Annotated in this window: 53 protein-coding genes (1 of these 53 cut by a window edge); 29 read left to right on the top strand and 24 right to left on the bottom strand. The window is 74.1% G+C overall.

Annotation, left to right across the window (positions count from 1 at the left end; all coding sequences use genetic code 11):
- On the bottom strand, window positions 1-511 hold the 5' portion of the coding sequence (locus KUM32_RS21065; protein WP_217143475.1) for an NADP-dependent oxidoreductase. The gene continues 440 nt to the left of window position 1, outside the view; the window shows 511 of its 951 coding nt (coding positions 1-511); the start codon lies at window positions 509-511; its stop codon lies beyond the left edge, outside the window.
- A 71-nt stretch (window positions 512-582) separates the two neighbouring features.
- On the opposite strand from KUM32_RS21065, the gene KUM32_RS21060 reads away from it, so the two are divergent.
- Together KUM32_RS21060 and KUM32_RS21055 are read left to right on the top strand one after the other, a co-directional pair.
- Window positions 583-1575, top strand: a complete 993-nt coding sequence (locus KUM32_RS21060; RefSeq protein WP_217143474.1) for a GlxA family transcriptional regulator — start codon at window positions 583-585, stop codon at window positions 1573-1575.
- A 160-nt stretch (window positions 1576-1735) separates the two neighbouring features.
- Complete coding sequence (locus KUM32_RS21055) at window positions 1736-2131, top strand: VOC family protein (RefSeq protein WP_217143473.1); 396 nt, start codon at window positions 1736-1738, stop codon at window positions 2129-2131.
- 161 nt (window positions 2132-2292) lie between these two features.
- On the opposite strand, the gene KUM32_RS21050 is transcribed toward KUM32_RS21055, so the two are convergent.
- Window positions 2293-2592 carry a DUF4235 domain-containing protein gene (locus tag KUM32_RS21050; RefSeq protein WP_217143472.1) on the bottom strand — a complete coding sequence of 100 codons (300 nt, stop codon included), beginning with the start codon at window positions 2590-2592 and terminating at the stop codon, window positions 2293-2295.
- 43 nt (window positions 2593-2635) lie between these two features.
- Window positions 2636-3661: a glutathione S-transferase family protein gene (locus KUM32_RS21045; RefSeq protein WP_217143471.1), complete on the bottom strand. Its 1026-nt coding sequence runs from the start codon at window positions 3659-3661 to the stop codon at window positions 2636-2638.
- A 136-nt stretch (window positions 3662-3797) separates the two neighbouring features.
- Between KUM32_RS21045 and KUM32_RS21040 the strand changes: the two genes are divergently transcribed.
- Window positions 3798-4766: a cation diffusion facilitator family transporter gene (locus KUM32_RS21040; protein ID WP_308408693.1), complete on the top strand. Its 969-nt coding sequence runs from the start codon at window positions 3798-3800 to the stop codon at window positions 4764-4766.
- Window positions 4767-4842: 76 nt separating this feature from the next.
- Here KUM32_RS21040 and KUM32_RS21035 read toward each other — a convergent pair whose 3' ends face one another.
- Entirely contained in the window at window positions 4843-5292 is a 450-nt protein-coding gene (locus KUM32_RS21035; protein ID WP_217143470.1) for a nitroreductase family deazaflavin-dependent oxidoreductase, read from the bottom strand.
- A 627-nt stretch (window positions 5293-5919) separates the two neighbouring features.
- On the opposite strand from KUM32_RS21035, the gene KUM32_RS21030 reads away from it, so the two are divergent.
- A complete protein-coding gene (locus KUM32_RS21030; RefSeq protein WP_217143469.1) occupies window positions 5920-7134 on the top strand; it encodes a cytochrome P450 in 1215 nt (404 codons plus the stop codon).
- Window positions 7135-7146: 12 nt separating this feature from the next.
- Complete coding sequence (locus tag KUM32_RS21025; protein WP_217143468.1) at window positions 7147-7356, top strand: ferredoxin; 210 nt, start codon at window positions 7147-7149, stop codon at window positions 7354-7356.
- On the opposite strand, the gene KUM32_RS21020 is transcribed toward KUM32_RS21025, so the two are convergent.
- The gene (locus KUM32_RS21020; RefSeq protein ID WP_217143467.1) at window positions 7331-7939 is read right to left on the bottom strand and encodes a TetR/AcrR family transcriptional regulator; all 609 of its coding nucleotides are present in this window, start codon (window positions 7937-7939) and stop codon (window positions 7331-7333) included. The two genes, KUM32_RS21025 and KUM32_RS21020, sit on opposite strands and share 26 nt — an antisense overlap.
- A gap of 96 nt (window positions 7940-8035) precedes the next feature.
- Between KUM32_RS21020 and KUM32_RS21015 the strand changes: the two genes are divergently transcribed.
- Window positions 8036-8506, top strand: a complete 471-nt coding sequence (locus KUM32_RS21015; protein ID WP_217143466.1) for a nuclear transport factor 2 family protein — start codon at window positions 8036-8038, stop codon at window positions 8504-8506.
- Between the two features lie 152 nt (window positions 8507-8658).
- Here KUM32_RS21015 and KUM32_RS21010 read toward each other — a convergent pair whose 3' ends face one another.
- Together KUM32_RS21010 and KUM32_RS21005 are read right to left on the bottom strand one after the other, a co-directional pair.
- Window positions 8659-9318 (bottom strand): DUF4232 domain-containing protein, encoded by a 660-nt coding sequence (locus KUM32_RS21010; RefSeq protein ID WP_217143465.1) that lies wholly within the window; start codon window positions 9316-9318, stop codon window positions 8659-8661.
- 108 nt (window positions 9319-9426) lie between these two features.
- The gene (locus KUM32_RS21005; RefSeq protein WP_217143464.1) at window positions 9427-11802 is read right to left on the bottom strand and encodes a SpoIIE family protein phosphatase; all 2376 of its coding nucleotides are present in this window, start codon (window positions 11800-11802) and stop codon (window positions 9427-9429) included.
- Between the two features lie 718 nt (window positions 11803-12520).
- Here KUM32_RS21005 and KUM32_RS21000 point away from each other — a divergent pair.
- The 3 genes from KUM32_RS21000 to KUM32_RS20990 all read left to right on the top strand — a co-directional run bounded on the left by KUM32_RS21000 (window position 12521) and on the right by KUM32_RS20990 (window position 15503).
- Window positions 12521-14764, top strand: coding sequence for a glycoside hydrolase family 9 protein (locus KUM32_RS21000; RefSeq protein ID WP_217143463.1), 2244 nt, complete (start codon window positions 12521-12523; stop codon window positions 14762-14764).
- A gap of 109 nt (window positions 14765-14873) precedes the next feature.
- Window positions 14874-15122, top strand: a complete 249-nt coding sequence (locus KUM32_RS20995) for a hypothetical protein (RefSeq protein WP_030975726.1) — start codon at window positions 14874-14876, stop codon at window positions 15120-15122.
- 3 nt (window positions 15123-15125) lie between these two features.
- Window positions 15126-15503 (top strand): toxin Doc, encoded by a 378-nt coding sequence (locus KUM32_RS20990; protein ID WP_217143462.1) that lies wholly within the window; start codon window positions 15126-15128, stop codon window positions 15501-15503.
- Between the two features lie 277 nt (window positions 15504-15780).
- Here KUM32_RS20990 and KUM32_RS20985 read toward each other — a convergent pair whose 3' ends face one another.
- Window positions 15781-16989 carry a lactate 2-monooxygenase gene (locus tag KUM32_RS20985; protein WP_217143461.1) on the bottom strand — a complete coding sequence of 403 codons (1209 nt, stop codon included), beginning with the start codon at window positions 16987-16989 and terminating at the stop codon, window positions 15781-15783.
- A gap of 359 nt (window positions 16990-17348) precedes the next feature.
- Here KUM32_RS20985 and KUM32_RS20980 point away from each other — a divergent pair, with 359 nt between their 5' ends.
- Window positions 17349-17783 (top strand): protease inhibitor, encoded by a 435-nt coding sequence (locus tag KUM32_RS20980; RefSeq protein ID WP_217143460.1) that lies wholly within the window; start codon window positions 17349-17351, stop codon window positions 17781-17783.
- Between the two features lie 153 nt (window positions 17784-17936).
- Here the strand turns inward: KUM32_RS20980 and KUM32_RS20975 are convergent, their stop codons facing one another.
- The 9 genes from KUM32_RS20975 to KUM32_RS20935 all read right to left on the bottom strand — a co-directional run bounded on the left by KUM32_RS20975 (window position 17937) and on the right by KUM32_RS20935 (window position 27590).
- Entirely contained in the window at window positions 17937-18191 is a 255-nt protein-coding gene (locus tag KUM32_RS20975) for a CDGSH iron-sulfur domain-containing protein (protein WP_217143459.1), read from the bottom strand.
- Complete coding sequence (locus KUM32_RS20970) at window positions 18172-18834, bottom strand: HemK2/MTQ2 family protein methyltransferase (RefSeq protein ID WP_217143458.1); 663 nt, start codon at window positions 18832-18834, stop codon at window positions 18172-18174. Before KUM32_RS20970 ends, KUM32_RS20975 begins: the two co-directional genes overlap by 20 nt.
- A gap of 12 nt (window positions 18835-18846) precedes the next feature.
- Entirely contained in the window at window positions 18847-19896 is a 1050-nt protein-coding gene (locus KUM32_RS20965) for an iron-containing redox enzyme family protein (protein WP_217143457.1), read from the bottom strand.
- Between the two features lie 53 nt (window positions 19897-19949).
- Window positions 19950-20129, bottom strand: a complete 180-nt coding sequence (locus KUM32_RS20960; RefSeq protein WP_217143456.1) for a hypothetical protein — start codon at window positions 20127-20129, stop codon at window positions 19950-19952.
- 90 nt (window positions 20130-20219) lie between these two features.
- Window positions 20220-21233 (bottom strand): Ppx/GppA family phosphatase, encoded by a 1014-nt coding sequence (locus tag KUM32_RS20955; RefSeq protein WP_217143455.1) that lies wholly within the window; start codon window positions 21231-21233, stop codon window positions 20220-20222.
- Window positions 21234-21318: 85 nt separating this feature from the next.
- The gene (locus KUM32_RS20950) at window positions 21319-24177 is read right to left on the bottom strand and encodes an NHLP bacteriocin export ABC transporter permease/ATPase subunit (RefSeq protein ID WP_217143454.1); all 2859 of its coding nucleotides are present in this window, start codon (window positions 24175-24177) and stop codon (window positions 21319-21321) included.
- 1 nt (window position 24178) lies between these two features.
- Complete coding sequence (locus KUM32_RS20945; RefSeq protein WP_217143453.1) at window positions 24179-26401, bottom strand: NHLP family bacteriocin export ABC transporter peptidase/permease/ATPase subunit; 2223 nt, start codon at window positions 26399-26401, stop codon at window positions 24179-24181.
- Window positions 26398-27204, bottom strand: a complete 807-nt coding sequence (locus KUM32_RS20940) for an HlyD family efflux transporter periplasmic adaptor subunit (protein ID WP_217143452.1) — start codon at window positions 27202-27204, stop codon at window positions 26398-26400. The genes KUM32_RS20945 and KUM32_RS20940 overlap by 4 nt, the downstream gene beginning before the upstream one ends.
- Window positions 27205-27374: 170 nt before the next feature.
- Window positions 27375-27590 carry a type A2 lantipeptide gene (locus KUM32_RS20935; RefSeq protein ID WP_217143451.1) on the bottom strand — a complete coding sequence of 72 codons (216 nt, stop codon included), beginning with the start codon at window positions 27588-27590 and terminating at the stop codon, window positions 27375-27377.
- Window positions 27591-28155: 565 nt separating this feature from the next.
- Here KUM32_RS20935 and KUM32_RS20930 point away from each other — a divergent pair.
- From KUM32_RS20930 to KUM32_RS20920, 3 genes are all read left to right on the top strand, one after another.
- Window positions 28156-28347: a hypothetical protein gene (locus KUM32_RS20930; RefSeq protein WP_254405891.1), complete on the top strand. Its 192-nt coding sequence runs from the start codon at window positions 28156-28158 to the stop codon at window positions 28345-28347.
- Between the two features lie 153 nt (window positions 28348-28500).
- Window positions 28501-29478 carry a dTDP-glucose 4,6-dehydratase gene (gene rfbB, locus KUM32_RS20925; protein WP_217143450.1) on the top strand — a complete coding sequence of 326 codons (978 nt, stop codon included), beginning with the start codon at window positions 28501-28503 and terminating at the stop codon, window positions 29476-29478.
- 50 nt (window positions 29479-29528) lie between these two features.
- Window positions 29529-30029, top strand: coding sequence for a metallophosphoesterase (locus KUM32_RS20920; protein ID WP_217143449.1), 501 nt, complete (start codon window positions 29529-29531; stop codon window positions 30027-30029).
- Between the two features lie 388 nt (window positions 30030-30417).
- Here the strand turns inward: KUM32_RS20920 and KUM32_RS20915 are convergent, their stop codons facing one another.
- Window positions 30418-32172 (bottom strand): ABC transporter ATP-binding protein, encoded by a 1755-nt coding sequence (locus KUM32_RS20915; protein ID WP_217143448.1) that lies wholly within the window; start codon window positions 32170-32172, stop codon window positions 30418-30420.
- 182 nt (window positions 32173-32354) lie between these two features.
- On the opposite strand from KUM32_RS20915, the gene KUM32_RS20910 reads away from it, so the two are divergent.
- The 3 genes from KUM32_RS20910 to KUM32_RS20900 all read left to right on the top strand — a co-directional run bounded on the left by KUM32_RS20910 (window position 32355) and on the right by KUM32_RS20900 (window position 35117).
- Window positions 32355-33443 (top strand): S-(hydroxymethyl)mycothiol dehydrogenase, encoded by a 1089-nt coding sequence (locus tag KUM32_RS20910; protein ID WP_217143447.1) that lies wholly within the window; start codon window positions 32355-32357, stop codon window positions 33441-33443.
- Window positions 33443-34072 carry an MBL fold metallo-hydrolase gene (locus tag KUM32_RS20905; protein ID WP_217143446.1) on the top strand — a complete coding sequence of 210 codons (630 nt, stop codon included), beginning with the start codon at window positions 33443-33445 and terminating at the stop codon, window positions 34070-34072. Before KUM32_RS20910 ends, KUM32_RS20905 begins: the two co-directional genes overlap by 1 nt.
- 130 nt (window positions 34073-34202) lie before the next feature.
- The gene (locus tag KUM32_RS20900; RefSeq protein ID WP_217143445.1) at window positions 34203-35117 is read left to right on the top strand and encodes an SDR family oxidoreductase; all 915 of its coding nucleotides are present in this window, start codon (window positions 34203-34205) and stop codon (window positions 35115-35117) included.
- Here KUM32_RS20900 and KUM32_RS20895 read toward each other — a convergent pair.
- Window positions 35101-35640 (bottom strand): hypothetical protein, encoded by a 540-nt coding sequence (locus KUM32_RS20895; RefSeq protein ID WP_217143444.1) that lies wholly within the window; start codon window positions 35638-35640, stop codon window positions 35101-35103. The genes KUM32_RS20900 and KUM32_RS20895 overlap by 17 nt on opposite strands.
- Before the next feature lie 220 nt (window positions 35641-35860).
- Between KUM32_RS20895 and KUM32_RS20890 the strand changes: the two genes are divergently transcribed.
- From KUM32_RS20890 to KUM32_RS20880, 3 genes are all read left to right on the top strand, one after another.
- A complete protein-coding gene (locus tag KUM32_RS20890; RefSeq protein WP_217143443.1) occupies window positions 35861-36556 on the top strand; it encodes a L,D-transpeptidase family protein in 696 nt (231 codons plus the stop codon).
- A gap of 197 nt (window positions 36557-36753) precedes the next feature.
- Window positions 36754-36939, top strand: coding sequence for a hypothetical protein (locus tag KUM32_RS20885; RefSeq protein ID WP_217143442.1), 186 nt, complete (start codon window positions 36754-36756; stop codon window positions 36937-36939).
- A gap of 272 nt (window positions 36940-37211) precedes the next feature.
- Window positions 37212-38390 carry a MalY/PatB family protein gene (locus tag KUM32_RS20880; RefSeq protein WP_217143441.1) on the top strand — a complete coding sequence of 393 codons (1179 nt, stop codon included), beginning with the start codon at window positions 37212-37214 and terminating at the stop codon, window positions 38388-38390.
- Window positions 38391-38457: 67 nt separating this feature from the next.
- Here the strand turns inward: KUM32_RS20880 and KUM32_RS20875 are convergent, their stop codons facing one another.
- Window positions 38458-38871 carry a Zn-ribbon domain-containing OB-fold protein gene (locus KUM32_RS20875; protein ID WP_217143440.1) on the bottom strand — a complete coding sequence of 138 codons (414 nt, stop codon included), beginning with the start codon at window positions 38869-38871 and terminating at the stop codon, window positions 38458-38460.
- A 196-nt stretch (window positions 38872-39067) separates the two neighbouring features.
- Between KUM32_RS20875 and KUM32_RS20870 the strand changes: the two genes are divergently transcribed.
- Window positions 39068-39556 (top strand): flavin reductase family protein, encoded by a 489-nt coding sequence (locus tag KUM32_RS20870; protein WP_217143439.1) that lies wholly within the window; start codon window positions 39068-39070, stop codon window positions 39554-39556.
- A 7-nt stretch (window positions 39557-39563) separates the two neighbouring features.
- On the opposite strand, the gene KUM32_RS20865 is transcribed toward KUM32_RS20870, so the two are convergent.
- Window positions 39564-41321 (bottom strand): SpoIIE family protein phosphatase, encoded by a 1758-nt coding sequence (locus KUM32_RS20865; protein ID WP_308408692.1) that lies wholly within the window; start codon window positions 41319-41321, stop codon window positions 39564-39566.
- A gap of 590 nt (window positions 41322-41911) precedes the next feature.
- Between KUM32_RS20865 and KUM32_RS20860 the strand changes: the two genes are divergently transcribed.
- Window positions 41912-42073, top strand: a complete 162-nt coding sequence (locus KUM32_RS20860; protein WP_217143438.1) for a hypothetical protein — start codon at window positions 41912-41914, stop codon at window positions 42071-42073.
- Between the two features lie 127 nt (window positions 42074-42200).
- On the opposite strand, the gene KUM32_RS20855 is transcribed toward KUM32_RS20860, so the two are convergent.
- Window positions 42201-42875, bottom strand: coding sequence for a nucleoside/nucleotide kinase family protein (locus tag KUM32_RS20855; protein WP_217143437.1), 675 nt, complete (start codon window positions 42873-42875; stop codon window positions 42201-42203).
- 158 nt (window positions 42876-43033) lie between these two features.
- Between KUM32_RS20855 and KUM32_RS20850 the strand changes: the two genes are divergently transcribed.
- The 4 genes from KUM32_RS20850 (at window position 43034) to KUM32_RS20835 (ending at window position 48382) form a co-directional block, all read left to right on the top strand.
- Window positions 43034-43774: a beta-phosphoglucomutase family hydrolase gene (locus KUM32_RS20850; RefSeq protein WP_217143436.1), complete on the top strand. Its 741-nt coding sequence runs from the start codon at window positions 43034-43036 to the stop codon at window positions 43772-43774.
- Entirely contained in the window at window positions 43771-46125 is a 2355-nt protein-coding gene (locus tag KUM32_RS20845; protein WP_217143435.1) for a glycoside hydrolase family 65 protein, read from the top strand. Before KUM32_RS20850 ends, KUM32_RS20845 begins: the two co-directional genes overlap by 4 nt.
- Window positions 46126-46293: 168 nt before the next feature.
- Window positions 46294-47772, top strand: coding sequence for a hypothetical protein (locus KUM32_RS20840; RefSeq protein ID WP_217143434.1), 1479 nt, complete (start codon window positions 46294-46296; stop codon window positions 47770-47772).
- Between the two features lie 97 nt (window positions 47773-47869).
- Window positions 47870-48382 (top strand): DUF5709 domain-containing protein, encoded by a 513-nt coding sequence (locus KUM32_RS20835; RefSeq protein WP_217143433.1) that lies wholly within the window; start codon window positions 47870-47872, stop codon window positions 48380-48382.
- Window positions 48383-48496: 114 nt separating this feature from the next.
- Here the strand turns inward: KUM32_RS20835 and KUM32_RS20830 are convergent, their stop codons facing one another.
- Complete coding sequence (locus KUM32_RS20830; RefSeq protein ID WP_217143432.1) at window positions 48497-48718, bottom strand: hypothetical protein; 222 nt, start codon at window positions 48716-48718, stop codon at window positions 48497-48499.
- A gap of 178 nt (window positions 48719-48896) precedes the next feature.
- Here KUM32_RS20830 and KUM32_RS20825 point away from each other — a divergent pair, with 178 nt between their 5' ends.
- Window positions 48897-49265, top strand: a complete 369-nt coding sequence (locus KUM32_RS20825) for a hypothetical protein (RefSeq protein WP_217143561.1) — start codon at window positions 48897-48899, stop codon at window positions 49263-49265.
- A gap of 6 nt (window positions 49266-49271) precedes the next feature.
- On the opposite strand, the gene KUM32_RS20820 is transcribed toward KUM32_RS20825, so the two are convergent.
- A complete protein-coding gene (locus tag KUM32_RS20820) occupies window positions 49272-50156 on the bottom strand; it encodes a Gfo/Idh/MocA family protein (protein ID WP_217143431.1) in 885 nt (294 codons plus the stop codon).
- Between the two features lie 839 nt (window positions 50157-50995).
- On the opposite strand from KUM32_RS20820, the gene KUM32_RS20815 reads away from it, so the two are divergent.
- The 3 genes from KUM32_RS20815 (at window position 50996) to KUM32_RS20805 (ending at window position 56303) form a co-directional block, all read left to right on the top strand.
- Window positions 50996-51928, top strand: coding sequence for a dienelactone hydrolase family protein (locus tag KUM32_RS20815; RefSeq protein ID WP_217143430.1), 933 nt, complete (start codon window positions 50996-50998; stop codon window positions 51926-51928).
- A gap of 220 nt (window positions 51929-52148) precedes the next feature.
- Window positions 52149-54887: a helix-turn-helix transcriptional regulator gene (locus tag KUM32_RS20810; RefSeq protein ID WP_217143429.1), complete on the top strand. Its 2739-nt coding sequence runs from the start codon at window positions 52149-52151 to the stop codon at window positions 54885-54887.
- A gap of 120 nt (window positions 54888-55007) precedes the next feature.
- Complete coding sequence (locus KUM32_RS20805; RefSeq protein ID WP_217143428.1) at window positions 55008-56303, top strand: helix-turn-helix domain-containing protein; 1296 nt, start codon at window positions 55008-55010, stop codon at window positions 56301-56303.
- Window positions 56304-56401 lie beyond the last annotated feature (98 nt).

The following is a 56401-nucleotide window of genomic DNA, read 5'->3' as shown; positions in this document are numbered from 1 at the left end:
CCTTGGCGATCTGCACCGCCACATGGCCGACGCCGCCGGCCGCCGCATGGATCAGCACCCGCTGCCCCGGCCGGACGTCCGCCCGCTCCACCAGGGCCTGCCACGCCGTCAGCGAGACCAGGGGGAGCGCCCCCGCCTGGACGTGGTCGACCCCGGCGGGCTTGTGCGTGAAGGCGCGGGCCGGGGCCGTGACGTACTCCGCGTGGGATCCGTGTCCGAAGGGGTAGGGGACCATCCCGAAGACCTCGTCGCCCGGCCGGAGCGCGGCGACGCCGATCCCCACCGCCTCCACCACGCCCGAGACGTCCCAGCCCAGCACGAAGGGCGGCGCGCCGAGGAAGCCGCCGTTCTCCCGGTGCTTCCAGTCGGTCGGGTTCACTCCGGCGGCACGCACCCGTACCAGCACCTCGTTCGGGCGCGGCTTCGGTCGCTCCAGCCGTACTTCCTTCAGGACCTCGGGACCACCGAGGGCGTCCTGGCTGATGGCTCGCATGGTGTCCACATCGCTCATGGTCACTCAGCCTGCCCCGCGCCGCCCGTCCGGGAAATGGCATGATTGCCAATCTCCGATAAGATCGTGCCATGCGGCAGGCGAGGCACCCGGCGGAGAACGCGCCGACGAGCACGGCGAAGCGCCCGGAACGGGTCGTGGTGCTGGCCCTCGACGGGGTCTACCCCTTCGAGCTGGGCATCCCCAGCCGCATCCTCGGCGCCGCCGACGGCCGGTACGAGGTGATCACCTGCACCGTCGACGGACGCCCGGTGCGCACCGAGTCGGACTTCACCGTCACCCCGGAGCACGGACCGGAGGCCCTCGCCACGGCCGACACGGTCGTCATCGCCGCGGTCGCGCCCTCCCGGGTCACCGCCGAGCCGCTCCCCGAGGTCACCGCCGCCCTCGCGCTCGTCCGTCCCGAGGCCCGCATCGTCTCCATCTGCACGGGCGCCTTCGTGCTGGCCGCCGCCGGGCTCCTCGACGGCCGCCGGGCGACCACCCACTGGCAGCTCGCCGAGCTGTTCCGGCAGATGTTCCCGCACATCCCCCTGGACCCGGACGTGCTCTTCGTCGCCGACGGCCGCGTCCTCACCTCGGCGGGCGCCGCCTCCGGCGTCGACGTCTGCCTCCACCTCGTCCGCGAGGACCACGGCACGGAACTGGCCAACAAAGTCGCCCGCCGCTGCGTGGTGCCGCCCTTCCGGGACGGAGGCCAGGCCCAGTACATCGAGCAGCCCGTGCCCGAGCAGGGTGCCGCGAGCACGGCCGCGACCCGGGCGTGGGCCCTGGACCACCTCGGCGAGGCGCTGACCCTGACCGACCTCGCCGCGCACGCCCGCATGAGCCTGCGCACCTTCGCCCGCCGTTTCCACGACGAGGTGGGCCTGAGCCCCGGCCGCTGGCTCGTCCAGCAGCGCGTCGCCCGGGCCCGGCAGTTGCTGGAGTCCACCGACCTGCCGGTCGACCACATCGCGGCCCGGGTCGGCTTCGCCACGGGTGCTTCACTCCGTCAGCATCTGCACACGTCGATCGGCGTCTCACCCCAGGCCTACCGCCGCACGTTCCAGTCGACGCGCTGAGCGTGCGCCAAGGCCGCCGGAGCCGACTGCCGGTGGGCCGAGGGGGAGTGGCGCAGGGGATGGTGGCCCCGGCCGACTGAATCCGCGGGGCCGGGATATCCGCAAGGTGGAGGGCGGCGGGGCACGACGGCCCCGCGGCCCGGAATCCTTCGGAGGAGACATGGCACTGGTCACCGCGGGCGTCGTGGTGCTCGACTGCGCCGAGCCCGAGAAACTCGCCGAGTTCTACACAGGGTTGCTGGGCGCGGAAGAGACCGACGTGAGCGCCAACCGGATCGAGATCCAGGGGCCCGACGGCTTCCGCATGGCGTTCCGGCGGGACGTCAACGCGACCCCGCCGAGCTGGCCCCGCCCCGAGAACTCCCTCCAGGTCCACCTGGACCTCGTGGCCGAGGACCTGGACGAGGCCGAGCGCGGGATCGTGGGGCTGGGCGGGCGCCCGGTGGAGGCGAAGGACCCGGCGGGCCGCCACGAGGTGCGCGGCTTCTCCGACCCGGCGGGCCACCCCTTCACCCTGCGCCGCAACGTCGCGCCGACGGCACCCAAGCAGGGCTAGGTGTACTGACCCGCCGGGTGCCGTCGACGGCAGGGGAGGACCGGCCCCGTTCCGGTCCGGGGAGGGCCGGGCCCGTTCCGGTTCGGGGAGGGCCGGGCCCGTTCCGGTCCGGCGAGGGCCGGCTCCGTTCCGGTCTGGGGGCGGGCCGGGCTCCGGTCCGGTCAGTCCCGGCCCTTGTCGCCGGTCGGCCAGACACCGGTCGAGCGCTGGATGGCCTTCGCGCCCGTCCGGTCCACGGCACTGCGCACCGCGGCGAAGATGGCGCCCTGGATCGCGGCAGCCAGCAGGATCTCACCCCAGCGGCGGTCCGGGTCCAGCGCGTCGGGCGCGTCGTCCTCGTGCCGGAGCAGCTTCCAGGTCTTCTGGAAGGCCAGCCCGGCGAGCGACCCGCCCACCCAGCCCAGCGCGAAGCCGACGGGCTTGTAGGCGAGGGGGAGCTTCTGCTTCTTCTTCCTTGCCACGTGTCTCTCCTTGCGTTCGTGGGTGGATCGAGGGCGGCGCGGGTCACGGCCTGCCGCGCGCCGGAACCTCCTCGTCGGCGGGGACCGGGCCGGGCGGCGTCCCGTCACCGAACGGCCGGCCGCCCAGCTCCTGCCGGTGATGGGGCGTCAGCCAGCCGGACAGGTCCGGGCCCAGGGGCACGATGGCGGTCGGATTGACGCCCGTGTGGACCTGGTAGTAGTGCCGCTTGATGTGGTCGAAGTCGACGGTGTCGCCGAAGCCGGGCGTCTGGAACAGGTCACGGACGTACCCCCACAGCACCGGGTTCTCCGTCAGCTTCCAGCGGTTGCACTTGAAGTGGCCGTGGTAGACGGCGTCGAAGCGCGCCAGCGTCGTGAACAGCCGGATGTCCGCCTCGGTGATCGTGTCACCCACCAGATAGCGCTGCCGCTCCAGTCGTGGTGTCAGCTGCTCCAGGCGCCGGAAGACGCCCGCGCACGCCGCCTCGTACTCCTCCTGGCCGGTCGCGAACCCCGCTCGGTACACCCCGTTGTTGACGTCCTCGTAGACGTCCGCCATCACCTCGTCGATCTCGTCGCGCAGGGCGTGCGGATACAGGTCGGGCGCGCCCGGCCGGTGCAGGGACGTCCACTCCGTCGCGAGGTCCAGGGTGATCTGCTGGTAGTCGTTGGTGACCAGCTTCCCGCTGGGCACGTCCACGATCGCCGGCACGCTCACCCCGCCCGGGTAGCCGGTCTCCCGCCGGTCGTAGGCCTCGCTCAGGTAGCGGATGCCGAGGACCGGGTCACGGCCGTCCGGGTCCAGGGTGAACCGCCAGCTGCGGTCGTCCTGGATCGGATCGGTGATCGCCAGCGACAGGGCGCCCTCCAGACCGAGCAGTCGCCGCGACACCAGGGCCCGGCTCGCCCATGGACAGGCGCGGCTCACCACCAGCCGGTAGCGGCCGGACGCCACCGGCCAGCCGTCCCGGCCGTCCGCGGTGATCCGGTCCGCGAAGTGACTCCTGGACCGCTTGAACGCCTTCCTGCCGTACTCGCTGTTGCCGGACGTCCCGCCGTCACCGTTCATGAACCTGTCTCCCAGTCGTCGCCGCGCCCTGGTGAACGCGTTCCCCGTTTTCGGCCGGCGGCACTGGTGGGCCACCCACAAGGCGGGTGTGAGCCGTGCCGCCGGGGGCAGTCGGCCCCTCGTGAGTGGGACAGTCGTGGAAGAGAATCCGGACCGCAAGGGCGACCGCAGGACGCGCGTGACCGTTCTGGTCGCCCTCGCGGCCAATCTCGTGATCGCGGTCGCCAAGGCGGCCGGCGGCTTCATCGTGGGGTCGCCCGCGCTGCTGTCGGAGGCGGCGCACTCGGTGGCGGACAGCCTGAACGAGGTCTTCCTCCTCGCCGCGCTGCGCCGCAGCCGCCGCCCCGCCGACCGGAGGCATCCCTTCGGCTATGGCAAGGAACGGTTCTTCTGGTCGCTCCTGGCGGCCGTCGGCATCTTCGTCATGGGCGGCTGCTTCTCCTTCTTCCAGGGCGCGGAGGCCCTGCGCACGGGCGCGGAGGAGGACCTCGGCGGCTATGTGGCCGGACTGGTCGTGCTCGGCGTCGCCCTGCTCGCCGAGGGCGGCTCGCTGCTGCGGGCCCTGCACCAGGTACGCGGGCAGGGCGGGGCCGCCGGCGGTCTGCGCGACCCGGCCCTGCGCACGGTCGTCGCCGAGGACGGCACCGCGGTGCTCGGCGTGACCCTCGCCATGGCCGGCATGGTGCTGCACATGGTCACCGGACAGGTGGTCTGGGAGGCGTGCGCGTCCCTCGCGATCGGTGCGCTGCTCGTGTACGTCGCCTACCGGCTGGGCCGCGAGGCCCGCGACCAGTTGATCGGCGAGGCCGCCGACCCGGAGGCCGACGGCCGGATCCGGTCGCTGCTGCGGGCACAGCCGGAGATCGACAGCGTCGAGGCGCTGTTCACGATGAAGACGGGGCTCGACTCCGCCCTGGTGGCGGCCCGCGTCGACCTGGTGCCTGGCCTGGACAGCGAGGGCGTGGAGGAGGCCGCGGTGCGCATCAAGAGGTCGATCGCGCGCACCGTCCCCGAGGCACGGCAGATCTTCCTCGACGTCACCGACCGGTCCGCGCGGGAGGCAGCCGAAAGCCCCGCCGCGACGGGGGAACGCGGCGGGGCCTGACCAACGCGTGCCCGGCGGGCGCCGGTCCATGCACGCGCGGCCGGGAAAGTCCGGGAAGAACCTCCGCCCGTCCGGTTCAGTTCCCGTCGGCCGGTTCCAGGACGAACACCGGGATCTCCCGGTCCGTCTTCTTCTGGTAGTCGGCGTACGAGGGATACGCCGCGACGGCACGCTCCCACCACTCGGCCTTCTCCGCGCCGGTGACCTCACGGGCCGTCATGTCCTGCTTCACCGGGCCGTCCTGGAGTTCCACGTGGGGATCGGCCTTGACGTTGTGGTACCAGACGGGGTGCTGGGGAGCGCCGCCCAGGGAGGCGACCGCGGCGTAGCGGCCGTCGTGTTCGACGCGCATCAGCGGCGTCTTGCGGAGCTTGCCGCTGCGCGCGCCCCGGGTGGTCAGAAGGATCACGGGCAGGCCCGTGTCCATCAGGGTCGTCCCCTTCGTGCCGCCCGAGCTCTCGTAGAGCTCGACCTGTTCGCGCACCCACTGCGTCGGGCTGGGTTCGTACTCGCCTTCGAGAGGCATGGCATCCGTCCCCTTCGTACCGTCGTACGGCTGACTGGCACCGTGGTCAACACCGACCGGTGCGAGATCCATCCCTACCCCATCGCGCCCGCGATCCTCCGGCGCCGCGCGATCATCTCGCGCGTCGTCGCGGCTCGGGAGGCGTCGCGCCACGGTCGGGACCGATCGCACGACGACCGGCCGGAGGAGACACCGCATGACGGCTGCCACCGAGGCGGCCACCCGTGGGACGGGAAGCGGCGCTCAGGGCCGGATCGCCGAGCCGTACGCGGAGACCGGCGACCGGAGCCCCGCGACCGGCGGCCGGACCGCCCGAGGTCCAGCGACGGCGAGGACGCCGTGGTGCTCGGCGAGAACCGGCAGACCGCCGGGGCCACCGGGCGGCCCCATCGCGCCACGTTCCGCCCCGCACCTGACCGTCCGGGACGGCCCCGGTCCCCCGGCACCACGTGCACGAGGGCAGGCCTCGCCGGGACCCGGGTGTTTACCATGGAGAGGGGCGTGGCGGCGATAGTCGGCCAGTCTGCGCCCCCCCGGCGATCTGGCCGAAGCTGACATGGTCACATAGGTGCCCGAGGCATCTAATGAAGATCGGCACGACGCACTCCTTCGTCTGCGAGGTCTTCCATGACGGACACGACGGACAGGACGGACGCGGCGACGCCCGTCACCTTCCCGCAGGACCGGACCTGCCCCTATCACCCGCCCGCCGCCTACGACCCGCTGCGCGCCACCCGCCCACTGGCCCGGATCGCCCTCTTCGACGGCCGCCCGGCCTGGCTGGTGACCGGGCACGCGGCCGCCCGCAGGCTGCTGGCCGACCAACGGCTGTCGACCGACCGCACCCGCCCCGGCTTCCCCGCCACGTCGGCGCGGCTCGCCGCGGTACTCGACCGGACAGCCGCCCTGCTCGGAGTCGACGACCCCGAACACCGCACCCAGCGCAGGATGGTCCTCCCCGAGTTCACCCTGAAACGCGCCGCGGCCCTGCGCCCGCGCATCCAGCAGATCGTGGACGAACGGCTCGACGCGATGATCGCGCAGGGCCCGCCGGCCGACCTGGTGACGGCCTTCGCGCTGCCCGTCCCCTCGATGGTGATCTGCGCACTGCTCGGCGTCCCCTACGCCGACCACGACTTCTTCGAGGAACAGTCCCGCCGGCTGCTGAGAGGACCCGCGCCCGCCGACACCCGGGACGCCCGCGACCGGCTGGAGGTCTACCTGGGCGAGCTGATCGACCGCAAGCAGAAGACACCCGGTACGGGGCTGCTGGACGACCTGGTCCGGTACCAGCTGAACGAGGGCGCGGTCGACCGCGAGGAGGTGGTCGCCCTGGCGATCATCCTGCTCGTCGCGGGCCACGAGACGACGGCCAACATGATCTCGCTGGGCACCTACACCCTCCTCACCAACCCCCGGCGGCTGACCGAGCTGCGGGAGGACCCCTCGCTGCTGCCCGGCGCGGTCGAGGAGCTGATGCGCGTCCTGTCGATCGCGGACGGGCTGCTCCGGATGGCCACCGAGGACATCGAGGTGGACGGGCAGACCATCCGGGCCGGTGACGGCGTCGTCTTCGCGACCTCCGTCATCAACCGCGACGAGAGCGTCTACCCCGAACCGGACACCCTGGACTGGCACCGCCCGGCCCGCCACCACGTCGCCTTCGGGTTCGGCATCCACCAGTGCCTCGGCCAGAACCTGGCCCGCGCCGAACTGGAGATCGCCCTGCACGCCCTCTTCGACAGGCTGCCCACGCTCCGCCTGGCCGCACCGGCCGAAGAGATCCCCTTCAAACCCGGCGACACGATCCAGGGGATGCTCGAACTCCCCGTGGCCTGGTAGGAGGTTCCCCGCATGCCCCGCACGCGCATCGACATCGACAAGGACACCTGCATCGGTGCGGGCCAGTGCGCCCTGACCGCTCCGGACGTCTTCACCCAGGACGACGACGGCTACAGCACCCTCCGGGCCGGCCGGGAGGACGGCGGTGGCAGCCCTCTGGTGCGGGAAGCGGCCCGGGCCTGCCCCGTCGGTGCCATCACCGTGACGCGGACGGTGGACTGACGGCGGAAGTCACCGGCTCCGGGAGACCGGCGCCGGTGGCGTCCAGCAGCACCCGCGCCGCCTCGCGCGCCTGACGCGCGGGTTCGGTGCCGCCCGTGACGCCCGCCGTCACCATGGCGCCCTCCGCCAGCAGGAACAGCTGCCCGCCCACCGCGGCGGGCAGTCCCGCGTCGGCCGTCAACCCGTCCAGGAAGTCCCGGAACAGCCCCTTGTGCGCCCGCACCCGTTCCGCCACCCGCGGCCAGGTGGCGCCCAGTTCGCCGTAGGCGTTGAGCCACGCGCAGCCGCGGAAGTCCGGTTCGGCGAACCACTGCCCGAGCCAGTCGAAGACGGCCAGGATCCGCGACACGGGCTCCCCGTGCCGGTCCACGTACCGGGCCAGCTCCCCGCGCCAGCGCACGTCGCGCCGGTCCAGATACGCCACCACGAGCTGCTCCTTGGCCGGGAACAGCTGGTAGAGGCGCTTGAGCGAGACACCGGACGTGCGGCGCACGTCGTCCATGCCCACGGCCTGGACGCCCCGCCCGTAGAAGAGTCGCTCCGCCGCGTCCAGCGCCCGCTCCCGGGCGACCTCACTGTCCATGCGGGACCTCTTCCTTGACGTGAGAACGAGCGTTCTCCTGCGGTAGCACCGCACCGGAGAACGCTCGTTCTCCACTTCTGTCACGGAGGCCGAACCATGACGACCGCCCGCCCGCCCCTGCCGCCGTTCACCCGCGAGACCGCCGCCCGGAAGGTGCAGGCGGCCGAGGACGCGTGGAACACCCGCGACCCGCACAAGGTCGCGCTCGCCTACTCGCCCCACTCGCAGTGGCGCAACCGCGACACCTTCCTGATGGGCCGTGCCGCCATCGTCGAGTTCCTGACCGCCAAGTGGGCGCGGGAGCGGGAGTACGCGCTGCGCAAGGAGCTGTGGGCCCACGACGGCAACCGCATCGCCGTCCGCTTCCAGTACGAGTCCCGGGACGTCGACGGCCAGTGGTGGCGTTCCTACGGCAACGAACTGTGGGAGTTCGACGAGGACGGCCTGATGGCCCGTCGGGAGGCGAGCGTCAACGACGTGCCCATCGATGAGTCGGACCGCCGCATCCGCGGCCCGCGGCCCCCCGAGGAGCGGGAGCACGGCCGCGGCCGAAGTGACGCTCAGTGAGACGCGGAGCGAGGAACCGGAGCGTCCCTGCGGGCCGCACCCGGCCGTCGGTCACTGCTCCACGGGCCCGGGGCCGTCACCCGGCCGTCGTCCGGGGCGCAGGACCTGGCACCCGGGTCCGGCAGGCCGGGGGCCGTTGACGGTCCGGCCGGTCAGGGACCGGTGCCCGCGTCCAGGACGGTGACGGACACCGACGACGCGTTGCCGCCCACCGGGACCTCACCGGCCGTCCACTTCACCTCGAGCGGGTCCCGCTCGTCCGGCGGGGTGACCAGCAGCGCCGCCGGAGTGGCCGTGCGGGCGCCGCTGATCTGCGGGCTGGAGAACGACAGCCCGGCCCACGCGCTCTTCCCCGGCGCCAGCGTGACCGTCCGCGGTGACGCCGGCGCGCGTTCGGGGTCCGGGCCCAACTGCCTGCCGGACGCGTCCACGAAGGCGGCGCCCGGATAGCCGTGCAGGGTGCAGGTGTTCTTGGAGGTGTTGGTCAGCACGACCGGGAAGTTCCGCTGCCCGGCACCCGGGTCGGCGCGGCCGACGGCGGCGCGCAGGTGCGAGGTGTGGCAGCGGCCGTCGGCGCGGGCGGAGGCCGACGCGGACGCGGATCCGGGCGTGTCGCCGGGTGTGGTACCGACGGCCGGTGCGGTGGTGGTGCCGCTGTCCGGACCGGCCGTGCGAGAGGCCTGCGGGGCCCCGGGCGGCCGTGGCCCGCTCGCCGTGCCGCTCTCGTCGCCGCAGGCGGTCAGCAGGCCGAGGACCGCGACCGCGCTCGCGAGCAGGGCCGCCCGGCGCACCGGCTGGGACGTGTTCGCCATCGCTTCTCCACACTCCCGTCAGGTTCCCGCGCACGGCCCGGCCGAGAGGCGGCACCGTACGCCCTGTTCCTGCGAGTGTCCCGCCGTGCGGGCCGGGAAACGAACGGCTCACTCCTCGTCGAGCAGCCCCAGCTCCGCCCAGATCGTCTTGCCCTCGGACGTGTGCCGGGTGCCCCAGCGCTGGGTGAGCTGGGCCACCAGCAGCAGACCGCGGCCGCCCTCGTCCCACGTCTTGGCCCGGCGCAGATGCGGCGCCGTGTGGCTGGTGTCGGAGACCTCGCAGATCAGCGTGTTCCTGTCGTGGATCAGCCGCAGCCGGATGGGCGGTGAGCCGTACCGGATGGCGTTGGTGACCAGCTCGCTCACCACCAGTTCGGCGGTGAAGGACGCCTCCAGCAGGGCCCAGGTGGACAACTGCTCGAGAACCTGCTTGCGGACGGGGGCGACCAGCGACGGGTCGGCGGGGATGTCCCAGGTGGCGACCTGGCCGGCGGGCAGCCCCCGGGTGCGGGCCAGCAGCAGCGCCACGTCGTCGGCGGAACCACCCGGTGGCAGCAGAGCGTTCAGCACCCGCTCACAGGTCGCGTCCAGCGAGTCGCCGCGGGCCGTCAGCGCCGCGCACAGCAGGTCCTGACCGGTGTCGGCGTCCTGCTCCCGGCTCTCGACCAGCCCGTCGGTGTAGAGCGCCAGCACGCTGCCCTCGCACAGCTCCAGCTCGGCCGACTCGAACGGCAGCCCGCCCACGCCCAGCGGCGGACCCGACGGCAGTTCGACCTTCTGGGGCGGGCCGTCCGGCGGGACCAGGACGGGTGCCGGATGCCCGGCGCGGGCCATGGCGCAGCGCCGCGACACCGGGTCGTACACCGCGTACAGACAGGTGGCGCCCACCTCGCCCGCGCCGTCGTCGCCGGACTCCTCGGACAGCCGGACGACCAGGTCGTCGAGGTGGGTGAGCAACTCGTCGGGCGTCAGGTCGATGTCGGCGAGGGTGCGGACGGCGGTGCGCAGCCGGCCCATGGTGGCCGAGGCCTGGATGCCGTGGCCGACGACGTCCCCGACGACCACGGCGACCCGCATCCCGGACAGCGGGATGACGTCGAACCAGTCGCCGCCGACGCCGGAGCGGGCGGCCGGAAGGTAGCGGGAGGCCGCCTCCACCGCGGCGGTGGGCGGCAGCCACCGGGGGAGCAGGCTGCGCTGCAGGGTCAGCGTCGCCTCGCGCTCACGGGAGTAGCGGCGGGCGTTGTCGATGCAGACGGCGGCGCGGGCCGTGACCTCCTGGGCCAGCAGCACGTCGTCGTGCGTGAACGGGTGGGGGCACCGGAACCGGGTGAACACCGCGACGCCGAGGGTCGTGCCGCGGGCCTGCAGCGGCACGGACATCGTGGAGTGGACGCCGTACTCCTCCGCCCGCCTGCGGCGGGCGGGGTCCCAGTCCAGCCACCGCTCGAGGTCGCCGAAGGACACCGCGGCCACGATCGCCTGCCCCGCGACCAGACTCTCGGCCTGGGGCGAACCTGACGGGTAGACGTACAGCTGCCCCGGTTCGGCCAACACCTCCGGGAGGCCCGGGTCGACCGACCGGCGGGCCGTGTGGCGCAGGCCGACCGGCGGTGACACGGCGGCGGGTTCGGCACCGTGGTCCTGGGGGTCCAGCAGGTCGACGCTCACGTAGTCGGCGAGCGCCGGGACGCACACGTCCGCCAGCTCCTGCGCCGTGCGGGTGACGTCGAGCGTGGTGCCGATGCGCATGCTGGCGTCGTTGACGAGGTGCAGCCGTTCCCGGGCGAGGTGCTGCTCGCTGAAGTCGTGCGCGGTCGCGCACACTCCGCGCACCCGCCCACCGGTGTCGGTGAGCGGAGCCACGCGGATGAGCCACGGGTGGGCGCGGGTCTCGTTCACGGCCTTGAAATCCGTGTGCATGTCGTACCGGCGGCCGGTGGCGAGCACCTCCTCCATGTACTGCTCGAGCTCCGCGTGCTGCGGCCGGCCGGACAGGTCCGTGGGCCGCAGTCCGCGGACCAGGTCCGGCGGGAGCCCGAGGAACTGGGCCATCGCGTCGTTGACGCCCCGCAGCCGGAGTCGGTCGTCGAAGATCATCGTGGCGCAGGGGGACTGCCTCAGGGCGGCCCCGAGCAGGGGGTCGGCCGGCGGGGCGGGGCCGCGGTCCAGCGGCGTGACGGCGAGCCACGTGCCCCGGCCGCCGTCGGCCGACGGTCTGCGGTTCGCGAGCACCCACACGGACACGGTGTGCCCGTCGCGGTGCCGCAGCGCCAGCGTGCCGCTCCACCGCTCGTCCTCGGGCCTGGGAGGCGTACCGTCGCCGCCGTCGGCCAGCAACCCGGCGGCGGGGCGCCCCACGACGGCGTCGGCCGGGTGCCCCAGCAGCAGGCGCGCGCCCTCGTTCCACTCCCGCAGCGTGCCGGAGTCGTCGACGACGACACGGGCGGTGGCGGCATCGTCGAACGGGTTGACCGGACTCATCGTCGCCACTCCATTGCGCACACCCACAGTGAACAGCGCGTCACCTGGATCCCAGCCTAGTGCGTCTAGTGCCCCGCGTGGACCCGAACCACCCGGATCCCTGGGACCACAGGGGCCTCATCGGCGTACGGGCGGCGCCGGGACGGTGCACCGTCCGGGGCGGGGAGGGCTTTCCGCTTCACCGGACGGCCGCGACGCGGTGCCGCCCGTCGGGCGGGGCGCATGTGCGGCCGCACCGGCCCGCGGTTCCGTTCCGGGCCGGTGTCCCGGCCCGTCCCCACGCGGTCGCGAGCCGCGCGGGCCCTCTCCGGGCCTTCCCGCCGGACACCGTCCCCCTGCCTGCCTGCCTGCCTGCCTGCCTGCCTGCCTGCCTGCCTGCCTGCCCGCATGCGCCGGGACGCGTGCCGTGGCCTCCCGCACCGTGGACGTCAAGCACGGCCCGCCCACGCCCGTCGGGACCACCGTCACCGTCCGGGACGGCCGTGCCCGGCGGGTGGCCGAGGGGCGGGCCGACGGGGCCCGTGTCCGACGCGCCCGGCCCCGACGCCGTCGCGCACCGGGCCGGCCGGAAGAACCGGGCCGCCGGAAGAACCGCCTCCGGACGGAACCAGTCCGGTCCGGACCGTTGACGAGATGTCATGTCTGCCACAAGCATGGCACCGACCGCTGTTGGGAGCGCTCCCACAGGTGAGCGCCACCTCCCCCGAGGAGCCCGCACGTGAAAAGACGCAGAACCGCCCTCGTCTCCCTGACGGCCCTGCTGGCGGCGGCCGTCACCGCACTGCCCGCCGCACCGGCCGGAGCCGACGAGACCGAGCAGGTCAGGAACGGCACCTTCGACAACGGCACCGACTCCTGGTGGGCCAGCAGCAACGTCACCGCGGGCGTGTCCGACGGCCGGCTGTGCGCCGACACCCCGGGCGGCACCGCCAACCGCTGGGACGCGGCCGTCGGCCAGAACGGCATCACCCTGGTCGCGGGGGAGACGTACAGGTTCTCCTTCACCGCGACCGGCACGCCCGCCGACCACGTGGTCCGGGCCATCGTGGGCCTGTCGGTGTCCCCGTACGACACCTACCACGAGGTCAGCCCGCGGCTGAGCGTCTCCGGCAACACGTACTCCTACACCTTCACCTCGCCCGTCGACACCACCCAGGGCCAGGTCGGCTTCCAGCTCGGCGGCACGCCCGACGCCTGGCGGTTCTGCGTGGACGACGTGTCCCTGCTGGGCGGGGTGGAGCCCGAGCCGTACGTGCCGGACACGGGTCCGCGGGTCCGGGTCAACCAGGTCGGCTACCTGCCGTCCGGTCCGAAGAACGCCACGCTCGTCACCGACGCGACCACGCGCCTGCCGTGGCGGCTGGCGAACGCCGGCGGTCGGGTCGTCGCCCAGGGCTGGAGCGTGCCGCGGGGCGTCGACGCCTCCTCCGGACAGAACGTCCACTCGATCGACTTCGGCCGGTACACCAGGCGGGGCGAGGGCTACACGCTGCTCGCCGACGGGGAGACCAGCCGCCCGTTCGACATCGGCACGGCCGCCTATGAGCGGTTGCGCGTCGACTCCGCGAAGTACTACTACGCGCAGCGCAGCGGCACCGCCATCCGCGACGACCTGCGCCCGGGCTACGCGCGCCCGGCCGGCCACGTGGGCGTCGCGCCCAACCGGGGCGACACCGAGGTCCCCTGTCAGCCCGGTGTGTGCGACTACACGCTCGACGTCTCCGGCGGCTGGTACGACGCCGGCGACCACGGCAAGTACGTCGTCAACGGCGGCATCTCCACCTGGGAACTGCTCAGCACCTACGAGCGCTCGCTGCACGCCCGCACCGGGGAGCCGTCGAAGCTCGGCGACGGCACCCTCGCCATCCCCGAGAGCGGCAACAAGGTGCCGGACCTCCTCGACGAGGTGCGCTGGGAACTGGAGTTCCTGCTGAAGATGCAGGTGCCGGACGGGCAGCCGCTGGCCGGCATGGCCCATCACAAGATCCATGACGAGCAGTGGACCGGGCTGCCGCTGCTGCCCGACCAGGACCCCCAGAAGCGCGAGCTGCACCCGCCGACCACCGCGGCCACCCTCAACCTGGCGGCGACCGCCGCGCAGGCGGCCCGTCTCTACCGCCCCTACGACCGGGAGTTCGCCGCCAAGGCCCTCGACGCGGCCCGCGAGGCCTGGGCGGCGGCGCTGGCCCACCCGGACGTGCTCGCGTCGGAGAGCGACGGCATCGGCGGCGGGGCCTATCCCGACAGCCGCGTCGACGACGAGTTCTACTGGGCGGCGGCCGAGCTGTACCTGACGACGGGGGAGCGGCACTTCGGGGAGTACGTGCTGAACTCCCCGGTCCACACCGCCGACGTCTTCGGCCCGACCGGCTTCGACTGGGCGCGCACCGCGGCCGCCGCCCGGCTGGACCTGGCGACCGTGCCCAGCCGGCTCCCCGGCCGGGACACGGTACGCCGGTCCGTCCTCCGGGGCGCCGACGGCTACCTGGCCACGCTGAAGGCGCATCCGTACGGCATGCCCTACGCGCCCGAGGGCAACGTGTACGACTGGGGCTCCAGCCACCAGATCCTGAACAACGCGGTCGTCCTCGCCACCGCCTACGACATCACCGGCGGCTCGAAGTACCGTGACGGCGCCGTCCAGAGCATGGACTACATCCTGGGCCGCAACGCGCTGAACATGTCGTACGTCACCGGCTACGGCGAGGTCAACGCCCACAACCAGCACAGCCGCTGGTACGCCCACCAGCTCGACCCCGCCCTGCCCGCCCCGCCGGACGGCACCCTCTCCGGCGGTCCGAACTCGAGCATCCAGGACCCCTACGCGCAGAGCAAACTCCAGGGCTGCGTCGGCCAGTTCTGCTTCATCGACGACATCCAGTCCTGGTCGACCAACGAGCACACCATCAACTGGAACGCCGCGCTGGCCCGGATGGCCTCCTTCGTGGCGGACCAGGGCTGACGGGACGCAGCTGGCCGCACGACTTCCCGCCCGCCCCTGCGGTACCGCCGCCGTGCCCCTCTGACCTGGTCCCATTTACGGGTCAGTACCCGCGCGGTACCGTGGGGGCATGCCAGCTCTGAACGTGGAGTTCAGCGACCGCGAGCTCGAGGACCTGCGGCAGATCGCCAAGGAACGCGGTACGTCGATGAAGGCGCTCGTGCGGGAGGCCGCCGCCGCCGACATAGCCCGGCACCGGGCGCTGCAGGAGGGGGCGGAGGCGTTCCGCCGGTTCTTCTCGGCCCATGCCGACGAGTTCGCCGCCGCCTTCCCCGACGACGAGCCACCGCCCGTCCGGGGTGAGGGGCGGGCCGCCTGACCCATGGCGCCGGCCCTGCACATCGACGTGCCCTGGCTGCTCCAGCGCCACGAGGAGGTGCTGCCGGAGCAGCCCGTGATCAACGACTTCTCGGCGCTGGTGGCCGCCGTCGCCCGGCACCGCGTGGACCCGCCCCGCCTCGGTGTCGACGCCGACCCGGCCTGGCGGGCCGCCGCGCTGCTGCACACCCTCGCCGTGCTCAAGCCCCTGCCCTCGGCCAACGCCCGCTTCGCCTGCGCGACGGCCGTGGCCTACATGATCGCGAGCGGCGTCGGCATCGACCCGCCCTACGGCGCCCTGGCCGGCCTCGCGCGCGATCTGGTGTCCGGCAGGGCCGACGTCTACGGTGCGGCCGGCCGGCTGCGTTCCTGGCAGGTCTGAGCGCCGGGCGGCCGGTGCGCCCGCACCAGCCGCGGCGGCCGCGTGGAGAAGCCCGCAACTCCCTTGCCCGGCACATGTGTTGCCGCCCGTTCAGGCCGCCTTTCCGCACGGATCGAGGGCGGCCGCGGGCCGAACGACGGGCTGCTGCGCGGTGTCGCCGGCCCCGGGCTGTGCGGGACCCGTAGGCGGACGCCGGCGTCGGCGTTCCCGGTACCCGCGCCGGCGAGGGGACGGAGCGGTGCGGCGATGTGCGCTACGACCCCACCGCGCGGGGGAGTCACTGCCGCGCCGACGCAGGCGGCTCGCCCCCGCCGCCACCGGCGGGGGCCTCGACGAGGTCGGCAGGGCCCGGCGTGGCCGGTGAGACGTGCCCCGACAGGGCCAGGGTCAGGTCGAGTTCGGCGAGCAGGCAGCGGATCACGTGCTCGACGCCCGCCTGCCCGTCCAGGCCCAGACCGTAGACGTAGGGCCGGCCGACGAGCACCGCCCGCGCGCCGAGCGCGAGCGCCTTGAAGACGTCGTCGCCGGTACGGACGCCGCTGTCGAACAGCACGGTGAGCCGGTCGCCGACGGCCTCCACGACACGCGGCAGGGCGTCGGCCGCCGCGACGGAACCGGCCACCTGGCGGCCGCCGTGGTTGGAGACCACGACGCCGTCCATCCCGGCGTCGGCGGCGAGCCGGGCGTCGTCCGGGTGCAGGATGCCCTTGAGGACGACCGGGCCGTCCCAGTTCTCCCGTAGGAACGCCAGATCCGGCCAGGTCCTGGCGGGATCGGAGAACATGCCGAGGAAGTGCATCACCGCCGCGTCCGGGTCCTCGTGCACCGGCTTGGCCAGCCCCGCCCCGAACGCCGGGTCGGAGAAGTAGTTGGCCGTGCCCACCCCGTGCAGGAACGGCAGATACGCCTGGTCGAGGTCGCGCGGGCGCCAGGACAGCAGCGGCGTGTCCAGCGTGACGAACAGCGCGCCGTATCCGGCCGCCCTCGCCCGGTCCAGGAAACTGCGGGCCACCTCACGGTCCTTGGGCCAGTACAGCTGGAACCAGCGCTCGGCGTCACCCATCGCCTCGGCCACCTGTTCCATGGGCGTGCTGGACGCCGAGGAGAGGACGTAGGGGACGCCGTGGGCGGCGGCGGCCCGGGCGGCGGCCGGCTCCGCGTCCGGATGCATGATCGACAGGACGCCGACCGGCGCCAGCGCCAGCGGGGCCGGCAGGGAGCGGCCCAGCACCTCGACCGAGAGGTCACGCGCGTGCACGTCCCGCAGCACGCGCGGCACGATCCGGCGCCGGTCGAGGGCCGCCCGGTTGGCGCGCGCGGTGCTGCCGTCACCCGCGCTGCCCGCGACGTACCCGACGGGCCCGGGGCCGAGCCGGCGCGCGGTGAGCTCCTCCAGCCGGGTCAGGTCGGTGGGCAGCCGGGGCACGGCACCCGTCATCCCGTTCAGGTAGATCTCGTACTGGTAGTCCGCCCAGTGCTTCGCCATCCCCGCATCCCGCCTCTCGTCGTCGGGCTCGCGCCGTCAGCACCATACTCGCGGGTAGGCCGAGGCCGGCGGCTTGGGAACCGACATGTTTCAGGTGTGTTTCAGGCCTATTGGAGAACGCATGGATCACGCCAGTCGGCCCGATCGTGGCCTCATGAATCGATCAAGAACCGCCCCGTTCCGGACTTGGAACGTTCGAATTCCGTGACTTTGCGCCACTGATTCAATACGCAAGGTTACCGAAATCCATGGGGTCGAGATGAGTTTCGGCGGTGGACTCGGCAGACTCGCGCTCGCCGTTCCGGCACCGACCGAGCCGGGCCGGCACCACCCTCATCCCGAGCGGAAGGATGCACACAATGCGGAACACCGCGCGCTGGGCAGCGACTCTGGGTCTGACGGCCACCGCCGTCTGCGGGCCCCTCGCCGGGGCCTCCCTCGCCTCCCCGGCCACCGCCCCCGCGTCGCTCCACGCCCCCTCGGCCCTCGTGCTGACCGTGGGGCACGGAGAGAGCGCTGCCACCGCCGCGCCGGTACGCGCGGTCACCCTGACCTGCGCCCCGACGGCCTCCGGAACCCACCCCGCCGCCGACCTGGCCTGCGCCGAACTGCGCGGCGCCGGCGGGGACCTCGACGCCCTGGCGGCGGACGACGGCGTGATGTGCACCCGGGAGTACGCCCCCGTCGTCGTCACCGTCGACGGGGTCTGGCAGGGCAGGCGCCTCTCCTACGAGCGCACCTTCGCCAACGAGTGCGTGAAGAACGCCGGAAGTACGAGCGTCTTCGCGTTCTGAGAGACCGGGACCGCCCGGTCCGTGCGGTGTGACCGGCGGCTCGCCACTGGGGAGTGCGAGTCGTTGCCGCAGGGGCCCCGCGGTCCCGCACCGGGGGCGGCGGACGGAGTGGGGCCGTCCGCCGTTCCCCGGGACACAGGGACCGGCCGGGGGTCAGCCCGCGGCCGCCGGCCCGTCACCGGTGCCGGACGACCGGGCGCGGTGACTGGTGTCGCACCAGGGGAAGCGGCGACTGCGACGACAGGTGCACAGGGCGACCCGGAAGCGGTCGGAGGACACCGTCGTCCCGTCCTCCAGCTCCACCTCCACCGGGCCCTCGACCAGCATCGGCCCCCGGCGCTGGACCCTGATCCGACGGGGGGAGCCGGAGTCGGACGGACGTGCGGGGTCAGACGGGGAGTTCGGCACGGACCACCACCAGCTCTTCCTCGTCGTCGGCCAGGGACAGCAGCCCGCGCTGCCGCAGCCAGCGCTCCCGGCCGCGCACCACGGGCCCGAACGCGATCCGCCGCCGTCGGGTCACGGCCGCCTTCAGACCGGCCCCGCGCAGAAGTCCGACGGTCCGGCCGGGGTCGCTCAGCGCCGACTGCACCAGCAGCAGTACGCCGCCGGGGCGCAGCAGGCCGGGCACCTCGCGGCAGATCCGGTCCAGGACCAGCCTGCCGTCGTCGCCGGCGTCCCAGGCCCGCGCCGCCCCACGCGGCCGGCGGCGCCCGCCCGGCGCCGGAACGTACGGCGGATTGGCCAGGACCAGGTCGAAGGACTCGCCGCGTACGGGAGCGAAGAGGTCGCCGCGCCGGACCCGGACCGGCACTCCCGCCCGGGCGGCGTTCACCCGGGTGGCGCACACGGCACGCCAGGACACGTCCACCGCGGTCACCCGGGCGCCCCGCCGTGCCGCGGCCAGGGCGAGGGCGCCCGTGCCGGTCCCCACGTCGAGTACGGCCGCGTCCGGGGGGAGCGGCTCTTCGGACAGCGCCCCGGCCAGCAGGGCGGTGTCCTCCTGAGGGGCGTAGACGCCCGGCGGCACCAAGAAATTCACGGAACCCACGTACCCCGGCCGTCACGAAGTATGGGAGGTTCCGGACGGCTCGCGGGCCGGCTCGGGCAGCGGCGTGCGCAGCGACGAGCGGCCGGCCCGCCAGTCGGCCAGCAGCCGGGCACCGAAGCGGTCCTCGAGGTGTCCGGTGGCGTCGATCCCGAAGGCGACGTCCGCCGCGAGCTGCGGTTCCTGCTCCAGCAACCCGCCGATCACCTCGTGCCGGACGATCTGCTCGTGCACCGCGTCGGCCTCGACGTGCTCGTCGTAGAAGTGCTCCGCGGCGGGCCCGGCGCCGGTGCGGCGCATCGCCTCGGCGAGCCGCCGGGAACCGGGCGACGAGGTGATCTCGACCGCGGCGAAGTGCCCCACCAGGGCGCCGCGCAGGGCCCGGTGCAGACCGAACAGGGACATCATGTTCACCGTGGCCAGGCACTCGGCGCCGGCCGCGTCCAGATGACGACCGTACGTCGTGTCCAGGTCCAGGTCCGACATCAGGTCGGCGAAGAGGCGGGCGTGCACCCGGTCGGCCCGGCCGCCGCCGTACTCGTCGAACTCCACCGCCGCCATCGCCGCCTTGGCGCGTCCCCGCAGCCGCGGCAGCACCCAGGCGTGCGGGTCGGCCTCCTTCAGGTGGTACAGGGAGCGCTGGGCCGCGTACTCGCGCAGGTGCCACAGCTCGCCCTCGTCCCGCAGGAAGTGGCTGACGCCCCCGCCGTCGACGGGTTCGACGAGCAGTGCGGCGACCGCGTCCTCGACGCTGTCGTGGACCGGGGTGTCGGCGCGCAGGGCGGCCAGGAATCGGCGCTCCAGCGCGGCCCGGACGCGCAGCAGCTCGGGGTCCCACTCGAGACCGGGGGGTACGCCGGCGAAGCCCCGGTAGTGCAGCTCGTAGCACGTGTACAAGGCGAGCTGCAGGTCGTCCCCGTACACCGGTGCGGCGGCGGCCGTCCGGGGGCCGGGCAGCGGGCCCGCGCCGAGCAGATAGGCGCCGACGGCCGCGGAGAGCGGGCCCCGGGCCGTCGGCAGCGGTGGTTCTTCGCGGTCGTGCGGTTCTTCGCGGTGGTACTCCATGGTGTCGCGAGTACCCGGACTCCACCGGGGCACCCCGCCGCGCGAGCCGCGCGTCACTCGCCCTCGGCGTCCTCCTGCGCCCCGGTGTTCGGTGAGGTGGCGTCCCCCGCCTCGCCCCGGTGCCGGCCCTCGTCGGACTCCGCGTCGCGGGGCTTGGCCTCCTTGATCTCGCGCATCACCTCCTCGATGGCCGTCTCGGGCTGCTCGTGCGCGTGGTCGCCGTGCTGGGACACGAAGGTCTCCTCTGCCTCGTGGTTCGGTCGTCGGTCACGTGGTGCGTTCCCGGTCCCGCGTTCCCGGCGGCGCCGGGGACGTCCGCCTGGTCAGCCGGGTGTGGTCGCGACACGCAGGGGCACCGGGGCCGGGGCGGTGTCCTCGTCGTCGTCCGGGCGGCTGACCTCCGCCCACCAGGCCGGGCCGTCCTCGATGTGGCGCAGCAGGATGCCCTCGCGGATCGCCCACGGGCAGAGCGTGACCGAGTCCAGCCCGGTCAGCTTCATGGCCGTGTGCCCGACCACGGCCCCGGCCAGGCTCTGCGCCGCACGCGGTGCGGAGATGCCGGGCAGCCGGGCCCGTTCGGCCGCGGACAGGGCGGCCAGCCGGCCGACCGCCTCCCCGAGGTCCGAGCAGCGCATCCGCCGCTCCACGAACGGCCCGTGCCGGCCCGGTGAGGCCCCGCACAGCCGGCCGAGCTGCTGGAAGGTCCGCGAGGTGGCCACCGCCGTGCGCGGACCCTCCCAGCGGATCCGCGCCGCGACGTCCCGCAGCTGATGACGGACCTTGCGGCGCAGCGCCCGGACCTGCTCCGGCGCCGGCGGCTCCGCACCGCCCGCCAGGAACTCGTGGGTCAGCCGGGCCGCCCCCAGCGGCAGGGAGGCCACGAAGTCGGGCAGCCGGCCGCGGCCGAAGGCGACCTCCAGCGAACCGCCGCCGATGTCGAGCAGGGCGAGCGGACCCGATCGCCAGCCCATCCAGCGCCGCGCCCCGAGGAAGGTCAGCTCGGCCTCCACCTCACCCGGCAGGGTGCACAGCGCGACCCCGGTGCGGGAGCGGACGGCGTGCAGCACCTCCCGGCGGTTCGGCGCGGCACGCACCACGGCGGTCGCGAAGGCCAGCGGGGCGTCCGCGCCCCACCGGGCCGCGGTCCTGCTCGCGTCCTCGACCGCGTCCACGAGCCGCTCCACGGCCTCCTCGGGGACCGGACCGCCCGGCTTGACCTGTTCCGACAGCCGCAGCCGCCACTTCGCGGTGTGGACCGGAAGCGGCACCCCGCCCTCCGCGTCCGCCACCATGAGCCGGACCGTGTTCGATCCCACGTCCACCACGCTGATCCGCATGACAGCGCAGTACCCATTTACGCGCCGGTCCAACGGCGACCGGGGCCGATACGGCGGAAACCGGGCTGCCCCCGTCCGGGCGCCGTCAGGTCAGCTGCCGTCGCACCAGCTCGTGCAGCCGGCCGCCGGTGTCCGCGAGCAGCCGGTCGGGCGGGCCCTGCTCGGCGACCCTGCCGTTCTCCATCACGATCACGCGGTCGGCGTCCAGCACCGTGGACAGGCGGTGCGCGATCACGATCCGGGTGGCGTCGAGCGCCTTGGTCGACTCGATCACCGTGCGCTGCGTCCCGTTGTCCAGGGCACTGGTCGCCTCGTCGAAGAAGAGGATCCGCGGCCGGCGGATCAGCGCCTGCGCGATCATCAGCCGCTGCCGCTGGCCCCCGGAGACCGCCCCGCTGCCCGAGACGATGGTGTGCAGGCCCATCGGCATCCGCCTGATGTCCTCCGCGAGCCCGGCCATCTCGGCCGCCGCCATCACCTCCTCGGGCGGGTACGGCTCGGTGCCGCGGATGACGTCCAGGACCGAGCCGGTGAACGGCTGCGCGTGCTGGAGCACCACCCCGCACTGCCGGCGCACGGCCGACCGGTCCAGGGCGGCCAGGTCCTGCCCGTCGTACAGGACGCTGCCCGACAGCGGCCGGTCGAAGCCGATCAGCAGCCTCAGCAGGGTCGACTTGCCGCAGCCGCTGGGACCGACGACCGCCACGAACTCGCCCGGCCGGACCTCGAAGGACACGTCGTCCAGGACCAGCGGGCCGTCGTCGGTGTACCGGAACGACAGCCGCCGCGCCTCGATCGCCCCGGACAGCGGCCCGGGCCGGGTGCTCGCCGTGCGCACCTCGGGCGTGGCCTCCAGGACCGGCCTGATCTCCTCGAACAGGGGCAGCGCGGCCACCACCGACACGAACGCGCCGGTCAGCTGGGTGACCGAGGTCAGCAGCATCGTCACCGAGGCGTTGAAGGTGAGGAAGTCGGAGGCCGGCATGGAACCGCGCGCCGGACCGGCCAGCAGCATGAACATCAGCAGCGTGCACAGCGGCAGGTAGACCGCGCCCAGCACCGCGTTCAGGTTCTTGACGTGCCCCGCCCGCTGCTGGAGCCCACGGCTGCGCGCGAACCGCTCCGCCCAGGCCGCGTACGCGTAGTTCTCCGCCGCCGCCACCCGTAGCTTGGGCAGCCCGCGCAGGGTCTGGAACGCCTGGTTGTTCAGCTTGTTGGTGAGCTGGACCAGCCGCCGCTGCCAGCGCACCTGCCACAGCCCGAGCCCCAGGAAGACGGCGGCGACGACCACCAGCATGCCGATCGCCGCGAGCGCCATCGGCACGCTGTACCACAGCAGCAGCCCCACGTTCACCGCGCCGACGGTGACCGACTGGGCCACCGTCGGACCGACGCCCGCCAGCAGTCTGCGGATCGCGCTGACGCCCATGGCCGCGCTCGCCAGCTCGCCGGTGGAGCGCCCGGTGAAGAACGCCGTCGGAAGGCGCAGCAGCCTGTCCCACACGGCGGGCTGGAGGGTCGCCTCGATCCTCCCCTCCAGCCGCAGGATGGTGAGGTTCTGCAGCAGCATGAAGGCCGCCGCGACGACGCCGCTGAGCATCACCGCGAGGCACGCCTGCACGATCGCTCCCGTCTGGGCCCTCGGCACGAACTCGCCGAGCACCCTGCCGGTCGCGACCGGCACCAGCGCGCCGAGAGCCACCGTCACCAGCCCGCCGAGCAGCAGGCCGGCCAGGTCACCGCGCGTGCCCCGGAGACAGAACCGGAGCAGTCCCAGCGGACCGAGCCGGCGTTCGGGCAGCGGCCGGTAGAACATCACCGCGCGCGGCTCGAACTCCTCGGCGTTCGCCTTCCCGACCGGTGTCCCGCGGCCGGTCGCCGGATGGACGGCCACATAGCCGCCGCGCCGCCACAGCAGCGCCACCGGCGCCCCCGACAGGGCACGGTGACCGACCAGCGGGCCGATGTCGTCCCGCCACCAGCGCCCGTCCAGCCGCACGGTCCGGGTGCGTACGCGCGAGGCGACGGCCACCCGCTCCACGGGATCGAGCCGGTCGCTCTCCACGCCGTTCCGCGCCGGCTCGGCGAGCGTGATCCCCGCGGCGCGGGCGACCAGCTCGCAGGCCGCGTACGTGGCGTCGGCGTCGGCGGCCGTGGCGCGTCGTCCCGACCGCTTGCCGATGGAGGCCAGCAGCGTCCGGTCGGCCCGGGCGCGCACCGCCTCCCCGGCCTTGAGGCCGGCCGCCGTACGCGTCTCGTGGGTGCGCTCCAGCTGTTCGATCCAGCGGTCCAGCGTGGTCAGCAGCCGGTGCTGCTGGCCGACCAGGCTCTGCCACAGCGCCGGGTCCATCAGCAGGTCGGCGGCCGCCTCGTCGCCGTACAGCGCCCCGTACCGCACGCTGCCGGGCGGGACCTGCATCCAGAACACGTCGTCGTCCTCCGCCGAGCCCGCGTACGCCCGCACGGGGGGACTCCCGGGCGTCGCCGCCCGATCGGAGGCCATCGGCGCCTGGAAGAGGACGGACAGACCGCGCCCGACGCCCAGGGCGAGGGCGTACTCCAGCGGGCTCGTCGCCGGCGGCTCGTACCGCGCGTGGCCGTACTCGTCGTACGGCCACGTCTCGGTGCTCGCCGGCCGGTACAGCTCGCGCAGGCCGATGCGGTGCACCACGCAGTCCCGCAGCGGGCGGGCGACCAGGGTGTGCCGCGGTCCGGACACCGGCCCGAGCAGCACCGAGCCCGCCTCCAGGCGGCCCAGGTGGTGCCAGTGCCCCTGCTCCCGGGCGTCGACCGCGAACAGGTCCACCGCGCCGGACGCCACCAGCCACAGCACCTGCGGCCCCTCCAGGTCGAGGCGGCCGAACCCGGCGCAGTCGACGCGGGTGCCCAGCGAGCCGAGCGCCCCCAGGACGAGGTCGCCCTGCCCTTCGTGCACGGTCGTCATCTCACCGCTCCCTGACCAGCGCCGCGTAGGCGCCGCCGTACGCGACCAGCTCCTCGTGCCGCCCGCGCTCCACGACCGTGCCGTGCGCCAGGACGACGATCTCGTCGCTGTCGCGCACGGTGCTCAGCCGGTGCGCGATCACCACGCAGGCACAGCCCCGCCGGCGCAGGTTGTCCATCACCACCAGCTCGGTCTCCGCGTCCAGCGCGCTGGTCACCTCGTCCAGGACCAGGATGCTGGGCCCGCGCACCAGCGCCCGCGCGATCTCCAGGCGCTGGCGCTGCCCGCCGGAGAAGTTCCGGCCGTCCTGCTCGACCCTGCTGTGGATGCCGCCCGGACGGCGCATCACGACGTCGTACAGCGCGGCGTCCCGCAGCGCGTCCACCACCGCGTCGTCCGGGACCGAGGGGTCCCACAGCGCCACGTTGTCGCGCACGGAGCCCTCGAACAGGAACACGTCCTGGTCGACGAAGGAGACGGAGGACGCCAGCGTCCCGCGCGGGATGTCCTCCAGGCGCTGCCCGTCGATCCGGATCACGCCGTCCCACGGGGCGTACAGGCCCGAGATCAGCCGGGACACCGTGGACTTGCCGCTGCCCGAGCCGCCCACCAGGGCGACCTGCTGCCCGGGCCCGACGGTCAGGTCGAAGCCGGTGAGGAGGGGCTTGTCGAGGGGGTTGTAGCCGAAGGAGACGTTCTGCAGCTCGACGTGGCCGTGCAGCCGGCGCGTGGAGTCGACGCCGACGGGGCGGTCGTGGAGGGGGTCCGCCCGGAAGTTCTCCACGTCCTTGAGACGGGCCACGTCGGCCGCGAAGTCCTGGATGCGGCCCGCCACGCCGTTCAGCCGGGTCAGCGGGGCCGTGAAGCGGACGACCAGCGCCTGGAAGGCGACCAGCAGGCCCACCGAGACGTGGCCCTCGACCGCGCGCAGGCCGCCGATCCACAGGATCAGCGCGCTGTTGAGCGTGGCGAGCGTCGGCGCGACCACACCGAGCCAGGCGCTCGGCACCCCGAGTCGCTGCTGCTCCTCCAGGGTGGTGGCGTGCTGCCCCGCCCACGTGCGGAAGTAGCCGTCCTCACCGCCGGTCGCCTTCAGCGTCTCGATCAGCTGCAGGCCGGTGTACGCGGTGTTGGTCAGCCGCGCCGTGTCCGCCCGCAGCTTCGCCGTACGCGTCGCGCGCAGCCGGATCACGATCCGCATGGCGAGGATGTTGAGCAGCGCCACGCCGATGCCGACGAAGGTGAGCTGGGGGTCGTACGTGTACAGCAGCACGGCGTACAGGACCACCACGATCGCGTCGACGCCCGCGGCGGCGAGGTCACGGGCCAGCGTCTCGGCGACGGCGTCGTTGGACTGCAGCCGCTGCACCAGGTCGGCCGGGCTGCGCTGGGAGAAGAACGTCACCGGCAGCCGCAGCAGATGCCGCAGGAAACGGGCGCTGGAGAGGGTCGAGGAGATGATGCGGCCGTGCAGCAGGTTCGCCTGTTGCAGCCAGGTCAGCACCACCGTGAGCAGCACGCAGGCCGCCATCGACGCGAACAGCACGCCCAGCAGCGAGGTCTGCCCGCCGATCAGGAACATGTCGATGTAGGTGCGGCTGAGCGCGGGCACCGCCGCGCCCACCGCCACCAGCAGCAGGCTCGCCAGCACGGCGGCCGGCAGCGTGCCCGCGGTGCCGCGCAGCCGGGCCGGCATCGCACCGAGCACGCCGGGCCTGCGGCCGCCCCGGGTGAAGTCCTCGCCGGGCTCCATGGTCAGCACGACCCCGGTGAAGGAGCCGTCGAACTCCTCCAGGGGCACGAAGCGGCGGCCCTTGCCGGGGTCGTTGACGAACACCCCGCGGCGGCCGAAGCGGCGTCCCATGCCGTCGTAGACGACGTAGTGGTTGAACTCCCAGAACAGGATGGCCGGTGCCGTCACCTCGGCGAGGGCGGCCAGGTCCATCTGCATGCCCTTGGCGGTGAGGCCGTGACCGCGTGCCGCCTTCAGCAGGTTGCCGGCGCGTGAGCCGTCGCGGGAGACGCCGCAGTCGATGCGCAGTTCCTCCAGCGGGACGTGCCGGCCGTAGTGGGCGAGCACCATCGCGAGACAGGCGGCGCCGCACTCCACGGCCTCCATCTGGAGCACGGTGGGCGTGCGGACCGTCCTCGTCCTGCTGTGCGGTGCCCTGCGCCCGGACGGCGCGGCCCGGCGTCCGCCCCGGGCCTTCCGTGCGGTGCTCACGGCAGCAGCCAGTCGACGGGACGCTGGTCGGCCAGTCGGATCGAGCCCGTGGCCAGGGTCATGGAGGTCAGTTCGAACGGCGGTCCGTCCGCCGACGACCACTCGTAGCCGCTCTTCGTGGAGGTGGAGGTGTCCAGCCGTACCGTCACGGCCACCGGCCTGCCCTCCTTGGTGAACTGCTCGCCGAGCTGGCTGTCGCCGAGGAACGCGGCGATCGTCTGCGCCGACTGGGCCGAGCGGCCCACCGACCGGACCTTCCCGTGCAGGACGCCGTACTGCTGGGCCGGAACCGACTGGACGGTCAGGTCGACGGAGGCGTGGGCGGGGATGGCGGCGGCCTTCTCGGCGGGGACGTAGACGGTGGCGTAGAGCGGATCGCCGGAGTGGGCGACCTTCTCCACGGAGGCGACGTCGGCGCCGGTCCGGATGATCCGGCCGACGGTGGCGGCGAGCGCGGTGACCCGGCCGGCGTCGACCGTGCGGATCACGGTCTCGCCGTCGGCGGTGCGGACCTTGAGCAGGGGGGAGCCGGCGGGCAGTCGTTCGCCCTGGCGCGCGAGGACGGCGGTGACCTGGCCGGAGACCGGGCTCTGCAGGAGGTAACTGCCCTGCCCGTGGGTGAGGACGGCGGGCGCGCCGACCGTGGAGGTCACCGAGCCGCTCACCGCCCACACGGACGCGGCGGCCATCGCGACCACGGTCACGGACAGCACCAGCCAGCCCTGAGGGCGGGCGAAGCGCACCGGGAGGTCCAGCTCCTGCGGTGACTGGAGTTTGGTGAGGGCCTGTTGGCGGAACTGCACGTCGGACGTATCCCAGGGATTCCGAAAGAAGCGGGAGAAGAACGGAGGAGAACGGAGGAGACCGGAGAGGACCGGAGAGGACTGGAGAGGACCGGAGAGGACCGGCGGGGAAAGGCCGGAGAGTCCCGGAGCCGGGGAGGCTCCGGGACTCTCCGGCGCGGAGGACGCGATCAGAGACCGGCGACCAGGCCGGTGACCGGGGCCGTGTTCAGGCCGGTGACGCCCTCGACGGTGCCGACGGCCGTGTTGAGCAGGCCCGAGACCGGGGCGACGCCGTCCACCAGGCCGGTGACGGTGCCGACGGCGTTCACGGACAGGCCGCCGGAGACGTTGTCGAGCTCGGCGTCGGAGATCTCGACGGTCTCGACCTGGGGGGTGGAGTTCATGATGGAACTTCCCTTCGTATAGCAATTTCACAAGGGGGGAGCGGCCCCCTCTGGGGACAGAAGACGGCCGCGACCGCGGGCGCCGGGCGCCCTTCTCCGGACCCCTCCGCGGCCCCCGCGGTGCGATGGATCAAAGCACGCGACCGGTCCGTGCTTCCACCCAATCACCCCTCCCACCAGGGAACTTGCAAAGCAGACGCACTCAACCGTGCAGGTGCGCGCACGCCTTCGCGGCGACTTCTTCACATGGGCCGTCACATCGGCGCGTACGCCCCCTTGCCCGCACGGCGGTGCGTCCGGCACTCGCGTCCCGCGCGCGGGCGGGACGCCCCGGTCTTGTGCAGATCCCCAAGAGGGGTGACCACGTTGGGTATGCGATGTGCAGATTCGCCGAAGCGTGGGTTCCGCTCCGCCCTCGCGACAGAACGTGTCCGGCCGAGTGCGGACGGTGCCGGGCGGAGCCATCGGTGCGGCCGGCCCGGCCCCTGGGCTCACGCGCCGGTGTTTGGCCCCGTCACGCCCGGGGGACCCGGTCCGTCACGGCACCGGACACAGAAGGAGGCTGATGCCCGTGACCACGGACGTCGGTGAGAAACCCGTTGTCCACCGCCTGGAGACGGGCTGGTCGAAGGCCCGCCGACTGCGGGGCAGGGACGGGATGCGTATGCGTACCTGGATACCGGCCGTCGAGGACGGCGACGCGGCACGCTCACCGCAGCCGGCCCAGGAGTCGAACATCGTCCGGGGCGAGGACTGACCGCACCCCGGGGGTGGTGACGACCGCCCGGCGCGCCGGCCAGGGTGCCGGCGCGGTGCGCGTCCGGGGCGGACGAGGACCAGCAGGGGAACGCCGGTAACGTCGGCGGTGCCCCCTCCCTCCGTCCGACCGCAGCAAGGCAAAGAACCGTCCATGAACATCCTGGTCACCGGCGCCGCCGGATTCATCGGCTCCCACTACGTCCGGGCATTGCTCGCCCCCGGGACGCCCGAGCCTCCGCACGTCACGGTGCTGGACAGCCTCACCTACGCCGGCACCCCGGACAACCTCGAACTCGGCCACCCCCGGCTGGAGTTCGTGCACGGCGACATCCGCGACGCCGGACTGGTCGACAAGCTGATGGCCGGGACCGACCAGGTGGTGCACTTCGCCGCCGAGTCCCACGTGGACCGCTCGATCCACGCCGCCTCCGACTTCGTCCTCACCAACGTCGTCGGCACCCAGATCCTGCTGGACGCGGCCCTGAACCACGGCGTGGGGCCCTTCGTGCACGTCTCCACCGACGAGGTCTACGGCTCCGTCGAGTCCGGCTCGGCGACCGAGGAGCACCCGCTGCGGCCGAGTTCCCCGTACTCCGCCTCGAAGGCGTCGGGCGACCTGCTGGCCCTCGCGTACCACCGCACCCACGGCCTGGACGTACGGGTGACCCGGTGTTCCAACAACTACGGCCCGCACCAGTTCCCCGAGAAGCTCGTGCCGCTGTTCGTCACCCACCTCCTCGACGGCCGGCGGGTCCCGCTGTACGGGGACGGACGCAACGTCCGCGACTGGCTGCACGTCGACGACCACTGCCGGGGCGTCGACCTCGTGCGGACCCGCGGCCGGGCCGGCGAGGTCTACAACATCGGCGGCGGCACCGAACTGAGCAACCGCGAGCTCACCGGCCTCCTTCTCGAGGCCTGCGGCGCCGGCTGGGACCGGGTCGTGCACGTCGAGGACCGCAAGGGACACGACCTGCGCTACTCGGTCGACTGGAGCAAGGCCCGCGACGAACTGGGCTACCGCCCCCGCCACGACTTCACGGCCGGGCTGGCCGGGACCGTTGCCTGGTACCGGGACAACCGGGCCTGGTGGGAGCCGCTGAAGCGGCGCGCCGCCACGGAGGGATGAGCCCCGCGGCCCGAGTGCCCGGACGATCCTCCGCCACTAGCCTGGACCCCGTGCGCCTGCTGCTCATGTCCGACACCCACCTGCCGAAGCGGGCGAAGGAACTGCCCGCCCGGCTGCTGGCGGAGATCCCGCGCGCCGACGTCGTCGTGCACGCGGGGGACTGGGTCGACACGGCCACCCTCGACCTCCTGGAGAGCCGCAGCCGCAGACTCGTCGGCGTGTACGGCAACAACGACGGACCCGGCCTGCGCGCCCGGCTGCCCGAGGTGGCGTACGCCGACCTCGGCGGCCTGCGCTTCGGCGTCGTCCACGAGACGGGCGCCGCCCGGGGGCGCGAGACACGCTGCGCCGCACGCTTCCCCGACCTCGACGTCCTGGTCTTCGGGCACAGCCACATCCCCTGGGACACCACCGCCGACACCGGCCTGCGCCTGCTCAACCCGGGTTCGCCGACGGACCGGCGCCGTCAGCCCTACTGCACCTACATGACGGCCACGGTCGCCGACGGCCGCCTCGGGGACGTCCGGCTGCACCGGCTGCCGCGGCGGTAGGCGACCACGGGGTCCGGGACGGAAGAAGGACGGGCAGCGCCCGCGAGGACGCCGCCCGGCGCGGACCGGGCCGCTCCATGTCGGAGGAAGCGGCCCGGGCGCTTCTGGAGTGCGCTGTCACGGACCTCCTTCCGAGGGGAGTAGGAGCGAGGACATGCATGCCTCATCCGATACCGGGCGGCTACCCCACCCGGGCCGGCTCACACACACGAACACCGGACGACATGTCCGCCGTGGGCCGGGCGGCCCGTCGGCCGGCCACGCACGCGCCAGGACCAGCGCGCCCGCGCGGGGACCGGCGTGCGCCGCACGGGACCGCGCCCGCCGTGGAGTGCCCGCCCGGCTCCGGCCGGTCCTCATCCCCGCCCGGACGCGCCCGGCGCCCGCGTCACCCGCCGATGGCCAGGAACTGGGTCGCCGCCAGCTCCGCGTACAGCGGATCGGCGCTCACCAGCTCCCGGTGCGTGCCGACCGCGCGGACGCGCCCCGCGTCCATCACCACGATCCGGTCGGCCATCGTCACCGTGGACAAGCGGTGGGCGACGACCAGCACCGTGGTCGTGCGGGCCACGTCGGCCACGGTGTCGCGCAGCGCCGCCTCGTTGACCGCGTCCAGCTGCGAGGTGGCCTCGTCGAGCAGCAGCAGCCGCGGGCGGCGCAGCAGGGCCCGGGCGATGGCGACCCGCTGCCGCTCGCCGCCGGACAGCTTGGTGCCGCGGTGCCCGACCAGGGTGTCCACACCGTCCGGCAGCCGGGCGACCAGGCCGTCGAGGCGGGTGGTCTTCAGCACGCGGGTGAGGGTGCCGTCGTCCGCCTCCGCGTTGCCCAGCAGCAGGTTGTCCCGCAGCGAGCCGGACAGCACCGGGGCGTCCTGCTCCACGTAGCCGATCGCGGCCCGCAGCGAGGCCAGGTCCCAGTCCGCCAGGCTCCTGCCGTCCAGCGTGATCTCCCCGGAGACGGGGTCGTAGAACCGCTCGACGAGGGAGAAGACGGTGGTCTTGCCCGCGCCGGAGGGGCCGACGAACGCGGTCATGCCCCGGGCCGGCACGTCGAAGGTCACCCCGTGGTGGATGTACGGCAGGTCGTCGGCGTAGCGGAAGCGGACGTCCTGGAAGGCGACGGCCGCCGGCTGCGCGCCGGGGGACGGCAGCGGGGCCGGCCGGACCGGCGGCTCCGCGGGCAGGCGCAGGGCGTCCTGTATGCGGGCGAGCGCCGCCTTGCCCGTCTGGTACTGCGTGACCGCGCCGACGACCTGCTGTATCGGGGACATCAGGTAGAAGACGAAGAGCAGGAACGCGACCAGCGTGCCGACGTCGATCGCCCCCGTGGCCACCCGTGCCCCGCCCACCGCGAGCACCGTGATGAAGGCGATCTGCATGGCCAGCCCGGCCGTGTTGCCCGCGGCGGCCGACCACTTGGCGGCCCGCACGCTCTGCCGCCACGACTCCTCGGCGGCCTCGTGCAGCGCCCGTTCCTCCCGGGGCTCGGCGCCGGACGCCTTCACCGTGCGCAGCGCGCCGAGGATCCGCTCCAGCGCGGCACCCATCACGCCCACCGCGTCCTGCGCCTGCCGGCTCGCCCGGTTGATGCGCGGCACGATCAGACCCAGGACCGTCCCCGCCCCGAGGACGACCGCCAGCGTGACCCCGAGGAGCACCGGGTCGACCAGGCCCATCATCACCAGGGTCGCCACCAGCGTCAGCCCGCCGGTGCCGAGGCCGACCAGGGAGTCCGTGGTGACCTCCCGCAACAGGGTCGTGTCGGAGGTGATCCGGGCCATCAGGTCACCGGGCTCGGTGCGGTCCACGGCCGCGACGCGGAGCCGCAGCAGGTACGACGACAGGGAGCGCCGGGCTCCGAGGACCACCGACTCGGCGGTGCGCCGCAGTACGTAGGAACCCAGCGCGCCGAGCGCCGCGTTGGCCACCACCAGCCCCGACATCGCCAGCAGCGCGCCGGTGATCGCCCGGTCGTGCGCCAGGTCGTCGATCAGCTCCCGCGCCACCAGTGGCAGCAGCAGCCCGGTGGCTCCCGTGACCAGCGAGAGCGCCGCGCCGGCGAACAGGGCCTTGCGGTGCGGCCGCACGTAGGACAGGAGCAGCCGCCAGGCGGGTGGTCCGGTCTCCGGTTCTGCGGTGCTCACGATGCTCCTTCGTCAGGCGGACAGGGGACTCAGGCTACGTCGGCGCCGCGCGGCGGGGCCCGGGGATGTGCGGGCAAAGCCCCCGGCACGCCCCTCGAACCGCCCTGTCACCTGCCCTTCTCCGATCAGTTGCGCGTAGGGTCGGGGGGAACGCTGAACGGCCGAAGAAGGGGTCAGGACCAATGGCGCAGGAAGTACGCGGCGTGATCGCACCGGGCAAGGACGAGCCGGTGCGGATCGAGACGATCGTCGTGCCGGATCCCGGCCCGGGCGAGGCCGTGGTCAAGGTCCAGGCCTGCGGGGTGTGCCACACCGACCTGCACTACAAGCAGGGCGGTGTCAGCGACGACTTCCCCTTCCTGCTCGGCCACGAGGCCGCGGGCGTGGTGGAGTCGGTCGGCGCGGGCGTCACCGACGTCGCCCCCGGCGACTTCGTCATCCTCAACTGGCGCGCGGTGTGCGGCACGTGCCGGGCCTGTCTGCGCGGGCGGCCCTGGTACTGCTTCGACACCCACAACGCCGAGCAGAAGATGACGCTCGCCTCGACCGGCCAGGAGCTCTCACCGGCCCTCGGTATCGGCGCCTTCGCCGAGAAGACGCTGGTCGCCGCCGGGCAGTGCACCAAGGTCGACCCGGCCGTCTCCGCGCAGGTGGCCGGCCTGCTGGGCTGCGGGGTGATGGCCGGCATCGGGGCCGCGATCAACACCGGGAACGTCGGCCGCGGTGACACGGTCGCCGTCATCGGCTGCGGTGGCGTCGGTGACGCCGCGATCGCCGGCTCCCACCTGGCCGGGGCGTCGAAGGTCATCGCCGTGGACATCGACGACCGCAAGCTGGAGACCGCCCGGGGCATGGGCGCCACCCACACCGTCAACTCCCGCGAGACCGACCCCGTCGAGGCGATCCGCGAACTGACCGGCGGCTTCGGCGCCGACGTCGTCATCGAGGCGGTCGGCCGCCCGGAGACGTACCGGCAGGCCTTCTACGCCCGTGACCTGGCCGGCACCGTCGTCCTCGTCGGCGTCCCCACGCCCGAGATGAAGCTGGAACTCCCCCTGCTGGACGTCTTCGCGCGCGGCGGGTCGCTGAAGTCCTCCTGGTACGGCGACTGCCTGCCCTCCCGCGACTTCCCGATGCTCGTCGACCTCCACCTCCAGGGCCGCCTGGACCTCGGCAAGTTCGTCACGGAGACCATCGGGCTCGACGAGGTGGAGAAGGCCTTCGAGCGGATGCACGCCGGCGACGTGCTGCGTTCGGTGGTGGTGCTGTGATGACCGCCCGCATCGAACGCCTCGTCACCTCCGGCCAGTTCAGCCTCGACGGCGGCACCTGGGACGTCGACAACAACGTCTGGCTCGTCGGCGACGACCACGAGGTGGTCGTCATCGACGCCGCCCACGACGCCGACGCCATCGCCGAGGCGGTCGGGGACCGCAGGCTCACGGCCATCGTGTGCACCCACGCCCACAACGACCACGTGAACGCCGCTCCGGCCCTCGCCGAGCGCACCGGCGCCACCATCTGGCTGCACCGCGACGACCTGCCGCTGTGGCAGCAGACCCATCCCGACCGGGAGCCGGACGCCTGGCTGAGCGACGCCCTTGTCATCGAGGCCGCCGGCGCGGACCTGACGGTCCTGCACACCCCCGGGCACACCCCCGGCGCGGTCTGCCTGTACGACCCGGGCCTGGGCGCCGTCCTCACCGGCGACACCCTCTTCCAGGGCGGGCCCGGCGCCACCGGCCGCTCCTACTCCCACTTCCCGACCATCATCGACTCGATCCGCGACCGGCTGCTGGTCCTCCCGCCCGAGACGAGGGTGCTCACCGGCCACGGCGACGAGACCACCGTCGGCGCCGAGGCCCCGCACCTGGAGGAGTGGATCAGGCGCGGCCACTGACACCGGCCCGTTCCGGCGGCCGGGAGACCTCGCCTGAAAGAAGACAGAAGATGTCCGGTTTCCCGGGCACTCTCGATCACGGGACCGCTGGTGCGGTCGGTTTGCGCGAGAGGACACGGGAGAACCGGACATGGCACGTTCACTTGAGGGCAAGGTCGCACTGGTCGCCGGAGCGACCCGCGGCGCCGGACGCGGCATCGCCGTCGAACTGGGCGCGGCCGGCGCCACCGTCTACGTCACCGGCCGCAGCACCCGTGCCCGGCGCTCGGAGTACGACCGCCCCGAGACCATCGAGGACACCGCAGGCCTCGTCACCGAGGCCGGCGGTCACGGCATCGCCGTCCCCGCCGACCACCTCGACCCGGCGCAGGTCGCCGCGCTCGTCGACCGGGTCGCCCGGGAACGGGGCCGTCTCGACGTCCTGGTCAACGACATCTGGGGCGGCGAGCACCTCTTCGCGTGGGACAGCCCCGTGTGGGAGCACGACCTCGACAAGGGGCTGCGGCTCCTCCGGCTCGCCGTGGAGACCCACGCCGTCACCAGCCACCACGCCCTGCCGCTGCTGCTGCGCCGCCCCGGCGGACTGGTCGTCGAGGTCACCGACGGCACCGACGACTACAACCGCGAGCACTACCGCACCTCCTTCTTCTACGACCTCGCCAAGGCATCCGTCCTGCGCATGGCCTTCGCCCTGGGCCACGAACTCGGGCCGCGCGGTGCCACCGCCGTCGCGCTGACCCCGGGCTGGCTGCGCTCGGAGATGATGCTCGACCACTTCGGCGTACGCGAGGAGAACTGGCGCGACGCGCTCGACCGCGTCCCGCACTTCGCCATCTCCGAGACGCCCCGCTACGTCGGCCGCGCCGTCGCCGCACTCGCCGCCGACCCGCGGGTGGCGCGCTTCAACGGCCGGTCCCTCTCCAGCGGCGGTCTCGCGCGGGAGTACGGCTTCACCGACGTGGACGGCAGCCGCCCCGACGCCTGGCGCTACATCGTCGAGGTCCAGGACGCGGGCAGGCCGGCCGACGTCACCGGCTACCGCTGACGGACGGCAGCGGCCACCGGGCGGCGTGGCCCGGCGGCAGGGCCAGGTCCTCGCGCACGGCCCCGTAGTAGCCCTCACGGGCGGCGCGCTGCCGCTCCAGCAGGGTCTGCCAGGCGTCCGGGTCGCGCGTCCCGTCCCGCAGGAAGCGTTCCATCTCCATCACGGAGACGACCCAGGCGCGGGCCTTCTCCACCACCTGCTCGCTGCCCAGCATGAGCAGCGCCTCTCCCGCCGGGTCCCGGGCGAGCGTGGCCTCCGCCTGCGCCGGCTCGGCCTCCTGGGGTGTGAGGGGATGCGGGTGCGGGTCGTTGCCGAGGTGGGCGGCGACCCGGTACGTCAGCGTGACGGAGGTCTTGAGCGCCCGGGCGTAGTCGCCGTAGACCGCGAGCCTGCGCTCCTCCCAGCGGGCCGCGGTCTCGCGGCGGAACCGGGCCCGGTCGCTGCGGACCACGGCGAGATACGAACCGAGCGCGCCGATGACGACCCCTATGAGCGCGGGGAGTTGCTGCAAGAACGCGGACATGGGCGCACGCTACCCGCTCGGGTGATCGGGCAGGCGGCCACGGGACCCCGCCGGCCGGCGGCGGCGGGCCGGCCGGCGGGGTGGGGTATGTCACTGTTTCGTCGCGACGCGGCGCGGCGGGCAACCGAGACCCCCGTACGACGGTCTAGCAGACGGGGGAGCGCACCACGGGCGCGGTCCTCCGTCCGTTCCATCCTTCGACGCGAAAGGCTGACAGGCCATGGGGGACGTACGCAGACGGGGAGTCGTCGCACTCGGGATCACCGCGCTGGTGGCACCGCTCACGCTCGCGCTCGGCGCCACGCCGGCGCAGGCGGCGAGCTGCACCACGAAGACGGGTCCGTACCAGAAGAAGGTGGAGAAGTTCCTCGGCCGGACGGCCGACGGCAAGCAGTCCACCGCCGACTGCAAGGCGATCCGCGCCTTCCAGACCAAGCACGGCATCACACCGAACATCGGCTACGCGGGGCCCGTCACCTGGGGTGTGATGGACCTGATGACGAAGCAGAAGGCGGTCGGGAAGAACCCGAACAAGTCGGGCAAGTGCCCGGTGAACAAAGGCCGCATCGCCTGTGTGAACCTGTCCCTCCAGCTGAGCTGGATCCAGGACGGCAAGAAGCTCGTTTTCGGCCCCGTCCCCGTCCGCACGGGCCGCAACGGCTACGAGACCCGTACCGGCCTGAAGAAGGTGTACTGGCGCAACATCGACCATGTCTCGACCATCTACGACGTGCCGATGCCCTACAGCCAGTTCTTCGACGGCGGCCAGGCCTTCCACTCGGTCGGCGTCAGCGTGTGGAGCCCGCCCGGCTCGCACGGCTGCGTCAACATGACGAAGAACGACGCCAAGAAGTACTGGTCGCTGCTGAAGAAGGGCGACGACGTCTACGTGTACGGCCGCAAGCCGGGCACCTGACGGACGCGGGGTGCCCGGCTCACGGGGGAGCGGGTGTGAACGGAGGGGGCCGGAGGGGTGTGTGCGGCAGGACACGGTCGCGGTGAAGAACTTGCCGGAAGCCCTTGACAGATGGGGAGATCGACGTGATCAGTAACACGGTCCGTTATGTCCGTTTGGATCGTGATTACTCACATCGTCTTCACGTCGGGCGCCGTATGCTTCACAGCATGTCCACCACTGTTGAACCCTCCTCCGAGCGATCGGCTGCCGAGGTCAACGAGGAGATCCGGGCCCTGTGGCTCCGGTCGGGCGGGACACTGAGCGTCGAGCAGCGCGAGGAGTACCAGCGGCTCGTCATGGAGTGGGCCGCCGCGGCCCCGGAGTCGGCGCAGGCCGCCTGACCCGGCGCCCGGGACTCCTCGGCGCATCGGAGCCCCGCCCCGGGGCACCCCCACGGAGTGGGTGCCCTTCTCGCACTGGCCTCGGCCCGCCTGCTACGGCGTCGTCGACCCCACTGGCGGCGTGCGCTCCCGGACCGGACCTCGCGGTGTCGCCGCCGCGGGGGCCTCCGGACCTCGAGCGCCCCCTCCCGTACGGGGACCGTCAGGGCCGCGTTCACCGGGCACCGGCGTCCCGGTTCCCGGTCACACCGCGGCCGCCTATCTTGTGCCCCATGACCAGCAGCCCGCACGACCCGCCCGGGGAAGCGAACCCCCTTCTGGCCCTCACCCTCGACCAACTGCGCCGCCGCACGAGCATGAAGTGGCGCACCCACCCCGCGGACGTACTGCCGCTGTGGGTGGCCGAGATGGACGTGCCGCTCGCCGAGCCCGTCGTGCGCGCCGTCGCGGATGCCATGGAACTCGGCGACACCGGCTACCCCGCCGGCACCGCGTACGCCGAGGCCCTGGCCGACTTCGCAGGCCGGCGGTGGGGATGGGACGGCCTGGCCGTCGAGCGCACCGCGATCGTGCCCGACGTGATGCTGGGCGTCGTCGAGATGCTCAAGCTGGTCACCGGGCCCGGTGACCCGGTGATCGTGAACCCGCCGGTGTACCCGCCGTTCCACCAGTTCGTGACGCATCTGGACCGGCGCGTCGTGGAGGCGCCGCTCGGCGCCGACCTGCGACTCGACCCCGGGGTGCTGGAGGAAGCGTTCCGGCGGGCCGTGGCCGACGGCGGGCGGGCCGCCTACCTGCTGTGCAGCCCGCACAATCCCACCGGTACGGTGCACACCGCCGCCGAGCTGGCCGCCGTGGCCGCGCTCGCCGAGCGGTACGGGGTCCGGGTCGTCGCGGACGAGATCCACGCGCCGGTCGTCGGCGGGGGCGCGCGGTTCGTGCCGTACTTGAGCGTGCCGGGTGCCGAGTGCGGCCTCGCCCTCATGTCGGCCTCCAAGGGCTGGAACCTGGCCGGGCTCAAGGCGGCGCTCGCCCTCGCCGGCCCCGGCGCCGCCGCCGACCTGGCGCGGATGCCCGAGGAGGTCGGCCACGGCCCGAGTCACGTCGGCGTGCTCGCCCACACCGCGGCCCTGCGGAACGGCACCGCCTGGCTGGACGCCCTGCTGGCCGGGCTCGACGACAACCGGCGCCTGCTCACCGACCTGCTGGCCGAGCACCTGCCCGGCATCGTCCACCACCCCGGGGAGGCGACCTGTCTCGCCTGGCTCGACTGCCGCGGTCTCGGCCTCGGTGACGACCCGGCGGACGTCTTCCTCCGCCGGGGCCGGGTGGCCCTCAGCTCCGGCATCCCCTTCGGCACCGGCGGGAGGGGGCACGTCCGGCTCAACCTGGCGACCTCGCCCGAGGTCCTGACGGAGGCGGTACGGAGGATGGCGGCGGCAGTGGCGTGAGCCTCCGGACCCGGACTCCGCGTCGTGGAGGACGCGTCACCGGCGCTGCGACGCGTACGGCCGGCTCTCAGGTCCACGCCCGGTACGGCTCGTCGACCAGTTGGAAGACCGGCTCGCCCCGTACCGGGTCCTTGGCCGTGGACAGCCGTACCCGGTCCCCGCTGTGGATGCCGATGAGGGGGCCCATGACCCGGCCGCGCAGCACGAACCCCTCGGCCATCTCGATCAGGGACACGTTGCGCGCGGCGGGGGTGTTGCGGTGCACCACCGTGGAGTGGCGCACCGTACCGGTCCCCTCGCTGCGCTCCGTCCGCAGGTCGCTGCCGCGACACACCGGGCACAGCACCCGGTGGTACATGGCGGTGCCGCACCAGGTGCAGCGCTGGAAGAAGACGGCCTCCGTGTCCGCGGGCGCGAGGTCGAGAACGCCCGTCGCGGCGCCGGCGGCCTGCTGGGCGACGTTTCCTGAGCGGTGGTACACGCTGGTCAACTCCCTGCACTCGGGCCGGAATCCGGCGTGCCCCGGCACGGGGGCACGCGTGTGCGCGGCTCACCGTGCCACCGTGCACGCCCGACAGAATATGGCACTCAGTGTCACTCGTGAAGGCGTCGTGCTGCTGAATTGGCACTCAGTGCAGCCCGGGGAGGGGGTTTGTCGCACCCTGACTCCGCCTAGCATGGCCGTCATGGACGTGTTTCTCGGCCGGCTCGACCCGGACATGTGCGTCGTGACGGCCGCGGCGAACGGGGAACGGGCGGGCTGCCTGGTCGGCTTCTCCTCACAGTGTTCCCTGGAACCGGTGCGGTTCGTCGTGTGGCTGTCCGAGCTCAACCGGACCTTCCGGGTGGCGCGCTCCGCCGAGGTGCTGGCCGTCCATCTGCTCGCCCGGGACCGGCGGGAGACCGCCGAGGTCTTCGGCGGGCAGACCGGCGACCGGGTGGACAAGTTCCAGCAGGTGCGCTGGCGCGAGGGGTACGGCGGGGCGGCCGTGCTGGAGGACGCCGAGGCGTGGTTCGTCGGCCGGGTCGTGTCGCGGGCCGACGGAGGCGACCACGTCGGCTTCGTCCTCGAACCGGTCGAGTGGGGCGGCCGGGACACGTCCGGCGGACCGCTGCTGCGGCTCGCCGACGCCCTGACCATCGAGCCCGGTCACCCCGTGGACTGACCGGTGCTCACGGCCCGGCCGGCGCCCGCACGGTGTCGTCCGGCGTCGCCGTGTCGTCCGGCACGCGGATGTCGAGGACACAGACGTCGTCCCTGCGGTCCTCGTCCTCCAGCATCGTGGACAGCACGGGCTCCAGGAAGCCGAGGGCGTCGTCGTCGTGGTGGTGGGCGGCGGCCTCCGCGAGACGGTCCAGCCCGCGGTCGATGCCCTCGGCGGGCCGCTCGACCAGGCCGTCCGTGTACAGGACGAGACGGTCGCCCGGCTCGAGGAAGCACTCGGCCTCCGTGAAGACCGGCGTGGTGCTCGCCCCCAGGAGCATCCCCCTCGGCCGGTCGAGGTAGCGAGCCGTTCCGGCACGCAGCAGCAAGGGCGGCAGATGACCGGCCTGGGCCCAGACCAGCCGGCGCCGGGCGGGGTCGTAGCGGGCCAGGACCATGCTCGCGGTGCCGTGGGTGTCCCCGGAGTGCAGCAGCAGCGTGTTGAGACGGACGAGCGCGCCGGTCAGCGACGAGCCCGTGATGATCATGCCCTTGGCGGTGAACCGGAGCTGGGCCATGGTGGCGACGGCGTCCACGCCGTGCCCGGCGACGTCGCCGACCACGAACAGGGCGTCACCCTCCGGCAGTTCTATGGCGCTGAACCAGTCGCCACCGACCTGCACCCCCGCCTGCGCGGGCAGATAGGCGACCTCGACGCGCAGCCCGGCCCGCCGTACCGGCCGCCTGGGCAGCGGCAGCAGCGCGTCCTGCAACCGGGCTGCCAGTGTCCGCTCGGCCCGCAGCACGTCGTGCTGTGTGAGCATCGCCCTCTCGCTCTCGACCAGGGCCAGCTCCGCGCGCCGTCGCGCGGTGAGGTCCTGCACGAAGCCGTGCACCTCGACGGGCGCGCCGTCGGCGTCCCGCGTGGCCTCGGCGACCATCCGCAGGTGCCGGACACCGGCCGGCGTCTTGGCCCGGAACGGAACGTCGCACGACCGTCCCTCACCCACCAGGGCCCGCACCGCCCGGTCCAGCGCGGCAGTGTCGTCGGGCAGCGCCAGCGCGGGCATTCCGGTGAGGGGGACCGGGCCGTGCGAGGGATCCCGGCCGAAGATGGCGAAGACCTGTGCCGACCAGGCGGCCTCACTGGTGACCGGGTTCCAGTTGACCCAGCCCAGGTTGCCCAGGCGCTGCAGATCCGCGAGCCGCTGCTCCTGCCGGCCGAGGGGACCGAGTGCACCACCGGCCGGCGCCTCGTCCGGCTCCCGGGCGGAGGCGGGAGCCGGGGCGCTCGGGACCGCGCTGGCGGGCCCGGGGTGGCCGGGGACCCGGAGGGCGGGGCCCGGGGACCCCGGTGCCCCCGGCTCCGGGGCGGGGGTGCCTGCCGTGCCGGGCGCGGGACCGGGAGACGGCTGGGGGCCGGACGCGAGGTCCGGTGTCTTCGGCGGCGCGGCCGGGCAGTCGCGGGAGCCGGTGGTGCCGGAGGCGGAGGACCGTGGGTCGGGGACGCCGTCGTGCGGGGGCGGCACCAGCGAGCGGAGGGTGCGCAGGCACTCCTCCAGCAAGGTGTGCCCCTCCGCCCGCGCGCGCCGCACCAGAGTCTCGTGCGCGGCCTCGGCGGAGCCGCCGGTCAGCGCCATCACCGCGCCCTTGGCCCGCTCCACGACCGCCGTCGCCGGCTCGCGCAACAGGTCCGGCTCGGCCCGCCGCGCGGCGACGACCCGGGCCGACGTGGCCGGGTCGGGCGCGGCACCGGCACCCGCCGGCGTGGCGTGCTCGCTCGTCACGCCAAGAGCATCGCACACCGGGCCGGAATCGAAGACGCCTTGTGGCAGCCGACTTCCTCCGGTGGGCGGGCCCCTGCCGGTCAGCGTCCGGCGCTGCCCCGCGCGACCAGCGCCGCGCTGACCGCCCGCACGCCGGACGCGATGGGCCGCGACCGCGGAACCCCCGCCGGGTACAGCCTGATCGTGTGTTCGATGGCCGGCCCGGGCCGCCCGAGCCGGGGCGGGCCGGCCCGGGCTGTCTGCAGGGCGGTGCGGGTCGTCACCCGGCCCCCTGCCCGCTGGATCCGCGCGTGGAGGGCGAGCGGGACGGGGGGCGGATCAGCGCGGGGCAGCCGGCGGAGCGGGCCGGTACCGGCTCGCGCAGCCACCTGGCGGCCGAGCGCTCCCGGTCGTGGTCGGCACAGCCCACCGGCCGTCCTCGTCAGGGCGCCCTCGACGGATCCCACCGTGTCCGCCCGGGCGGGGACCCCCGGTGCGGAACCGGCGTCCGCGCCCCGCGGGGGATAGCACCGCGCTGTCCGGGAACCCGCCGCTACGGAAGCGACCGACGGTACGGAAGTACCCGACACAACGGACCAGGAGTCACCGTCATGACCGTCCCGGAAGAGAACCGGCCGAAGACCGACACCACCGACGACGTCCTCGAGCAGCGCGAGGAGGACACGCCCCGCCCGCCGGGTGCCACCGGCCGGACCATGCGCGAGGCCCTGGAGGAGGCGCACGTCCGGCCCGACGACTACGACGAGCGCTGACCGGCCGCCGGCCGCGCCGCGCCCCGCGCCACCTCCCGGACGGCCGACCCGTCGCGGCACGGCGACCGGAACCCGTCCCGACGCGCCGCGCCGCACCGGCGGCAGACCCCGGCCGGGCGGCCGACGGTCACCCGTCCGCTTCCACGACGGGCAGCGCCGCCGCGGGTACGACCAGGTCCGCGCGGTCCCGGGTCGCGGCGACCAGGGCGGCGTTGCGCTGGTCGGTGCCGCGGGCCCAGGCGACCGCGTCCCCGGGAGACTTGCCGAACTCCACGTGCCGTGCCACCAGGCGGCGGATCCGCTCCTCCTCGTCCAGCTCGCAGAACCACACCTCGTCGAGCCGGGAGCGCACGCGCGCCCAGGCGCCGGTGTCCAGCAGCAGGTAGTTGCCCTCCGTCACGACCAGCCGCGCCGTCGGCGGCACCGGGACGGCCCCCGCGACGGGCTGCTCCAGCACGCGCTCGAAGCCGGGCGCGTACACGGTCTCACCGCCGTCCCCGTCGCTCCCGTCCTCACGCAGGCGGCGCAACAGGGCCGCGTACCCGGCCGCGTCGAAGGTGTCGGGGGCGCCCTTGCGGTCCCGGCGGCCGAGCCGGTCCAGTTCGGCGTCGGCGAGGTGGAAGCCGTCCATGGGGACGTGCGCGACCCAGGCCTCGCCCGCACCGTTCAGCTTCCGCACCAGCGCCCGCGCGAGCGTCGACTTCCCGGCGCCGGGGCTCCCGGCGACGCCGAGGATCGCGCGCCGTCCGTGCCGGGGGAGGGAACGGGCCCGGGCGAGGAGGTCGTCGAATGTCAGCGCCACACCGCAGAGTGTGTCACCCCGTGTCACCCCACCGGACGTCACCCCACCGGACGTCACCCCGCGGGCCACCCCGAAGGGGAGGCCCGCGCGAGCGACCGGGCACCTTTGTGGCGTGCACCACCCGATGGGACGCGCCCCGCCGGGGAACTGTGTCGGGTATGACGACGCAGCTAGGTCTTCCCGACGACATCCAGGCCTGCCTCTTCGACCTCGATGGGGTCGTCACCAGGACGGCGGTGGTGCACGCCGCCGCCTGGAAGGAGACGTTCGACGCCTTCCTGCGCGAGCGGGACGGCGCGGACTTCCGTCCGTTCACCGACTCCGACTACGACGAGTACGTCGACGGCCGCCCCCGCGCCGACGGCGTCCGCTCCTTCCTCGCCTCCCGCGGCGTCGAACTGCCCGAGGGCGCCCCCGACGACCCGCCGGACGCGCACACGGTCAACGGTGTCGGCAACCGCAAGAACGAGCTGCTCCTCGAGAAGATCCGCACCGACGGCGTGGAGCCGTACGAGGGCACACTGCGCTACATCGACGCGGTCCGCGCCGCGGGCCTCGCCACCGCGATCGTCTCCTCCAGCGCCAACACCCGGGACGTGCTGCGCTCCATCGACGCCGAGCGGCTGTTCGACGTACGGATCGACGGGGTGGTGGCCCGGGAACGGCATCTGCCGGGCAAACCGCACCCGGACACGTTCCTGGCCGCCGCCCGCGACCTCGGCGTCGCACCGTCCCGCGCCGCCGTCTTCGAGGACGCGCTCGCGGGCATGGACGCCGGCCGCTCCGGGCACTTCGGCTACGTGGTCGGCGTCGACCGCGTCGGCCAGACCGAGGCCCTCTACGCCCACGGCGCCGACCGTGTCGTCAAGGACCTCGCCGAACTGGGAGGCCAGGCGTGATCACCAACCGGACGTACGCCGTCGAGCCCTGGTCCGTACGCGAGACCGCCCTCAACCTCGACCTCCTCGCCCAGAGCGAGTCCGTCTTCGCCCTCTCCAACGGCCACGTCGGCTGGCGCGGCAACCTCGACGAGGGCGAACCGCACGGCCTGCCCGGCAGCTACCTCAACGGCGTGCACGAGCTGCACCCGCTGCCGTACGCCGAGGCGGGCTACGGCTACCCCGAGTCCGGACAGACCATCATCAACGTCACCAACGGCAAGCTGCTGCGGCTGCTGGTCGACGACGAGCCGTTCGACCTGCGCTACGGGCGGCTCGTCAAGCACGAACGCACCCTGGACCTGCGGCGCGGCGTGCTGGAGCGGACCTGCGAGTGGACCTCCCCGGCCGGAAAGACGGTCCGGGTGCGCTCCACCCGGCTGGTCTCGCTCACCCAGCGGGCCATCGCCGCCGTGCAGTACGAGGTGGAACCGGTCGACAGCCGCACCCGGGTGGTCATCCAGTCGGAACTGGTCGCCAACGAGAGCCTGCCCGACCCCGACGGGGACCCGCGCGCCGCGAAGGCCCTGCAGTCCCCGCTGGAGCCCGAGGAGCACCTGGCCGGCGGGCCCCGGCTGCGTCTGGTCCACCGGACCCGGCGCAGCGGCCTCAGGGTCGCCGTGGCCGCCGACCACGAGCTCGACGCTCCCGAGCAGACCACCACCAGCAGCGAGAGCGACGCGGACGTGGCCCGGCTGACCATCACCTCCGTGCTGGAGCCGGGACAGCGGCTGAGGGTGCGCAAGACGGTCGCCCACGGCTGGTCGGGCACCCGGTCCCGCCCCGCGATGAGCGACCAGGTCGAGGCCGCGCTCGCCGCCGCCGCGCACAGCGGCTGGGACGGCCTGGAGGCCGAACAGCGCGCCTACCTCGACGACTTCTGGGCCCGGGCGGACGTCGAGGTGCACGGCGACGAGGAGATCCAGCAGGCCGTGCGGTTCGCCCTGTTCCATGTGCTGCAGGCCGGGGCCCGTGCCGAGCAGCGGGCGATTCCGGCCAAGGGACTGACCGGCTCCGGTTACGACGGGCACGTGTTCTGGGACACCGAGATGTTCGTGCTGCCCGTGCTGACCTACACCGAGCCCAGGGCCGTCGCCGAGGCGCTGCGCTGGCGCCGGGACACCCTGCCCGCCGCCCGGGACCGCGCCACCCAGCTGGGCCTGCGCGGCGCCGCGTTCCCGTGGCGGACGATCGACGGCTCGGAGGGCTCCGCGTACTGGCCGGCCGGCACGGCGGCCTTCCACGTGGCCGCCGACATCGCACACGCCGCGGTGCGGTACACGGCGGCGACCGGCGACACCGACTTCGAACGCGACACCGCCCTGGAACTCCTGGTGGAGACGGCCCGGCTGTGGCGCTCCCTCGGCCACCACGACCACCACGGCGTCTTCCACATCGACGGCGTCACCGGCCCGGACGAGTACAGCGCCATCACCGACGACAACGTGTACACCAACCTCATGGCACGGGCCAACCTCCTCGCCGCGGCCGACGTGTGCGAACGCCACCCGGACGACGCGGCCCGGCTCGGCGTCGACGACGAGGAGAGCGCCGCCTGGCGGGACGCCGCCGAGTCCGTGCACATCCCCTACAACGAGGAGATCGGCGTCCACGAGCAGCACTCGGGCTTCACCCGCCACCAGCGCTGGGACTTCGCCGCCACCGCCGCCGACCAGTACCCGCTGCTGCTGCACTTCCCCTACTTCGACCTCTACCGCAAGCAGGTCGTCAAGCAGTCCGACCTCGTGCTGGCGATGTACACCTGCGGCAACTGGTTCGACGCCCACTGCGACGAGGACCAGATCGCCCGCAACTTCGCCTACTACGAGCCGCTGACCGTGCGGGACTCCTCGCTGTCCGCGTGCTGCCAGGCCGTCGTCGCCGCGCAGACCGGCCATCTGCGCCTGGCCTACGACTACGCCGCCGAGGCCGCCCTGATGGACCTGGCGGACCTGGAGCACAACACCCGCGACGGGCTGCACATCGCCTCCCTGGCCGGCACCTGGATGGCGCTGGTCGCCGGGTTCGGCGGCACCCGGCGCTTCGGCGACAGTCTCCGGTTCGCACCGCGCCTGCCCGAGAAGTTCAGCCGGCTCGCCTTCCGGCTCCAGTTCCGCGGCCGGTGCCTGAGCGTGGAGATCGACGCCGACAAGGCGACGTACACCCTGCTCAACGGCTCCCCTCTGACGATTCACCACCACGGGACCGAGGTGGCCGTGAACGGGGACGGTCCCGTCACCCTCGCCATCCCCGCGCCCAAGTGGCGCCCCGCACCCGAACAGCCCCCGCACCGCCGCCCCAACGCCCGCTGACCGGCCCTACGCGGGCGCGTGACGGCGCGACTGGCCGAGATCCGACCTGCACATCCGCGGCACGCGGGTTACTTTGACCATGGTTTCCGGGATTCCGGGCTCCCGCCACGGGACGGCAGGAGGTGAGGTCCGAGCGGCCCCGCGACGAGCGGGGGTGAGGGGTACACGATGGCCGACGGTGCCAACGCCGTCCTCATGGGCGGACGGCGGCGCGAGCCCACGGCGACGTCCGGTGCCCCCAGGCGCCTGCGCGGTGACGCCCTGCTCGCGGCGGTGGCGGCCGTCTTCACCGTGGCCCAGCTGGTCTTCGTCCGCCCCGGTATGGGACTCGGCTGGGACGAGACGGTGTACGTCAGCCAGGTCACCTCCCACCATCCCGCCGCCTTCTTCAGCGCGCCGCGATCCCGCGGTGTCTCCCTGCTGGTGGCGCCCGTGGCGTCCTGGTCGGCCTCCACCGAGCTGCTGCGCGTCTACCTCGCCGTGCTGTCCGGCGCCGGCCTGTATCTCGCCCTGCGCGCCTGGAAGGGCCTGTTCCCGGTCCGGGTCCTGGCCACGGCCGGCGCGTTCTTCGCCTCCCTGTGGGTGACGCTCTTCTACGGTCCGCAGGCCATGCCCAACTACTGGGTCGCGATCGGCGCCCTGGTCTGCGTGGGCTGCTTCCTGCGGTCCTGGCAGGGCCTGTCCGGCCGGGCCGCTCTGTGGGGGGTGGTGGCCGGGGCCGCGCTGATGGCGTGGATGCGGCCGACCGACGCGGTCTGGGTGACGCTGCCCCTGCTGGTCCTCGTCCTCGTGCGCCGCCGCCCGCTGCTGCTGCTCGCCCTCGTGGGCGGCCTCGCGGCCGGGGGAGTGGAGTGGGTGATCGAGGCCTACGGCTGGTACGGCGGCCTCGGGGAGCGGCTGTCCCGGGCCTCCGAGATCCAGGGCGGCCTCGGCTGGAACGTCGCCCTCGACGACCAGATGCGCAGCCTGGGCGGGCGGGCTCTGTGCCGCCCGTGCACCGGATCGATGCCGCACCCGGTGGTCACCCTGTGGTGGGCGGTCCTCCCGGTCGTCGCCGTCCTCGGCGTCGTCGTCGCGGTCCGGGCGGGGCGCGCCACCCGCGCGCTGATCCCGTTCGCCTGTGCCGTGACGGCCGCGGTGCCGTACCTGTTCATGATCGGCTACGCGGCGCCCCGCTTCCTGCAGCCCGCCTACGCCCTGCTGGCCGTCCCGGTCGCCGACGCGCTGTGGCACCTGGTCAGGACGGAGCGCGGCCGGTGGCGGCCGGTGGCCGCGGCGGTCGTCGCGCTCGCCCTGGCCGGGCATCTGACGGTGCAGCTCGCCGTCCTCGTGGGCACGGTGGACCGCAACGTCGCCAGCCGCCAGAACTGGGCCCGCGCCGCCGACGAGCTGCACCGGCTCGGCGTCCGTCCGCCCTGTCTGATCACCGGGCACGAGGCCATCCCGATCGGCTACTACACCGGCTGCTCCTCGGGCGCCACCAGCGGCAACAACGAGAACACCACCGTCGCCGAGATCGTGGACACCGCCCGCCGGATCCCGGTCGCCACCGTCGTCGCACCGGGCGGCACCCCGCCCGGCTACGCCCGGTCCTGGGCCCCGCACCGCGTCGGCGACCTGAGCGTCCGCGTCGCACCCCGGGGGTGAAGATCCCGGTCCGGGAACGGGTTAGAGATCGCGTATCGGGAAACGCGAACCGCACACCGAGACCACCGAGCCGACGCAGCGCGAGAGGGAGGCAGCGATGGGCACGGACCCGATGGCCGACGACGCCTACCAGCCCACCGGAACCAACGAGGAGCAGGAGGACGCCGCGCCCCTCGACCTCCAGGACGCCGTCGACGAGCGGACCTACGACGACACGCTCGACGAGGGGTACTCCCCGCCGGAGAAGCCGCTCGGCGTGACCAAGTACGGCACCACCGCGGCCGAGCAGCACGACGGCGAGACGCTGGACCAGCGGCTGTCCCAGGAGGTGCCCGACGTGTCCGCCCCCGACGGGGACGGCGTGGGCGACGAGCCCGGCGGCGAGGGCGAACCGGTCGACCCCGAGGCGGGCACCGCACGCTCCGGCCGTCTGGTCGCCCCCGACGAGGGCGTACGCACCGACACGACCAAGGAGTCGGTCGCCGACGACGTGGGCATCGACGGCGGAGCCGCGGGCGCCGAGGAGGCCGCGGTGCACGTCGTGGAGGACGAGACGGCGCTGCCGGACGATGACGAGCAGGCACGCCGGGGCGGCGACCGGAGCGGCTGAGGACCCGGCCGGGACCGCCCGGCCGGGACCGCCCGGCCGGGACCCTCGGCCACCGCCCGGGTCCGGTGCCTGCCGCACCGGACCCGGGCGCCGCGTTCTCCGGCGGCCCCTCGGTCAGGGCAGCAGCTTGTCCATGGCCGCGGGTCCCTCCTCCGCCAGTTTGCGCCGGGCCCATTCCAGGTTCTTCGGGGTGACGTCCCGGCCGGTCGCGAGAACGAGGTCCTCCGGAGACACCTCGGTGCCGTTGCGGGTGTGGAGCAGGTCGTCCGGGGTGGCGCGGTCGTCGCCCGCGCGGGCTTCGGACGCCCGGGAGGCGTCGGGCTGTGACGTCGACATGATCAGTGCTCCTCGCATCCGGATCGCTGCTTCGGTGCCGTGCTGTTATCGGTCCCGAATATCCCGATAACACCATTCAATGCGGAAGCGGCCCGCGCATCCGGAAGGCGGCGTGCCGTCAGTGCCGGGTGGCAAGCTGTCCGGCACGGTGATCGGTGGCGCGGGCGGCGGAGGCGGCGTGGGGTTCGAGGGCGAGATCTGGCGGGTGCGCGGCGACGGCGACGCCGGGCAGGACGGGCAGGGCGGGGGCGAGATCGGCGAGATCCTGATCGACGACGCCGATTTCCCCTGGCTGTCGGGCCGGTTCAGCGCCGGTCCGGCCTTCGACGCGGTCCGTGAGCTGTTCGCCCGCGAACTCGCCCTCGCGGAGCGGGACGACGAGGGGCACCGGCAGGAGTGGGAGGCGGTCCTCGCCGAGATCGGGCGGCGCGTGCGGCTGGTCTCTCCCGACGGCCCGGTCGCGGATTTCCTTCTGCACATCGAGGGGGACCGGGCCTGGTTCAGGTGGAGCGACGAACCGGCCGGGAAGGAGCCAAGAGGCGGCTGACCCCGGTCACCGCCGGCCGGTGAGCAGGGCCTCGGCCTCGGCGAGGATCTCGGTGACCCGCAGGCCGAACGCGGCGTCGCACGGGTGGGACCCCCCGCCCCCGGCGGCGGCCAGGAGGGCGTCCGCCGCCCGCAGGAGAGCGGGCACCGGCCCCTCCGCGGTCTCCGGCAGGAGCGTCACCCCGGACCGCCCGCGCAGCTCCACCGCCGCCCCCGCAGCGGCGGGCGGCGCCGTCAGGCTGAGCGTGAGCGTGCTGGACGCGCCACCGGCGTGGTCCAGGACCAGATGGACGGTGTCCCCGGGGCCCGGGGCCGCCGCCGTCACGCGCCGGGCGTCACCGAGGACCGGCAGCAGCACGGACAGGGCGTGCGGCCCCACGTCCCACAGGGCGCCCTTCTCACGGCGCCACGGCGAGTTCGCGAACGGGCTGTCGCCGGTGAACAGCGCGCCGAGCCACTGCGCCCGCGCGGTGAACCAGTCGCCCTGGGCCGCCCGCTCGGTGATCCACGCCTCGGTCTCGGACTGGAACCGGGTGGTGAAGAAGACGACCGAGGCGACGCCCGCCTCCCGCACCGCCTCGACCACCGCCCGCCCCTGCGGCACGGTCGCCGCGAGTGGCTTGTCGAGCAGCAGATGGCACCCGGCGCGCGCCGCCCGCGCCGCCAGCCCGGCCTGCACCGCCGGCGGCAGCGCGACGGCGACCGCCTCCACGTCGGCGAGCAGGGCGTCGACGTCGTCGTAGGCCTGGGTGCCGTGCCGGTCCGCCAGCTCCTTGGCGGCGTCCGGGCGACGTCCCCACACGCCCACGAAGTCCAGGTCGTCGTGCCGACGCAGGGCGGGGGCGTGTGCCATGTCCGCCCAGGGGCCGGTGCCGAGCAGTCCGATGCGCATGCGTCGCCTCTCCACGGCGCCGGCCCCGACACGGGGCCCGCCACCGTTCCTCATACCGCCCGGCGCGGAAGCGCCCGGCCGACGCCGAGCGTGCCACACCGACCGGGTGCCGGCGCAAGACCCGGATCCTCCGGTGACGGAAACGAGACGCCCGCCCCGCGGCAGCCGTCCTGCCCGGCGGGCGGCCCGCCCGTCCGGTGCGCCCGGCCACTGGAACGCCGGTGCGACCCACCGGACCGGGTCCTGGCCCTCGGGGCAGGGTGTTGCCTGCCCACCTCACCGGCCCACCCGTCCCCCAGGGCACCTGCAGAACGACGTCCCGACGGCGTTTCACCCCCGGACGCCGTACGCGGTCCGCCCACGCCGGTTCCGTCGCCCCGGTGGGGTGGCCTCGCTCGGTGCTTTCGGGGTCGGTGCTTTCGGGGTCGGTGGTCCGGGCGTGGGGGCGGTGGTTGATGCGGGGGTTTCGGCGCGCGGTCTACCCGCGGCCGGTTCCGTCGCCCCGGTGGCCGGGGTGGCCTCGCTCGGCCCCTGGGCCTACGGGCCGGGCGTCGGCGCGCTCGGTCGCTCCCGGGGCGCCGTACCGCCTCCGCACGCTGCGGTTGTTTCCGGTGGCGCGTTCCCGCGCTCCACGGCCCAGGGACCTGCGACGGCCCCCGGGCGTCGTACGAGACCGGTGAAATTGCCGATCCCCCCGGCCGCACCGCCCGCCCACAGTGGCACCGCCAGCTCATCGGCGACGCCCGTGCGGTGGATGTCCCGGGACGCGACCCCACGTGTTCCGGGCCGTGTGCGACCGCCGCCCGGACCCCTCGCCACGACAGAGAGGACGACTCCTCGTGGAGCAGAACCCCCACACCCACGCCGCCTCCCGGGCCCCGCGCCCGGCGTTCCGCGGAACGCGGCGGCGGCTCGCCGGCGTCACGGCGGCGGTCGCCGCCGTCGTCGCGCTCAGTACCCTCACCGGCCCGGGAGCGCAGGCCGCCGACAACCCGTACGAGCGCGGCCCGGCGCCCACCGAGTCCAGCATCGAGGCACTGCGCGGCCCGTACTCCGTGGCCGACACCAGCGTCTCCCGGCTGGCGGTCACCGGCTTCGGCGGTGGCACGATCTACTACCCGACCAGCACCAGCGACGGCACGTTCGGCGCCGTCGTGGTCGCGCCCGGCTTCACCGCCTCCCAGTCCTCCATGGCCTGGCTCGGCCCGCGGCTGGCCTCACAGGGCTTCGTGGTGTTCACCATCGACACCATCACCACGATGGACCAGCCCGACTCCCGCGGCCGGCAACTGCTGGCGGCCCTGGACTACCTCACCGAGCGCAGCTCCGTGCGCGGCCGGATCGACAGCGGCCGACTCGGCGTCATGGGCCACTCGATGGGCGGCGGCGGCAGCCTGGAGGCCGCCAAGTCCCGGCCGTCGCTCCAGGCCGCGATCCCCCTCACGCCCTGGAACCTGGACAAGAGCTGGCCCGAGGTCAGCACCCCGACGCTGATCGTGGGAGCCGACGGTGACAGCGTCGCCCCGGTCGCCACGCACGCGGAGCCCTTCTACTCCAGCCTGTCGTCCAGGACGGACCGCGCGTACCTGGAGCTCAACAACGCGACCCACTTCGCGCCGAACTCGTCGAACACGACGATCGCCAAGTACAGCATCTCCTGGCTCAAGCGGTTCATCGACAACGACACCCGCTACGAGCAGTTCCTGTGCCCGCTCCCACGGCCGAGCCTGGCCATCGAGGAGTACCGGGGCAACTGCCCGCACACCTCCTGACAACCCCCACGGCACCATCCGGCGGCGGTCGCGGCACCTCGCGGCCGCCGCCGGCGCGGGCTGTGCGACCGCACGCCCCCGGCCCCCGAGCGCTGGGCAACGGCACAGTGCGTGACCCACCCGTGCGGGCCACAACCGCAGGTGACACGGCCGACGCCGCACCGCGGCCCGGCGGACCGGCGCCTTCCACCTCAGGTTACGCGCGCGTAACCTCCCGGGAATGACCGGAGAGACGACCGTACGTACGGCCGTGCGCATCCACGGCCGAAGCGCGCAACGCCAGGCGGTGCGCACGCTGTTGGACGGCCTGCGCACCCGCGGCGGCCACCTCGTCGTGACCGGTGAACCCGGGCTCGGCCGGACCACCCTCCTCCGGTGGGCCGCCCGCTCCTTCCGGGCCGGTCCCGTACTGCGCCTCAAGCCCGGCCCGGACCGGCACGCCCGGGTCACCGCCGAGGAACTGCCCGCCACCCTGCGGGCGGCGGCCGGCGGAGCACCGCTGCTCGTCTGCGTCGACGACGCCCACCTGTGGGACGCCCCGGCCCGGGCCGCCCTGGGCCGGGCGGCCGAGCGCCTGCACGACGCGGGCCGCGTCGGTCTGCTCCTCTCCGTCGCCGGACACCGCGCCGTCGACCCGGAGTACGCCCACCTCCCCCTGGTCCGCCTGGACCCGCTGACACCGCCGCAGGCCGAGGCCCTGCTCGACGACGTGACCGACGGCGCCGTAGACCCCGCCGTCCGGGAGGAACTGCTGGCCGAGGCGGAGGGGAACCCCGCCCTGCTCCTCGCCCTCGTCCGCCGCCTCTCGCCCGCCGAACTGCGCGGGCGCCGGCCCCTGCCCAGGCCCCTGGCCGACGCCGGGACCCTGGCGGAGGTGGCGGGCGCGGCACTGACCGGCCTCTCCGCGGACGCGCGGGACCTGCTGCTGACGGTGGCGGCGGCCGTACGGGCCTCGGACGGACCGGACGTCGACGCCGGGCTGGTCCTCGACGCCGTACGGCGGCTGCGGCCGTCCGGCGCGCCGGCCCCGCCCCTGGAACCGCCCCCCGCGCCGCTCGCCCTGGCCGACGACCGGCTCCGCTTCCACGGCCCGCTGGTCCGCCGCACGGTCCACGCCACCGCCGCGCCGGACCGCCGCCGCGCCGCGCACCGTGCGCTGGCCGACGTGCTGGAGGGCGACGGCCGGCTGCTCCCGGGGCTGCTGCACCGCTCCTGGTCCCTGACCGGACCGGCGCCGCTGCTCGCCGAGCGGCTGGCGGCGGTGGCGGCCGACGGCACGGTGCCGGCCTCGTACGAGCTGCGCGCGACGGCGTACACGCGCGCCGCCGAGCTGACCACCGACGGCCCGGCCCGGGCGGAGCGGTACACGGCCGCGGCCGAGCAGGCCCTGCTCGCCGGTCGCCCCGACCGGGCGCGTCCGCTGCTCGCCGCGGCCCGCGCCGGCACCGCACCGGCGATCGTCCGGGGGCGGGCCGAACTCGTGCGCGGCCTCACGGAGCTCCGGGACGGCCCCGTCGGTGACGCCCACCAGTCGCTGCTGCTGGCGGCGTCCCTGCTGGCCCCGGACGCCCCCGCCGACGCCGCGACCGCCACCCTGGCCGCCGTCGACGCCGCCTGGGCGGCGGGAGACCTGCCGGCGTGCCTGGCCACGCTCGCCGCCGAACCACCCCACCGGGACGAGACCCCGGCGCACCGGACCACCGGGACCCGGCAGCCCGCGGCGCCCGTGGCCGCCACCGTGCGCGACCACCGCGCCGGCATGCGGGCGCTGCTGGAGGGGCGGCTCGACCGGGCCGTCGTCCCCCTCGGGCAGGTGGTGGAGCGGGCCGGGACCGAGGACCGCCCCGAGGGACTGCTGCGGTCGGCGGCGGCCGCGTTGCTGCTCGGGGACGTGGACTCCGCCCGCCGGGCCGGGGCGCGGGCCCTGGCCGCCGCCCGGCAACTGGGGTCGGACGCGCTGGTGCCGCAGGCACTGGAGTACCTCGCCTACGCCGAACTGCGCGCCGGCCGGCACCCGCAGGCGCGCGCCCACGCGGAGGAGGGGCTGCGCACCGCGCTGCGCGCCGGGCAGCGCAACACCGCGGCCCACCACCAGGCCGTCCTCGCCCTCGCCGCGTCGATCGAGGAGGAACCGGAGGTCGTCGCGCGGCATGTGACGGCCGCGCTGACCACGGCCCGGCGGCACGGACTGGTGCAGGCGGCCACCCTGGCGGAGTGGGCGGCGGCCCGCGCCGACCTCGGCAGGGGGCGCCCGCTGGACGCGGCCGACCGGCTCGGACTCCTGGTACTTCCCGGGCCCGGGCGCGGACACTTCGCGGTGTGGCGGCTCGCCGTGCCGTGCTTCGTGGAGGCCGCGGTCCTCGCCGGACGCCACGAGGACGCCCGGGCGGTCCTCGCCGACTACGCCGGCTGGGCGGCGTTCGGCGCCGATCCGCAGGCCGCCGCGCAACTGGCCCGCTGCCGCGCACTCCTCGCCCCGCCGGAGCGCGCCGACGGCCTCTACCGCCGCGCGCTCGCCCGGCACGACGAGGCGGGCGGCGACTTCGAACGGGCCCGCACCGAGCTGCTGTACGGCAAGTGGCTGCGCCGGCGGCGCAGGCCGCGGGAGGCTCGCGGGCGCCTCGGGGCCGCGCTGGCCGGCTTCGACCGCTGTGGCGCCGGCGTCTGGGCGGAGCAGGCGCGCGGCGAGCTGCGGGCGCTGGGAGCGGCCCCGCACCAGGAGGGCGCCGGAGCGCTGACCCGCCTGACACCGCAGCAGCTGCGCATCGCGCGGCACGTCGCCGAGGGCGCCACCAACCGGGAGGTCGCGCTGACCCTCGCGGTGAGCACCCGCACCGTCGACTACCACCTCCGCAAGGTCTTCGCCGCACTCGGCGTACGGTCCCGGCTGGAGCTGGCCCGCATGGTCGAGCAGGCCGAACAGGGCCGACAGGCCGAAAAGACCGGTGCACAACCCTAGGGACCGACCGGACGGTATGCCATCCTTCGGGGCAGGACGAGTCAGGGGGCGGGTCCGGCGCGGGCGGGACAGCCCGTCGCGGAGGGCGCCCTCGCAAGCCCTGGCCTGGGGAGGACCGCGATGCAGCAAGCCGTACGGTCACGAGCAGCGATCCGTGGCGGGCTGACGCCCGTTCCACGCCCGCGGACACCGAGCGTCACGTCGCTGATCGACGCCGACGCCCTGCGGGTCCTGCACCGGGCCGCCCGCGCCCTGCTCGACGACCTGCCCGGTCTGACCGATCAGCTGGTGGCCCTGCTGCAGGAACAGGAGCCGGCGTACCGCACGGCGGTCGTCCAGGACTCCACCGCCACCTGGAAGGAGGCCCACCGCTCGCTGCGGCACGGCGTGACCTCGCTGCTCGACCCCCGCGGTGCCCGGGACGCGGCCCACCGCTGCTCCTGGCGGATCGGCGCCGCCCGCGCCGAGCAGGGCCTCCCGCTGGACGCCCTGCTGCACGCCTTCCGCCTCGGCGGCTCCCTGGTGTGGCAGCGGCTGGTCGAGGAGACCTCCCGGACCGCACCCGAGGACGTACGCCTCCTCGTGCACGTGGCCGCCGACGTGTGGAACTTCGTCGACGAGCACTGCACCCTCGTGGCGGACGCCTACCGGCAGACCGAGTGGCAGCTGAGCCGCCGACGCGAGAACCGGGTCCGGCTGCTGGCGGCCGGCCTGCTCGACGGCACCAGCCGCATCGCCGACCTGCCCGAGGCCGCCCAGGCGCTGGGCCTGCCGGAGCAGGGCCGGTACGTCGTCGTCGCCGTCACCGGCGGACACCCCGCCCGCCCCGACATCGCCCGCGCCGCCGCCGTACCGTCCGGCACACGGGTCCACTGGCACGCCGGGGCGGAGGTCGACCACGGCATCGTCCTGCTGGGAGCCGACGGCGACGAGCTCGCGCGGCCGCAGGAGGCCGACGGGCCGGGGCCGGGACCGTCCGGCCCGGTGCCCGGCCTGCGGATCGGCGTCGGCAGCCCCGTCGAGGGACTCGCCGCCGTCGGTGTCGCCCGGCGGTCCGCCGACACCGCGCTGGACATCTGTCCCGAGGGCGGCGGCACGGTCAGGCTCGCCGACCACCTCCCCGCCGCGCTGGTCGTCTCCAGCCCCGAACTCGGCCGGGCCCTCGCCGAGAAGGTGCTCGGCCCGCTGCTGCGCCTGGAGCCCCCCGACCGGGAGGTGCTGCTGGACACCCTCACCACATGGCTGGACTGCGACGGCTCGGCGCAACGGGCCGGCGAACGCCTCTACTGCCACCGCAACACGGTCCTCAACCGTCTGCGCCGCTGCGAGCAACTGACCGGCCGCTCCCTGGCCCGCCCGGCCGACGTCGTCGAGATCAGCCTGGCCCTGACGGCCCGGCACGTACTGCGCGAATGACGCGGCAGGCGGCTGGCACCCGGACCCCGGCCGCCCCCGGACCAACCGCCCCGGCCGCCCCCGGCTGCCCCGGCCCCGGACCCCGGCCGCCCCCGGAC

It is taken from the genome of Streptomyces sp. AC627_RSS907, assembly GCF_019049165.1.
Note: the sequence above shows the minus strand (reverse complement) of the source record. Positions and strands in the feature narration are given on the sequence as shown.

Bases quoted from the DNA above. Each gene is read 5' to 3' on its own strand.
- KUM32_RS20840 (WP_217143434.1), top strand. From the start codon at position 46,294: ATGGCCGACGGTGCCAACGCCGTCCTCATGGGCGGACGGCGGCGCGAG.
- KUM32_RS20990 (WP_217143462.1), top strand. From the start codon at position 15,126: ATGGCGCCGGCCCTGCACATCGACGTGCCCTGGCTGCTCCAGCGCCAC.
- KUM32_RS21060 (WP_217143474.1), top strand. From the start codon at position 583: ATGCGGCAGGCGAGGCACCCGGCGGAGAACGCGCCGACGAGCACGGCG.
- KUM32_RS20955 (WP_217143455.1), bottom strand. From the start codon at position 21,233: ATGCGGATCAGCGTGGTGGACGTGGGATCGAACACGGTCCGGCTCATG.
- KUM32_RS20880 (WP_217143441.1), top strand. From the start codon at position 37,212: ATGACCAGCAGCCCGCACGACCCGCCCGGGGAAGCGAACCCCCTTCTG.
- KUM32_RS20950 (WP_217143454.1), bottom strand. From the start codon at position 24,177: ATGACGACCGTGCACGAAGGGCAGGGCGACCTCGTCCTGGGGGCGCTC.
- KUM32_RS20905 (WP_217143446.1), top strand. From the start codon at position 33,443: ATGACCGCCCGCATCGAACGCCTCGTCACCTCCGGCCAGTTCAGCCTC.
- KUM32_RS20810 (WP_217143429.1), top strand. From the start codon at position 52,149: ATGACCGGAGAGACGACCGTACGTACGGCCGTGCGCATCCACGGCCGA.
- KUM32_RS21025 (WP_217143468.1), top strand. From the start codon at position 7,147: ATGCCCCGCACGCGCATCGACATCGACAAGGACACCTGCATCGGTGCG.
- KUM32_RS20870 (WP_217143439.1), top strand. From the start codon at position 39,068: ATGGCCGTCATGGACGTGTTTCTCGGCCGGCTCGACCCGGACATGTGC.
- KUM32_RS21030 (WP_217143469.1), top strand. From the start codon at position 5,920: ATGACGGACACGACGGACAGGACGGACGCGGCGACGCCCGTCACCTTC.
- KUM32_RS20850 (WP_217143436.1), top strand. From the start codon at position 43,034: ATGACGACGCAGCTAGGTCTTCCCGACGACATCCAGGCCTGCCTCTTC.
- KUM32_RS20935 (WP_217143451.1), bottom strand. From the start codon at position 27,590: ATGAACTCCACCCCCCAGGTCGAGACCGTCGAGATCTCCGACGCCGAG.
- KUM32_RS21005 (WP_217143464.1), bottom strand. From the start codon at position 11,802: ATGAGTCCGGTCAACCCGTTCGACGATGCCGCCACCGCCCGTGTCGTC.
- KUM32_RS20900 (WP_217143445.1), top strand. From the start codon at position 34,203: ATGGCACGTTCACTTGAGGGCAAGGTCGCACTGGTCGCCGGAGCGACC.
- KUM32_RS21020 (WP_217143467.1), bottom strand. From the start codon at position 7,939: ATGGACAGTGAGGTCGCCCGGGAGCGGGCGCTGGACGCGGCGGAGCGA.
- KUM32_RS20895 (WP_217143444.1), bottom strand. From the start codon at position 35,640: ATGTCCGCGTTCTTGCAGCAACTCCCCGCGCTCATAGGGGTCGTCATC.
- rfbB (WP_217143450.1), top strand. From the start codon at position 28,501: ATGAACATCCTGGTCACCGGCGCCGCCGGATTCATCGGCTCCCACTAC.
- KUM32_RS20985 (WP_217143461.1), bottom strand. From the start codon at position 16,989: ATGGCGAAGCACTGGGCGGACTACCAGTACGAGATCTACCTGAACGGG.
- KUM32_RS21015 (WP_217143466.1), top strand. From the start codon at position 8,036: ATGACGACCGCCCGCCCGCCCCTGCCGCCGTTCACCCGCGAGACCGCC.
- KUM32_RS20805 (WP_217143428.1), top strand. From the start codon at position 55,008: ATGCAGCAAGCCGTACGGTCACGAGCAGCGATCCGTGGCGGGCTGACG.
- KUM32_RS21045 (WP_217143471.1), bottom strand. From the start codon at position 3,661: ATGAACGGTGACGGCGGGACGTCCGGCAACAGCGAGTACGGCAGGAAG.
- KUM32_RS20980 (WP_217143460.1), top strand. From the start codon at position 17,349: ATGCGGAACACCGCGCGCTGGGCAGCGACTCTGGGTCTGACGGCCACC.
- KUM32_RS21055 (WP_217143473.1), top strand. From the start codon at position 1,736: ATGGCACTGGTCACCGCGGGCGTCGTGGTGCTCGACTGCGCCGAGCCC.
- KUM32_RS20910 (WP_217143447.1), top strand. From the start codon at position 32,355: ATGGCGCAGGAAGTACGCGGCGTGATCGCACCGGGCAAGGACGAGCCG.
- KUM32_RS20890 (WP_217143443.1), top strand. From the start codon at position 35,861: ATGGGGGACGTACGCAGACGGGGAGTCGTCGCACTCGGGATCACCGCG.
- KUM32_RS20820 (WP_217143431.1), bottom strand. From the start codon at position 50,156: ATGCGCATCGGACTGCTCGGCACCGGCCCCTGGGCGGACATGGCACAC.
- KUM32_RS20965 (WP_217143457.1), bottom strand. From the start codon at position 19,896: ATGGAGTACCACCGCGAAGAACCGCACGACCGCGAAGAACCACCGCTG.
- KUM32_RS21010 (WP_217143465.1), bottom strand. From the start codon at position 9,318: ATGGCGAACACGTCCCAGCCGGTGCGCCGGGCGGCCCTGCTCGCGAGC.
- KUM32_RS21035 (WP_217143470.1), bottom strand. From the start codon at position 5,292: ATGCCTCTCGAAGGCGAGTACGAACCCAGCCCGACGCAGTGGGTGCGC.
- KUM32_RS20830 (WP_217143432.1), bottom strand. From the start codon at position 48,718: ATGTCGACGTCACAGCCCGACGCCTCCCGGGCGTCCGAAGCCCGCGCG.
- KUM32_RS20835 (WP_217143433.1), top strand. From the start codon at position 47,870: ATGGGCACGGACCCGATGGCCGACGACGCCTACCAGCCCACCGGAACC.
- KUM32_RS20995 (WP_030975726.1), top strand. From the start codon at position 14,874: ATGCCAGCTCTGAACGTGGAGTTCAGCGACCGCGAGCTCGAGGACCTG.
- KUM32_RS20885 (WP_217143442.1), top strand. From the start codon at position 36,754: ATGCTTCACAGCATGTCCACCACTGTTGAACCCTCCTCCGAGCGATCG.
- KUM32_RS20860 (WP_217143438.1), top strand. From the start codon at position 41,912: ATGACCGTCCCGGAAGAGAACCGGCCGAAGACCGACACCACCGACGAC.
- KUM32_RS20930 (WP_254405891.1), top strand. From the start codon at position 28,156: ATGCCCGTGACCACGGACGTCGGTGAGAAACCCGTTGTCCACCGCCTG.